Raw genomic sequence first — 53,472 nt, forward strand, 5'->3', positions numbered from 1 at the left:
AGTCGACGAAAAGCGTGTCGACTTGACCTCCCCTCCCTGGCGCGGCAAACGTTCAGCCACGACTCGTGACGGGACCCACCCCACCTATTCGTTGTTCGGCTAAGGGCAACTCGGCTTCGCCTTCGCCAAAGCAGCTCGGCTTCGCCATCGCCTCGCCTCGGCTTCGCCATCGGCACTGCTCGCCCCCGCTCCTGCCGCTGACCCTGACCCCGCTGCTGCCTCTGCCCGCACCGCCCCGCCCGCCCCGCCTTGCCCCGCTCCGCCCCGCCTCACCTCGGCCCGCCCCGCCTTGCCCTGCCTCACCTCGGCCCGTCCCGCCCCGCCACGTCCCGCCCCGCCACGTCCCGCCTCTGCCCAGCCCGCCTCTGCCCAGCCCGCCTCTGCCCAGCCCGCCTCTGCCCAGCCCGCCTTCGCCTCTGCCCCGTCCCGCGTCGCTTCGGCCCGCCCTGCCTCGCCCCTGCCTCGCTCCGCTCTTCCCGGCCTCCGCCTGCGGGCTTTCGTTTCCTGGCAATGGAAAACCCCCGCAGCACGTGGCGCGTTACGTGCTGCGGGGGCCGTGGGACCTTTCCGAGGGGGAGCGCCGCCGCCGATCAGCTCCCCCTCGGAAAGGGGTGGGACCACTGCTCGGGACGCCGCCGCCGATCTGCCCCGAGCAGTGGGGTTGGGACCGTCTCAGGGGGCGCCGCCGCCGATCTACCCCCTGAGACGGGGTCTTCTCTACCCGCTGGCCACTACGTCCAAAGTGGAGTTTGTGGTCGGCTGGTGGTCGTCGTAGGCCGAGCGCAGCCTCAGCTCTGCGCCCGGCGAGGCTCCGATGGTGTCGAGGCCCAGGAGGGCGGCGCCTACCACTGGGGGGAGGTCGACCACTCGGATTTGGGCCAGGGGGGCCACTTCCAGGATTTGGTTGCGGATCGGGGTCAGGAGGGACTCGCCCTGGCCGGTCATCACGCCTCCGCCGAGGATCACGTCCACGGCTTCGTCCACCAGGTCCAGCTTCTTCAGGGAGACGGTGGAGAGGAGGACGATTTCCTCGATCAGGCGGTCGACGATGGATTGCGCCACCGAGTCGCCTGCTGCTGCCACCTTGAAGAGGATGGGGCTGAGGGGGTGCGGGTCGAACTTGATCTCTTCGAAGTGGAGTTTCTCCACGACGTTGGCGATCGAGGTTTCGCCGTAGTAGGCCAGCAGGGCGGGGAGGAGTTCGGTTGGCTCGCCTCGGCCGTCTTCTGCTCGGACAGCCAGCCAGAGGGCCTGCTCGCCCAGGTGGCCGCCGCCGCCCCAGTCGCCGGAGATCTGGCCCAGGGCCGGGAAGCGGTGGGTGCGGCCGTCGGCTGCTACGCCCACGGCGTTGATGCCTGCGCCGCAGACGACTGCTACGCCTACGCCTGAAGCCGTGCCGGAGCGCAGCAGGGCGAAGGTGTCGTTGCCTACTACTACCGAGGGGGACCAGCCTCGCTTGGTGATCTCTCGCGTCAGGTCCTCTTCCTCGCGGGGGAGGTCGGCTCCCGCCAGGTAGGCGGCTGTGTGCGAGGCGATCGGCTCGTCGGGGGACAGGCCCGCTTGAGCTGCGGCTTCGCGTGCCAGTCCTTCGAACACGTCGAGGCCGCGCTTCATGCCCACTGTCTGCGGAGGGGCGCCGGGGCCGCGCGTCTGCGCCAGCACCTTGCCGTCCGCGTCTACCAGCAGGACTGCGGTTTTGCTGTTCCCGCCGTCGATGGCGAGCACCCGGTCGGTCATCAGTTTCAGTTTCCCTTCACCCACGGCAGCAGATCGCGGTTTTGGGCGATCAGCTCGTCGGCCAGCTGGTCCGCGATGGCGTGCTGGCCGATCAGCGGGTGGGCGAGCAGTGCGTTCGCAACTCGGTCTCGGCCGCCGTGGATGGCGGCCTCCAGTGCGAGGTATTCGTAGGCGGTCACGTGTGAGATGAGGCCGGAGATCGACGGTTCGACCGGGCGGACGGGGAGCGGGACGCCGCCGTTCGAGTCCACTGTGGACGACACTTCGATCACGGCGTCGTCCGGGAGGAACGGGAGCGTGCCGTTGTTCTGGACGTTCACGACGTGCTTTTCGGCTCCCGCGCCGCCGGTCAGGGCGTGCACGAGCTGGACGGCGGCTTCCGAGTAGTAGGCGCCGCCGCGCTGGGAGAGCTGTTCCGGCTTGGTGACGACCGAGAGGTCGCTGTAGATGTCGAGCAGTTCCTTCTCCACCGTGGCCACGACTTCGGCGCGCGGGGGCTCCTTCAGCTGCTTCTTCACGACCTCGTCGTGGTTGTAGAAGTAGTTGAGGTAGTACGAGGGAACCATGTTCAGGCGCTGCATGAGGGAGGCGTCGATGCCGATGTGCTCGGCGAGGCCTTCCGCGTGCTGGGAAAGGAGTTCGGGGAGGCGGTCGACGCCGTCCACGTAGACGCCGCGTTCCCACGTGAGGTGGTTCAGACCGACGTGCTCCAGCTCGACCGTGGACGGATCCACGCCGAGGAGGCCGGAAGTCCAGCGCTGGAAGGTGATCGCCACGTTGCAGAGGCCGATCGCCTTGTGCCCGGCCTGAAGCAGGGAACGGGTGACGATGCCGACCGGGTTCGTGAAGTTCACGATCCAGGTGTTCTCGCCGGCGATGCGGCGGACCTTGTCGGCGATGTCCAGGACGACCGGCACGGTCCGCAGGGCCTTGGCGAGGCCACCCGCGCCGGTCGTCTCCTGGCCGACGCACCCGCACGTGAGCGGGAACGTCTCGTCGGAAGCGCGAGCCGCCTGGCCGCCGACCCTGAGCTGGAGGAGCACCGCGGATGCGCCTTCGACGCCCTGTTCCAGCGACGTGGTCGTGCGCACCTTCGCCGGGTGGCCCGCGTGGTCCAGCAGGCGCTGGCTGAACGGGCCGATGATCGACAGGCGGTGCTCGTCCGGGTCGACGAGGACGATCTCGTCCACCGCGAGGCTGGTGCGACGGCCCGCAATGCCGTCGATCAGCTCCGGTGTGTAGGTGGACCCGCCACCGACGACGGTGAGTTTCATCCCTTGACTCCTGTGAAGGTGATGCCCTTGACGAACGACTTCTGGGCGAAGATGAACAAGATGATCGCCGGGATCATCGTCAGGAACGTCACCGCCATTGCTGAGTTCCACTGCACGATGTGCATGCCCTTGAACGTCGCCAGTGCCAGCGACAACGTCCACTGCTCCTTCACCTCGCCGGTGTAGAGCAACGGGCCGAAGTAGTCGTTCCAGGTGAAGAGGAAGCAGAACAGCGCGGTGGCCGCGATGCCCGGCTTCGCCATCGGCACGATGATCCGCACCAGGGCCTGGAACTCCGAGCAGCCGTCCACCCTCGCGGCGTCCACATAGGACTGCGGGATGGTCAGCATGAACTGACGCAGCAAGAAGATGCTGAACGCGTCGAAGAGGAAGTACGGGGCGATCAACGGCACCAGCGTGCCGGTGAGGTGGAGCGACGACCACGTGTCGTACAGCGGCACCGCGACGACCTGCGGCGGCAGCATCATCGCGCCGATCACCAGCAGGAAGGCCACGTTGCGCCCGCGCCACTTGAGCTTCGCGAGTGCGTAGGCCGCCGGGATCGACGAGATCAGCATGCCCGCGGTCGCGAGCAGCGAGTACGTGAGGCTGTTGAACAGGTACTGGAACAGCGGGGCCTTGTCGAAGACCTCGATGAAGTTCTCCCAGTGCCATTCCCTCGGCCACAGGTCCGACGTGAAGGCCTGGTCGTCGGACATGACGGCGGTGAGGAACACGAACAGCACGGGCGTCGCGAACATCAGGCCCAGCACGAGACCGATGGCGTGCGTCGCGACCCAGTTGAGGATTCCCCTGGTGTCACGGGGTTTCTTGGGCTGTTCCGGCTCGGTGGAAACGTCAGCCGGTGGCTTGGTGAGCGTGGCGGTCATGCTCCCGGGCCCCCTTCCTCGGCGGCGGAGCCCTTGCGCATCCGCTGCACCAGCACGATCGTCACGGCGAACGAGATGATGAACAGGACAGTCGCCATCGCCGCGGCGTAGCCCATGTCGAAGTACCGGAAGCCTTGCGTGTACAGGTAAACCGGGAACGTCAGCGTGGAGTTGTCCGGGAACCCGAGATATTTGGTCGATCCTGTGGAGTCAGCTGATCCGGAACCTGCCGACCCCGCGACGACAGCTTGGGTGAACAACTGCAACGCGAGGATCACCGAGTTCACGATGCCGAAGAGCAGCACCGGGGAGATCGTCGGCAGCGTGACGTGCCACCACCGGCGGATCGGGCCGGCGCCGTCGAGCTCGGCGGCCTCGTACTGCTCCTGCGGCACGTCGAGGATCGCGGCCAGGATGATGATCATCAGGTCGCCGGAGATCCACAGCATGATCGCGGTGATGCCGGGCTTGGCCCACGCCGGGTCGGAGAACCACAGCGGGGACTGCAGACCGAACCAGTCGAGCACCGAGGCGACCGGGCCTCCGTTGGGGCGCAACACCATGAAGAACACGAGGGTCGCGGCCACCGGTGGTGCCAGCGACGGGAGGTAGCAGAGCGTGCGGATCAGGCCGACGCCGGATTTGAGACGTGCGATGACCGACGCCACGCCCAGCGCGAACACTGTCCGCGCGATTGTCAGCACCACGACGAACCACAGCGTGTTCTGGATCGCCTTGGTGAACAAGGTGTCCTTGAACATGAACGTGTAGTTGTCGAAGCCGGTGAACTCCGGGGCGTTGATCAGGTCGTACTTCGTGAAGCTGAAGACGACCGTGGCGACCAGCGGATAACCGAAGAACAGGACGAAGCCGATGATGGCCGGGGCCATGAACCCGAGTACGGCGAGACGATGGCGGGCACGTGCCCGCCCCTTGCCGGGGGCGGGCCGCGCGCCGAGCGTGGCGGTCATCTGTTGAATCCCTTACTTACCGCTCTTGGCGACCAGGTCGTCGATCGACTGGTCGACCTTCTTCAGGCCGGCAGCCAGATCCGGCTCCTTGCCCGAGGTGTAGGACACCGCGAAGTCCGTCACGGCCTTGATGTGCGCGTCGCCGATCGGGGTGACCGGGTTGCCCTTGAGCTTGTCGCTCTTGGCCAGGTCGATGAACGTCTTGAACTGCTCGTCCACCTCGAGGCGCTTGTCGTCCATCGCGGCCTTGGTGCTCGGGACGTTCTTGATGGCGTTCGAGAGGTCGACGATGGTGTCGGTGTCGAACGTCAGGTGCTTGATCAGCTCCCACGCGGCGCCGGGGTTCTTGGCGCCCTTGGGAATGCCCATGATCGTGCCGGTGGTGAAGGCGGTGCCGTAGTCGGCGGGCTTCCAGGTCGGGAACGGAGCCGTGCCGAACTTGATCTGCGGCGCCTGGGCCTTGAGGAAGGCGGTGCGGTACTCGCCGTCCATCATGATCGCGATCTTGCCCTGGTGGAACGCGTGGTCAGCCGAGTACTCCTGGCCGAGACCGGCGCGGAAGCGCTCCAGCTGGTCGTAGCCGTAGAAGTCCACGAGCTTCTTCTGGAACGTCATCATCTCGGTGAAGCCGGGCGAGCTCGCCAGGGCCGACTTGCCGTCCGCAGTGGCCCACTCGGCACCGAAGGACGGGGCCAGGATGGTCGGGCGGTTGGCGTAGAAGCCCATGGTGGGCAGGTAACCCGCGACCTCGATGTCGCCGTTCGGCGCCTTCTTGGTCAGCTTCTTCGCGGCTTCGAACAGCTCGTCCAGCGTCTTCGGCGGGGCCGCGACACCGGCGTCCGCCATCATGCCGGTGTTGTAGTACATGGCGTACACGTCGGTGAGCATGGGCATCGCGCAGCGGTTGCCCTTGTACTCGGTGTACTCGCGCACGGCCGGCGAGAGCTGGTTCAGGTCGACCTTGTCGCGCTCGAGGTACGACTTCAGCGGCTGGAACGCGCCGGTGGAGCAGAACGAACCGATGTTGTCGGTCGTGAAGGAGAGCGCGACGTCAGGCGTGTTGCCCGACCGGATGCCCGCGGTGATCTTGTCGTCGTCCTGCGAGCCCTCGTGCTTGATCTCGATGTTCGGGAACTTCTTGTTGAACGTCTTGAGGGCCTTGGTGACCTCTTCGTACTCGCGGTCGGAGTAGTTGCTCCAGACCGTGAGGGTCAGCTTGTCGTCCTTGCCAGGAGCAGGTGCGGCATCGGAACTCGCGCCGCCACCCTTGCCCGCCGCACATGCGGTGAGGGTCAGCGCTGCGGCGACACAGAGCAAGGCAGCACGGGTGTGCTTGCGCATGTGCACTCCTTCTCGATCAACGTGGGGACCCGGCGACCACAGGGCCGCGGAATGGAGCCGTGGTGGCTGCCGGCAGGCCGAACACCGTTTCGCGTGCCACGGCGAGTGCCGAGTGCAGTGCGCCGCTGCGCACGGGCTTCCCGGTCACCAACGCCAGCTGGACGGGCGTCCTCGGCACCACCAGTTGCCGCAGTTCCGCGGCAACGAGGTCGTTGAGCGTGGTTCCGCCTGCTTGGGCGATGTCGCCGGACAGGAGGATGAGTTCCGGGTCGAGCACCGCGACGACGCTAGCCACGCCCGTGGCGATGCGCTTGGCGAGATCGACCATGAACTCCCGGCCCGCAGGCCCCGCGGCCAACGCCTTGCGCACGGCACCGTGACCGTTGCGCGCGGCGAGCCCGTGAGCCCTGGCGAGCTTGCAGATCGAAACGTTGCTGAGCAGCTCACCGAACGTGCCGCCGGAGCGGTCCGTGTCGGTGTCGGCGGAGGCGCGGTCGGGGATCATCAGCCCGTCGATCTCGCCCGCGCCACCGGAAGCGCCGCGCAGCAGCACCCCGTTGATCACGACAGCGGCACCGACGAGGTCGGCGGGCCAGATGACGACGAAGTCGCGCACCTCGGTGGCCCGTCCGGCGACCATCTCCTCCAGCGCGACGAGGTTGACGTCGTTCTCGACGCTCACCGAGGTCGCGAGCTGCTCCCGCAACCGGCCGGGCATGTCGAAACCGCTCCAGCCGGGCAGATGTGGTGCGTACGCGAGCTCACCGTTCGCGGGGTTCACCGCTCCGGGACAGCCCACCACTACGTGCAGCAGCTGGTCGGGTTGAAGGCCTGCCTGCCCGCACGCCTTGCCGACCGCGCTCACGAACGCCTCCAGCACACCGTGCTTCGCGGGCATCGGTGCCTTGTGCTCGGTGAGCACGGCACCGGAGATGTCCGCGATGGCGATGTCGACCGTCTCGGGGGTGAGGTCGATTGCCGCGATGTGCGCGAGGGCCCCGTTGACCGACCACAGCTGGGCACGCGGCCCGCGTCCACCGCCGCGCAGTCCGTTGCGAACAACGGTGTCGGCGGTTTCCAGCCGGGTGAGCAGCTGTGCGGTCGCCGGCTTGGAGAGACCGATCAGGCCCTCCAACTCCGACCTGGTCAGCGGCCCGTTGCGCAGCAAAGCCTCGATGGCTGCGCGGTCGTTGATCTCCCGCAGCAGTCGTGGGCTTCCGGCACGCATTAGGTCCGCTCCTGTCTGTTAACTTTCCAGACGATTTCCGGTGACGGTAGTGACCTGCTTCACCCGGGTCAATCCCCGATATGGGTCCGTTACCTGAGTTAGGTTCGCCTAAGGCAGTCTGGAAGCATGACCGATGTGCGCCAGGAGTCGCTCGCATCACTGCTCGGAGGCCGCGGCGGCGCAGTGGACGCCTCGCTGCCTCCGCTGGCGTTCGTCGCGGGCTGGCTGCTGTGGGGGCACTCCATCGGCGCAGGTGCCGTCGTCGCCGTGCTGTGCGGCGTGGTGATCGGAGTGATCCGCTTCGCCCGAGGCGAAAAGCCGCGCGCGGTGGTTCTGTCGGTGCTGCTCGTCGTCGCGGCGGCGTTGGTCGCGTTGTACACCGGGCGCGTCGAGGACTTCTTCCTCATCCAGCTGCTGTCCAACGTGGCCTCGGCCCTGGCGTGGGCGGGCTCGATCGCGGTGCGCTGGCCGCTGCTCGGCGTCGTCGTCGGAACGCTCTTGGGCCAGAAGACGCGGTGGCGGCGAGATCCTGCCCTTTTGCGCGCCTACTCAGTCGCGTCCTGGGCCTGGGTCGGGCAGTACGTGCTGCGAGTCGCCGTCTTCACTCCACTGTGGCTGGACGCTCAGGTCGTCTGGCTGGCCACGGTTCGGGTCGCTCTGTCGTGGCCGCTGCAGATCGTCTGCATCCTGGTGTCGGGGTGGCTGCTGCGGCGCGCGCTGCCGGCCGGCCACCCCGGCTTCCGTCATCCCCAGGTGTCTGGGTTCGCTGCTTAGGGCTGCGGCGGGTACTGCTGCTGCGGGTACTGCTGCTGCGGCGGATAGGGGTTCTGCTGCTGCGGAAACGGGTGCTGCTGCGGCGGCCCGTACTGCGGCTGCTGTCCGTACGGCTGCTGTTGTTGCTGCTGCGCGTGATACTGCTGCTGAGCCCAGTACTGCTGTTGCTGGTGCATCTGGGTCCGCTTCCGGCTGCTGCGAACACCGATGATCACCACGACGATGATGAACGGGATGATGAGGTACCCGACCAGTCGGCCGATCAGGAAGAACGGATCGGGACCTGCTGCGACAACGTGGATCACGGCTGCACTGTGGCACATCCGGGCAGCCGCCGATGGCAGAACGTCACGAGTCGTGCACGCTCTGCTGTGATCTTCGGCTCAGGACTGAGGTGGGTCCTGGGGTGGCGGGACCTGCTGTGCGGGCTGCTGGGGTGGGTACGGCTGCTGGTAGGGCTGTCCGTATCTCTGCTGTTCCCGTTGCTGCGCCCAGTACTGCTCCTGCCGGCGCGCCCGCTTCCTGCTACCGCTGGTGACAGCCGCGATGATCGCGATGACCACACCGGCGATGAGGGCCAGGACGAAGAGGGAGCCCAGCAGCCTGCCGATCATGTAGCCGGCACTGCCTGCGTCTGCGAGTAGGTAGGTCGTCATCTCCGCACCTTGGCAGATCAATGTGGTCGAGATCGACGGAACGTGACGATTCGACTGTGATCTGTAGCTAGGCCGGGCGGGGTGCGGATGGCCCGAGCACGTCGACCGCCGCCAGCCACGCGGCACCGGCGGCTCCCTCGGTCGCCATGATCACCTGGGCATTGCAGCGCGTGAGCAGTTCCTGCTTCAGGTGGATGCCGACGGGAGTCTTGATCAGTGAGCCGACCAGCACGATCGGCGAGGTGTCGGAGGGCGTGCGGACGGCCGAGGCGGTGTCGGCCAGCAGGCGGGCCGCGGACGCCACGATGGTCAGGGCTTCCGGGTCGCCGTGGTGGTAGGCCGAGCTGACCAGAGGGGCGAACTGGGCCATCCGAATCGGCGGCTGGGCGTTGACGGCGTTGATCAACGAGCCGCGGCCTCGTGCGCCGGCGGCGGTCAGGACGGCGGTGGCCAGGCCTTCCAGGGGTGCGCCCAAGTCCAGCAACCTCAGGGTCGCTCGGACGGCTTCGCGGCCCAGCCAGAACGCCGAGCCGTCGTCGCCGATCAGCCAGCCGTAGCCGCCGGACTGGCCGACCATGCGGTGGTCGGAGATCCTGCCCACGATGGAACCGGTGCCCGCGACGAGGACTGTGCCATCGGGGGAGGAGGTGCCGGTGGCGAAGGCGGCCTCGCAGTCGGTGATCACGCGCATCGGGCAGTGCAGGCCCGCGTTTTCCCACGCCTGCTGGAAAAGCTCCAGCACCGCCGGATCCGTCATTCGCGAGGCGCCTGCCATGCCCAGGACGCCTGAACGGACCTTGCTCGAGTCCAGGCCGTCGAGGGCTTCGGTCAGGGCCTCGCCGATGTGGGCGGCGGCGACCGAGGGCGGGTGCGAGTTCGGGTTCGCGCCGCCCGCCACGCCCTGGCCCAGGCGGGCGCCGTCGAGATCGAGCACCAACGCCCTGGTAGACGTGCCGCCCGCGTCGAGTCCCACCACCAGATCCATAAAGACCGAGTATGCCGAGAGATCCTCGCGGAAGGCACGCCCAACCGGGTGGCTACCGCACGAGCGCGCGGTTACCGCTTGCGTTGTGGTGGAACAACACCAACGATCCAGAAGGAACTTGATCACCCGGATGGACCACTGTGGACAGTGACGGGACGATCACCTCGTAGGAGAAGACCGCAGCAGGGGCGACGTCGACGAGCTCGTCGGAGTCCGCGGGCGCGGTGTAGGGGCCGTCTACGCCAACGGTGTACGTCACCGGTCCGGCGGGAAGCAACGAACGCGAGACCGGCAGCACCACGACGTCGCTGTCGAACACGTTCGAGTCGAACGAGCCGTCCAGGCCGTTCAGCGGTTGCTCGTCCACGACGTCCTTCGTGCCGGCGACGACGGTGCGGGCGAGCCAGATGTCGGCCGTGACGTCGCCGTCGGCGTTGGTCGGCTTCACGGCGGTGGTCACGAAGTGCTTGTCGCCCACCGAGAAGCGCACCTGCGGCTTGGTGTTGCTGCCGAGGTTGGTCCAGGTGTCCCAGGTCGCCACGCCGAACGCCAGCAGGTCCGGGGTCGCCGTCGCGCCGACGTAGCGGAGGTCGCCACCGCGGGCGGTGCGGTTGAGGGCGCAGTCGTCCTGCAGGTCCGGGCTGCACGCGGGCAGGCGGTCGGAGCGGGCGCCGAGCTGCAGCACGGTCATGCGCGCCTGGTAGCCCGGCTGGTCGAGGCCGGTGCCGACGACCCGGCCGGACACGACGGTCAGCCGCGACACCGGTTTCGGCGCCGCGTAGACCGGCACCCGCAGCGCGCGGTCGCCGGAGAACATCACCAGACCGGACGCCTCCGCGAGGAACTGCCGTCCCTCGTCCAGCGACACGGTGGGGTCGGGAGACTTGCGCAGCGCTCCGGGGTTCGGGATCCGCAGCTGCACGCCCACCTGCGCCGAACCACCGGGCGGCAGCACGACGTAGGGCGTCGTGACCTGGAAAGACACTCCCGGTACCGACGTGATCGGCTCGTACCGGGCATGCAACTTCACCGAGGCCGTGCCCTTGTTGAACAACCGGATCGTCCTACTGGTCAGCACAGGACCGCCGACCTCGACCGTGCCGAACGACGCGTCGCCCAACGCCAGCACGTCCGCGGACAACGCCGCGAGCCCGTCCACCCGGCCGGCACCGACCCGCATCGGCGCCTCACGAACCCCGGAGGCGTCGTGAATGACGCCGTCAGCGGTGTTCATCAGGGAGGCTTTGATCTCGGCGGCAGTCCACTGTGGATGAACCTCGCGCAGCAACGCCGCGATGCCGGCGACGTGCGGCGAAGCCATCGACGTCCCGCCCATCGACACGCCCTCGGACGCGGTGCCGGCAGCGGCGGAGAAGATCGTGTCACCCGGCGCGGCCACCGAGATCGACGCACGGGAGCGCGACGAGGAAGGCGTGATCGTGTCCGCGATCGACGGCTCGATCGACGGCACCGCGCGCTTCAGCGCCTCGGTCAGGTGCACGGTCAGCGTGCCGGCCTCGAGCGAAGGCCGCAGGGCGGCCGAAGCAGGCGCCGTCAGCTGGAACGCCGGAATGTGCGCGTTGCCCGCGATCCCCGCCGCGAACACCGGCAGCGTGGTCGGCAGCAGCACGCCGACAGCCCCGGCCTTCCACGCGTTGTCCGTGCGCGCCCCGGACCCGCAGGCGCGGGTGGCATCGTGGTCGTCCCACTCCAGCCAGACGATCTTCCCCGCCAGCGGTTCCGAGATCGGCTGACAACCATCCACATTGGACGAAAGTCGCACCACGGGCGCGGTGACGTCGACCGGTGACTTGAAGTTCTGGCTGTACTGGCCCGCCCACTGCTTGCCGGACGCCTCCAGTCCGTCCAGCATCGAGAAGTCGTCCCGGGTGTTCGCCACGGAGATCGCCTCGGCGGCGTTGCCCGGCGACCCGGCCACGTCGTAGAAGTCGCCGCCGTTGCCCGCCGCCGCAACGACGACGACCCCGTTCTGCGTCAGCTTGCGCACGAACAGCGCGTCCGGGTCGTCCGAAGCACCGAAGTCGCTGCCCAGCGACAGGTTCACCACGTCGAGCCTGTCCGAGAAGTCGCCGTCGCCGTTGGGATCGAGCGCCCAGTCCAGCGCCTTCGCGGTCAGGTTCGTGCCGCCCTCGCACCCGAACACCTTCAACGCGTAGAGCAACGCGTGAGGTGCCGTACCAGGCCCGATCTTCAACGCGTCGAGGTCGACGGACGAGTAGGACCCGCGATAGGTGGACCCGTCGGCGTTCACCCCGAACCCGGCCGCGGTGCCGGCGACGTGCGTGCCGTGCCCCTCGCAGTCCATCGGGTCGTCGTCGGGCTCGGGCAACGAACCGGACGAGCCGGTGTACTTGTCGCCGGCGAAGTCGTGCCCGCCGACGACCTTCGCGGTCGGGTACGTCCCACCGCCGAAGTCGGCGTGCTTGTAGTCGATGCCGGTGTCGATCACGCCCATCCGCACGCCGTCGCCGAAGCGTCCGAGCGACTTCCACACGTCGGACGTCCGGGTGAGACGGACGGCGTGCGCGTTGGCGAGCTTCTTCGGCAGCATCCGGTGGACCGCGCGGACCTCGGGCATGCGCGACAAAGAGGACAGACGGGACTTCTCCGTCGACAGCACGACGCCCGGCACCGCGTTGGACGTTCGTGCAACTTCTCGGCCGCCAGACCGGGAAACGACCCGAGAAGCCGAGGCTGACGTGCGGTCCCTGGCTGAACGCGCCTGTGTAACGCTCGCCGTGTCGACGGCGGCGGTCGAGGTCAGCTCCACGAAAACGGTTACGGGCTCGGTTGGGCCGGACGGCGTGACCAGTGCGCCCACCAGGAGTGATGCGGCCAGGATTTTCATGATCAACCTCTCCTAGTCATCGGACGACTTCACGTCGGGACCTAGACGAACCGGGGCTCCCGGGGCTATACATCCGATGTATTTCGTGCGGTGTGACCAGAGGAGGAACGGCCGTGCAGTTTTTGCGCCTGGGGCCGGTCGGCGACGAACGTCCCGCAGTGAGGACCGACGACGGGACCACATACGACCTCCTACCGATCACGCCCGACATTGACGGCGCGTTCCTGGCGAACGACGGCGTGGCGCGCGTCCGTGCAGCTCTCGAAGCCGGCGAGCTCAGCGCGATCGAGACCGACGGCCTGCGGATCGGCCCACCGCTCGCGCACCCCGGCAAGGTCATCTGCATCGGCCTCAACTACCGCGACCACGCGGAGGAGACCGGCGCGGACATCCCCGGCGAGCCCGTGATGTTCCTGAAGACGCCCGACACGGTCGTGGGCCCGTACGACGAGGTGCTCGTGCCGCGCCGGTCCGTGAAGACCGACTGGGAGGTCGAGCTCGGCGTCGTCATCGGGCGCACCGCTCGCTACCTGGAGTCCGAAGAGGACGCTCTGGCCTGCGTCGGCGCGTACGTGCTCTCGCACGACGTCTCGGAGCGCGAGTTCCAGATCGAGCGCGGCGGGACGTGGGACAAGGGTAAGAACTGCGAGACGTTCAACCCGCTCGGCCCCTTCCTCGTGCCCGCCGACGAGATCTCCGACCCGCAGAGCCTGGAAATGCGGCTCTGGGTGAACGGCGAGATCAAGCAGAACTCGTCCACCAAGAACATGATCTTTCCGGTGGCGGAGATCGTGCGCTACCTCAGCCAGTTCCTTGTCCTTCGTCCGGGTGACGTCATCAACACAGGTACACCCGCTGGAGTGGCGCTCGGACAGCCGGAGCCGAAGCCGTACCTGCGTGCCGGCGACGTCGTCGAGCTGGAGATCGAGGGTCTCGGCAAGCAGCGGCAGACCCTGGGGCAGGCGTGATGCCGAAGATCATCGCACTGGACGTGCTGGACATCCGGTTCCCGACCTCGCGCGAGCTCGACGGCTCCGACGCGATGAACCCGGACCCGGACTACTCCGCCGCCTACGTCGTCCTGCGCACCGACGACGGACCTGAGGGCCACGGGCTCGCGTTCACCATCGGCCGCGGCAACGACGTGCAGGCCGCCGCGATCAAGGCGCTCGCCCCGCACGTCGTCGGCAAGGACGTGCCGGAGACCGCGAAGGCGTTGGGAGAGCTGTACTTCGAGCTCATCGGCGACTCGCAGATCCGCTGGCTCGGCCCCGAGAAGGGCGTCGCGCACATGGCGATCGGCGCGGTCGTCAACGCGGCGTGGGACCTCGCCGCCCGCCGCGCCGGGTTACCGGTCTGGCGGTTCCTCGCCCAGATGACGCCGGAAGAGATCGTCAGCCTCGTCGACTTCCGGTACCTGAGCGACGCACTCACCCCCGACGACGCGTTGCAGATCCTGCGCAAGATCGAGCACGGCAAGGCCGAACGTGCGGAAACCGTTGCCCGCGACGGATATCCGGCCTACACGACGTCACCGGGCTGGCTCGGCTACTCCGACGAGAAGCTCGCCGGTCTCGCGCGGCAGGCACTGGCGGACGGCTTCGACATGATCAAGCTCAAGGTCGGCGGCAGCCTCGACGACGACGTCCGCCGGATGAAGCTCGCCCGCGAGGTCGTCGGCGAGGACGTGCGCGTGGCGGTCGACGCCAACCAGCGCTGGGACGTCGACACCGCGATCCGCTGGATGCGCGAGCTCGCGCCGTACAACCCGTACTGGATCGAGGAGCCGACGTCGCCGGACGACGTGCTTGCCCACCGCGCGATCGCCGACGCGCTGGCCCCGATCAGGGTCGCGACCGGTGAGCACGTGCAGAACCGCGTGGTGTTCAAGCAGATGCTGCAGGCCGGTGCGATCGACGTGCTGCAGCTCGACGCCTGCCGAGTCGCGGGCGTGAACGAGAACATCGCGATCCTGTTGCTGGCCAAGAAGTTCGAGGTGCCGGTGTGCCCGCACGCCGGTGGTGTCGGCCTGTGCGAGCTGGTCAGGCACCTGTCGTTCTTCGACTACGTCGCCATTTCCGGCGAGGTCGGCGAGCGCGTGATCGAGTGGGTCGACCACCTGCACGAGCACTTCCTGGACCCGGCCGTCGTCGAGAACGGCCGTTACCTGGCACCCGCCGAGCCGGGGTTCTCCGCTCAGCTCAAGGACGAGACGCTGTCCGACTACGTGTACCCGGAGGGTCCCGTGTGGACGGCACTGGAGGGCGAGGATGACTGACTTCGAAGGACTTGTCGCCGTCGTCACCGGCGGTGCGTCCGGCATCGGGCTCGCCACGGCGAACCTGCTGGCGTCGCGTGGGGCAACCGCCGTGGCGCTGGACCTCAACCCGGACGTGAAGGACCCGCTCGTCGGGATCCGGGCGGACGTGTCGGACGACGAGAGCGTCAAGGCCGCCATCGACGAGGTCGTGCAGCGGTTCGGCCGCCTCGACGTCGTCGTCAACAACGCGGGCATCGGCTCGCAGGGCGACGTGGCCGCCAACTCCGACGAGGAGTGGCAGAAGGTCATGAACGTCAACGTGCTCGGCATGGTCCGGGTGTCGCGGGCAGCGTTGCCGCACCTGCGGAACTCGCCGTCCGCGGCGATCGTCAACACCTGCTCCATCGCTGCCTGGGCCGGGCTCCCGCAGCGTGCTCTCTACTCGGCCAGCAAGGGCGCGGTGTACTCGCTGACGCTCGCGATGGCCGCCGACCACGTGCGCGAAGGCATTCGCGTCAACGCGGTCGCTCCCGGCACGGCGGACACCCCGTGGGTGGGCCGTCTGCTCGACTCGGCGCCGGACCCGGCAGCCGAGCGGGCCGCGCTGGAGGCACGCCAGCCGCACGGGCGTCTGGTCTCCGCCGATGAGGTCGCGGGCGCGATCGCCTACCTGGCGAGCCCGCTTTCCGGTTCCACCGCAGGCACGATCCTCGCCGTCGACGGTGGCATGTACGGGCTCCGTTTGCGTCCCAAGCAGTCCTGAAAGGCAATGACACGATGAAGCGTCGCAACCTCACCGCCGCGGTGTGCCTCGCGCTGGCCGGTGCCCTCACGTTGACAGCCTGCGGAGGCGGCGCCTCCGGTTCGGGCAGCGGTGGCGTCGGACCGATCGGCGCTGACCACCCGCGGGCCGACTCCGACTTCTGGAACTCGTACATCAAGTACTTCCCGGACAAGGCCAAAGAGCTCAACATCAACCTGCTCAACCCCACCAACTCGCAGAACAAGGTGGAGACGCTGGTCGCGAACGCCCAGTCGCTGCAGTCGCAGGGCGCCAAGGCGATCGTCATGGCCCCGCAGGACACCGGCGCCATCGCGTCCACTTTGGACCGTCTGGACAAGGCGGGCATCCCGGTCGTGACCGTGGACACCCGTCCGGACAAGGGCAAGACGTACATGGTCGTGCGCGCGGACAACAAGGCGTACGGCGAGAAGGCCTGCAAGTTCCTCGGTGACAAGCTCGGTGGCAAGGGCAAGGTCATCGAGTTCCAGGGCGCGCTGTCGTCGGTCAACGGCCGCGACCGCTCCGAGGCGTTCGCCGCCTGCATGAAGTCGAACTACCCCGGCATCACGGTGTTCGAGGAGCCGACCGACTGGGAGGGCCCGAAGGCGTCCGCTGCTCTGCAGACCAGGCTCAACCAGCACCCGGACATCAACGGCATCTACATGCAGGCCGGTGGCGTGTTCCTCGCGCCGACGCTGCAGCTGTTGAAGCAGAAGAACCTGCTGGTCCCGCCGAGCGACCCCAAGCACATCTTCATCGTCTCCAACGACGGCATCCCGTCGGAGCTGGAAGCGATCCGCAAGGGTGAGATCGACGCGACCGTCTCGCAGCCGGCCGACCTCTACGCGAAGTGGGCGCTGTTCTACGCCAAGGCCGCGGTGGAGAAGCAGACGTTCAAGCCCGGCAAGACCGACCACGACTCCACGATCGTCGACGTCGGCGGTGGCCGTCTCGAGGACCAGCTGCCCGCGCCGCTGATCACCAAGGAGAACGTCGACGACAAGGCGTTCTGGGGTAACCAGATCTGATGAGTGACTTTGCCGCTGTCGCGCGTGGCGTGACGAAGAGGTTCGGGCGGACGCTCGCGTTGGACGACGTGGGCATCGAGATCCGGGCCGGTGAGTCGCACGCGCTCGTCGGTCGCAACGGCGCGGGCAAGTCGACGTTGGTCTCGGTCCTGACCGGCATGCAGGTGCCGGACGCGGGCGAGGTCAGCTTCTTCGGCGAACCCGCGCCGCCCGTCGCCGACCGCTCGGCGTGGCGGCGTCACGTCGCCTGCGTGTACCAGAAGTCGACGGTCGTGCCGGAGCTGTCGGTCGCTGAGAACCTGTTCATCAACCGGCAGGACCTCGGTGGCGGGCTGATCAGCTGGAAGAAGCTGCGACTCCAGGCTTCCGAGCTCCTGGAGACCTACGACGTCGCGGTGCACCCGGACGCGTTGGTGTCTGAGTTGACCGTGGAGCAGCGGCAGCTCGTCGAGATCGCACGCGCGTTGTCGATCGGCTCGCGGTTCGTGATCCTCGACGAACCGACCGCACAGCTCGACGGGCCGGCGATCGAGCGGTTGTTCTCACGCATGAGGTCCCTGCAGGACAAGGGAGTGACGTTCCTGTTCATCTCCCACCACCTGCAGGAGGTCTACGAGGTCTGCCAGACGGTGACGGTCTACCGCGACGCGCGGCACATCGTCACCGCTCCGGTGGCCGAGATGTCGAAGCCGGACCTGATCGAGGCGATGACCGGTGAGGCCGGTGGGCTGAACGTGCCCAGCGGCGACGACCGGCCGTCTTCCGAAGATCAGGTGTTGACGGTGTCGTCGTTGAGCGGGGACCACTTCTCGGGTGTGTCGTTGACGGCGACGCGCGGCGAGGTCATCGGGCTCGCCGGCAGCGCTTCGTCGGGCAAGCACGAGTTCGCCGAGACGGTGTACGGGCTGCGCAAGCCTTCCGCCGGGTCGATCTCGGTGGACGGCTCGGCTGTCCGCGGCGGTGACGTTCCGGCTGCTCTTCGAGCTGGAATCGGCTGTGTGCCAAGGGATCGGCACCATCAGGGGCTCGTGCTGGACCTGTCGATCGCGGAGAACGCGACGATGAGCACGGCCCATGCGTTCGTGTGGCCGTCGGCGCAGCGTGCCGCGGGGTCCACCGCGATCGATTCCTACGACGTGAAGGCCGCCGGGCCGGACCAGCCGGTGTCCGACCTTTCCGGTGGCAACCAGCAGAAGGTCGTGATGGCGCGGGCACTCGCCGGCGACCCGTCGGTGCTGGTGCTGATCAACCCGACCGCGGGTGTCGACGTGAAGTCGAAGGAGTCGCTGCTCGGCGTGGTCGACGCGCAGGCGCGCCGCGGCAAGGCGGCGATCGTCGTGTCGGACGAGCTGGACGACCTGCGGGTCTGCGACCGTGTTCTGGTGATGTTCCACGGCTCCGTCGTGCGCGAGTTCTCGCGCGGCTGGCGGGACCAGGAACTCATCGCGGCTATTGAAGGAATGAGCTCGGAATGACCAAGGCCATGACTCCGCCGGTCTCGGCTCCCACGCCGCCCGGGAAGCAGAAGTTCCAGTTCGCGCGGTACCAGGACCTCGCGCTGGTCCCGGTGATCATTCTGCTGCTGATCATCGGGGCTGTGTTGTCGCCGATCTTCCTGACGCCCGGCAACCTGATCGCGGTGCTGACACAGCAGAGCGAGCTGTCGTTGCTGGTGCTGGGGCAGGCGATGATCCTGATCGTCGGCAAGATGGACCTGTCGCTCGAGTCGACGGTCGGTCTGGCGCCGGCTCTCGCGGTCGCGTTGATCATCCCGGCGTCGTCCGGTGGGCTCGACGTCGGTCTGTCCGCGTGGATGGCGCTGCCGTTGTGCCTGCTGATCGGTGTGATCATCGGTGGCTTCAACGGGTTCCTGATCCTGAAGGTCGGACTATCCGGGTTCATGGTGACCCTGGGCATGCTGACGATGCTGCGCGGTCTGCAGCTCGCGATCACCGAGGGCAAGTCGCTGATCGACGTGCCGGAGTCGTTCCTGTACCTGGGTTCCACGACCTGGCTCGGGCTGCCGGCGGCGGTGTGGATCTGCGTTCTTTGTTACGCCGTCGGCATCTTCGTGCTGAAGTACCTGCGGGCCGGACGGTCGTTGTACGCGATCGGCGGCAACTCGGAGGCCGCGCGTGCCGCCGGTATCCGGGTGGACCGCGTGGTGTGGATCGTGCTGATCATCGGTTCCGTGCTGGCTGTGATCGCGGGCATCCTGATGACCGGGCGGCTGGGGTCCGTCGCCGCGACGCAGGGCGAGGGCATGATCTTCCAGGTCTTCGCGGCCGCGGTGATCGGCGGAATCTCGCTGCAGGGCGGCAAGGGCACGTTGTTCGGTGCGCTTTCGGGCGTGCTGATGCTGGGGCTCGTGGAGCAGATCCTGCGCCTGCAGGGTGTTTCCGGCTTCTACATCAAGGCCTCGTACGGCGCGGTGATCATCCTTGCGCTGATCGTGACCCGGTTCGCGACCGGTCAGAAGCAGGAGTGACGTCGTTGGAGACCGTTGCGCTGCACACCCAGCTTCGTGAGGGACGAGAAGCCGACTACGACCGGATCCACGCCACCATTCCCGCGGAGCTGGATGGTGCGTTGCGCGAGGCCGGGGTGCACTCGTGGCGGATCTGGAGGTCCGGCCGCGAGCTGTTCCACCTGGTCGAGGTGGACGACTACCGCGCGATGCGTGCGTTTCTTTCTGAGCACCCGGCGAACATTCCGTGGCAGGCTCAGATGGCTGAACTGCTGGAGGTCGAGGACGACTACTCCGGTGCCGAACCCGATGTGCGACTCGTGTGGGAGCTGCCGTGAAGGTTGCTGTTTCTCGTCTGGGCTTCGGTGCCGCGCCGATCGGCAACCTGTACCGGGAGGTCTCCGACTCCGAGGCCTTCGGTGCGGTCGAGGCGGCGTGGCAGACCGGGGTCCGGTACTTCGACACCGCGCCGCACTACGGACTCGGTCTGTCGGAGCGGCGGTTGGGCGTCGCTCTGGCGGGCCGCCCACGCTCCGACTACGTGATCTCCACGAAGGTCGGGCGGTTGCTGGAGCCGTTCGACGGTTCAGGGCTCGACGACGAGGGTTTCGCGGTTCCTGCTCGGTTTCGGCGGATCCGGGACTACTCGGCTGATGGCGTCAAGCGGTCTCTGGAGTCCTCTTTGGAGCGTCTCGGGACCGATCGCGTGGAGATCGTCTACATCCACGATCCCGATGACTACTGGGACGTGGCGTTCTCCGAGGCCTATCCGGCGTTGGAAGAGCTGCGGTCGCAGGGTGTCGTGGGCGCGATCGGTGTGGGCATGAACCAGTGGGAGATGCCGGAGCGGTTCGTCCGCGAGACCGACATCGACGTGGTGATGCTGGCCGGGCGGTACACGTTGCTGGAGCAGCCTTCGCTGGCGTCGTTCCTGCCGGCGTGCGTCGAGCGCGGTGTGTCCGTGGTGGCTTGCGGTGTCTTCAACTCCGGGCTGCTGTCGAAGCCTGTTGTGGCAGCCGATGCGAAGTACAACTACGAGGACGCGCCTGCTTCGTTGGTGGAACGTGCGCGGGCCATTGCTGCTGTGTGCGGGCGGCACGGGGTGACGTTGCCGGAGGTGGCGATCCAGTTCGCGCTGGGGCATCCCGCCGTGGTGTCGGTGGTGATCGGTTCGCGGACCGCCGAGCAGATGAACGCCAACGCCGAGTACTTCGACAAGCCGATCCCGGACGAGGTGTGGGCCGAGCTGAAGTCGTTGGGACTGCTGGGTGCGGAGGTGCCGACGCCGTGATCGTCGACGCTCACCACCACCTGTGGGACCTGTCGGTGCGCGACCAGGACTGGATCACCGATCCGCCGATGGGCGTGATTCGTCGGTCGTTCCTGGAACCGGACTTCGTGGCCGCGGCGCCTTCCGTGTCGGCATCCGTGCTGGTGCAGACGGTGTGCGTGCCGGAGGAGACACCGGAGTTCCTCGCGGTGGCGGCGTCTTCTGACGTGGTTTCCGCGGTGGTGGGCTGGACCGACCTGACGTCGCCTGCTGTCGCCGATGTGCTTTCCGAGTTGGTGGGCGGGCCGGACGGTTCGTGGCTGCGCGGGATCCGGCACCAGGTGCAGGGCGAGCCGGACCCGGAGTGGTTGTGCCGCAAGGACGTCTGGAACGGGCTCGCTGCGGTTGGCTCGCACGGGCTGGTTTACGAGCTGCTGACGTTGCCGCACCAGCTGCCGGCCGCGCGTCGGACCGTGGCGGCGCTTTCGAACGTGGCCTTCGTGGTGGACCACTGTTCGAAGCCTGCTGTCGGCTCGGATGTCGGTGAGTGGGCCGAGCTGATCCGGTCGGTGGCGGCGCACGAGAACGTGACGTGCAAGCTGTCGGGCCTGGTCACCGAGGCCGACTGGAAGTCGTGGGACGTGGCTTCCTTGCGGCCGTATTTCGAGGTCGTGCTGGACGCGTTCGGCCCTGAACGCTTGATGTTCGGCTCGGACTGGCCGGTGTGTCTGCTGGCGGCTTCTTATGACGAATGGCTCGGGGCCGCTCAGGAGCTGGTGTCGGAGCTGTCACCCGACGAGCAGGCCTCGATCTTCTCGGGCACTGCTCGCCGGGTGTACTCGCTCTAGAACAGCGCCTTGAGCTCGCTGATCAGCTTCGGCGTGGCCCCGGCGAGCGGTTCGCGCACGGGGCCGGCCGGGAGTCCGAGCAGGTTGAGCGCGGCCTTGACCGCCACCGCACCGGGCTCGCGGGTCATGATCGCGGTGATCACTGGCAGCAACGCCTGGTGCCTGCGCAGGGCTTCCTTGTTGTCGCCCTCGTCGTAGGCGTCGAGCATCGCCTTGATCTCAGCTCCGACGACGTGGCCGACGGTGCTGACCGTGCCGACGCCACCGATCGAGTACAGCGGCAGGATCAGCTCGTCGTTGCCGGAGTAGAAGTCGAGCCCGGTCTCGGCGATGACCTTGGCCGTCGCGAGCAGGTCGACCTTGCAGTCCTTCACGCCGACGATCCGCGGGTGTTCACTCAGCCTGAGCAGCGTCTCGGTGTCGATCGCCGTGCCGGTGCGGCCGGGGATGTCGTAGAGCAGCGCGGGCAGGCCGGACGCGTTCGCCACCTGCCGGAAGTGGTTCTCGACGCCTTCCTGCGTGGGCTTGCTGTAGTACGGCGTGACGACGAGCAGGCCGTCCGCGCCGTTCTCTTCGGCTTGCTTCGAGAGCTCGATGGTGTGGCGGGTGGAGTTGGTGCCGACGCCCGCGAGAACGTGGGTGTCTCCGACCGCTTCCTTGACAGCCTTGATGACCTGCGCCTTTTCGGCGTCGGTCGTGGTCGGGGCTTCGCCCGTTGTCCCGTTGACGACCAGGCCGTCCACGGCTTGTTTGTCGACGAGGTGCGCCGCCAGCTCCTGCGCACCCTTGAGGTCCAGGTCACCGTCGGGGGTGAACGGGGTGACCATCGCTACCAGCACTCGTCCGAACATGACTCAAGCGTGGCTCGGGTTTATGGAAAGTTCCAGTTAGAAGTTCTGCTCGGAACGTTAAGCTGAGCTTTGTGTTGGATGTGCGGCGTCTCCGGTTGCTCCACGCTCTGTCGGTCCACGGCACGGTCACGGCCGCTGCCGAAGCCCTGCACGTGACCTCTCCGGCGGTCTCTCAGCAGCTCGCTGCCCTGGAGCGCGAGGCCGGTGTCGCCCTGGTCGAACGCGACGGCCGCCGCTTGTCGTTGACGCGTGCGGGGCACGTGCTGGCCGCGCATACGCAGCTCGTTCTGGATCAGCTCGCCGCCGCCGAGGCCGACCTGGCGTCGTTGCGGACGTCTGTTTCGGGTGTGGTTCGGGTGGGCGCGTTCGTGTCCGTCGCCGCATTGCTGCCGCGGGTGATCCAGGTGCTGAGGTCGGCGCACGGGTCCGATGTGGAGCTTTTCGTGCACGAGATGGAGCCCGAGGCGTCGCTGCCTGCGTTGCGGCGCGGGGACATCGACATCGCGGTCATCCACTCGTACAACATCATGCCGCGCTCGCTGCCGGAGTCGTGTGAGTCGTTCGAGCTGTTCGTGGAGCCGGTGAACGTGGCTCTGCCGTTGTCGGATCCGTTGGTGCAGCAGGATTCTGTGGACCTGGCGGTGTTGGCGGACCGGCCGTGGATCATGCCGCGCACAGATGCCTCCTGCCACGAGCTGACGCAACGGGCGTGTGGTGCTGCTGGCTTTGTGCCGCGCGCACAGGCCTATTGCGACGATTTCGGTGTCATGTGCGGGTTGGTTGAGGCTGGGCTTGGGGTGGCGTTGGTGCCGTCGGTTGCTCGGCGGCCCGGGGTGGCGTTGCGGCCGTTGAAGCAGTCGGTTTTCCGGACTGTGTCAGCGGTTGTGCGGAACCGGGCGGACGGGCAGCCAGCCGTTCGGGTGGTCTTGGAGCAGCTGCGGCAGGTCTGACCACGTTCACTCGTTTGGGTCCAATGTGGATTCGGGTTATCTTCGCTGGATGCGTGTGGGCGTTTACGTGGATGGCTACAACCTCTACTACGGCGGAAGAAAGCACTGCGGCCGTGGTGTGATGGGTTGGCGATGGTTGGACGTCCGAGCGCTGGCCTGCACTCTGCTCACCGAGCAAGCGGCGAACTGGCCAGGTGCGCAGATCGACCGGATCGTCTACTGCACCGCGAGGATCAGCTCGGCCCACAACGCGTCCGGCTCGCAAGACCAGGACGTCTATCTCAAGGCTTTGCTGGCAGCCGGCAGTGTCGACCACATCGAGTACGGCAACTACATCAGCAAGGTGATCAAGCGGCCACTCGCGACCGAAGGCAACCGCGGTCGGCCTGTGCTGGTTCAGCCGGAGTGGCCGATCAAGGTGCAGGCACAGGGGCAACCCGTTGCGGGAGCACTGTTCATGGCGTCCGTGGCGACGTTCGAGGAGAAGGGTTCCGACGTCAACGTCGCGTCACACCTGCTGGTCGACGTGCTGACAAGTGCCATCGACGCGGTGATCCTGATCAGCAACGACAGCGACCTGAGGCTGCCGGTCGATCACGCCTGGCAGCGGATACCGGTGGGCGTGGTCAATCCGGGCAGCGGCTACACGGCGGGTGCGTTGTCGCGCAGTGCCGGCACAGGGGTGGGGACTGGTCATCACTGGTGGCGAACGTTGACCGCGACGGACTACCAGGGCCACCAGCTCCCTGACCCGGCCGGCCGATTCACGAAGCCGCCGGGCTGGTGATCATGTGCATGCATGCACGCATTCGTGCTAGCATGCATGCATATCCGCCCGGTCCCTCGTGGGCCGGGTTTCTCATTTCTCGAGGCCGATCAGGCCAGGTCTGAAAGCCACTGCTCGACGCCGGCCACGTGCACCGTCGACCAGCTGCGGGCGAGCTCCGGCTGGTGTGCCGCGAGGGCGTCGACGATGGCGCGGTGCTCGGCGACCGTGCGATCCACGGCGTTGGACTGGGTGATGCCGCGCCAGATGCGGACGCGGACCGTCGGGCCCGCGAGGGTGTCCAGGAGCTGGGCCAGGTAGGCGTTGCCCGAGCACTGGGCGATGGCGCGGTGGAAGTCGAGGTCGTGTTCGACCAGTTCCTCGACGGACTTGGCGGACTCGGCGGCGTCGCAGAGGGCCCGGAGGCGGGCGATTTCCTCGTTGTCCACGCGCTGGGCGGCCATGGCGGCGGCCGCGGGTTCCAGGATGCGGCGGACCTGGAGGACTTCGAGGACCGAATCTTCGCCTCGGTGCAGGTCCAGGACGAAGGAGAGGGCGCCGAGGAGGTCGTCGGCGCGCAGGGACGAGACGTAGGTGCCGTCGCCCTGGCGGACGTCGAGTACACGAACGAGTGAAAGTGCCTTCACTGCCTCGCGCAGGGAGTTGCGGCTCAGGCCCAGGCGTTCGGCCAGGTCAGCCTCACGCGGGAGGCGGTCGCCGGGCTTGAGCTCGCCCGAAACGATCATCTCCTTGACGCGCAGGATCGCATCGTCAGTGACTGCCACGGCACCCTCAACTCGTCTCAACTGGTCGTAGACCTCGGATGTCTGAGGACCAGTATGCGCCAAGGATGGTCATCTGCCGCGCATCGTCCGGGTATCCCGGTTCGAATGGCCGTGATTCACCGATTGGTATGTGAGATGGTTATCTCTTAACGATACGTGACGGGAACCGCTGTTGTCGCCATAATGGTCTGGACCATTCTAGGAGGGATCTTGGACGCCGTTGTCGCAGCACCGCGCGCTTTGCTCGGTCGCACGATCGTCGGTCCTGCCTCGGTGCGGATCAGGGACGGCCGCATCGTCGAGGTGACCACCGGTGAAGCACCACCCGGCGCGGAGGTCCTATCCGACGGACTGCTCACACCCGGACTCGTTGACGTGCAGGTCAACGGGGCGGTCGGGGTCGACTTCGCCGAGGTGGACGCGGACAGCATGCGCTTTGTCGCAGAAGCGCTGCCTTCCACCGGAGTGACCCGGTTCCTGCCCACGTTGATCACCGCGCCGGTGGACGTGGTGCTGAGGCAGGCACGCGCCGTGCTGGCTGCTTCGGCCGCGTTGCCGGACGGAGTGGGAGCGCGCCCCCTCGGCGTGCACCTCGAGGGCCCCTTTCTGTCGCCGAAACGGGCCGGTGTGCACGACCCCTCGTTCATGGTCGAGCCTGGGCCGGATCAGATTTCGGCGCTGCTCGAGGACGAGACGCTGCGGCGTGCCCTGCGGATGGTGACGATGGCTCCTGAGCAGCCTGGTGGGTTGGAGGCTGTTCGGCGGCTGGTCGAGGCGGGTGTTCTTGTTGCTGTTGGGCATTCGGACGCCACTGGTGAGCAGACTCGGGCTGCTGCCGATGCTGGGGCGCGGATGGTCACGCATCTGTTCAACGCTCAGCGGCCGTTGGGGCATCGGGAGCCCGGTGTGCCTGGGGTGGCTTTGGTTGATGAGCGGTTCACACTTGGGCTGATCGCGGATCTCGCCCACGTGGGCCCGGACGTCTGCCGACTCGTTTTCAACGCCGCTGGTGAACGAGTCGCGCTGGTCACCGATGCCGTTGCCGCTGCTGGGATGCCGCCTGGGCGGTACCACCTCGGCGGTGCAGACGTGCTGCTCACCGAGGACGGTGTGCCGCGGTCACCGGAGGGCACGATCGCTGGTTCGGCGCTCACCCTCGACCGCGCGGTGCGCAACATCGTGTCGGTCGGTGTGCCGATGGCGGATGCGTTGGCATCGGCGACGATCGTGCCGGCCGAGGTGATCGGCGAGTCCGGTCTTGGGCGTCTCGCGCCGGGTGCCGTCGCGGACCTCGTGTGGTGGGACGACGAACTGCGTCCGAAGAAGGTGTGGGTGGACGGGCGAGTCGTGTTCGACGCCGAGAGGCCGGCCGCCGCTGTGTCTGTCGGGTTCGCCACTGCCGGGCAGTGACGTCAGGGCGGCGGGCTCAGCAGCATCGCGACCAGGTCGCGGCGGCTGCGCACGCCGGTCTTGTCGAAGACCGCCTTCAGGTGGTCTTGCACGGTGTTCGCGGAGATGTGCAGGGTGTCCGCGATCGCGCGGGTCGGGTTGCCACGCAGGACGAGGGTGGCAACCTCGGCCTCGCGCGCGGTGAGGCCGTGCGCGGAGAGCAGGAGAGGTGCGGCCGCGCGGGACTCCGCGGGTTCGACGACGACGGTGACGTGCGCGGTCTCTCCTGTGAGACGGGAAGCGTGCAGGGTGAGCCACGGGCCGGCGCGGGTGCGGACCCGGATGCTGGGTGGTGGCCCGGCACCGTGGCGCTCGATTCCGCGCAGGGCTGAAGCGACGCTGTAGACGGCGGCGGGCAGTGGCAGCACACCCGGATCGAGCAACGAGAGCAGGTGCTCGGCCTCGGGGGTCATCGCGACGGTGCTGAGGTCGTCGGCGAGCAGCACGACACCCGGCTTCAACCTGGGATCGACGGTCGGACCGGGGAGCAGCAGGGCGGTCCGGATGGCCTGGGCGATGTGCGGGGACAGGCGCCTGAGAACGGCCGCCTCCGCCGAGGTGAAGCCCAGCTCGTGGTCCTCGCGGTGCAGACACAGATAACCCCAGCACTGACCGCCCGTGACGAGCGCGGCCCGCAGTTCGTCGCCGAGACCGAGCGGCCGCATGATCTCGCGGTAACGCTCGCTCACCGCGCGGTCCTTGCGAGTCGCGGAGTCCAGGGTCGCCACCGGCCGCACCGAGGTGGCCAGAGAGGCGAACTTGTTCACGTCGCGCCGGCCGAACTCATTGTCCAGGAACAGTGCGGTCGCGGCTCCGAGCGGTTCCTCCGGCCAGGCACCGGTGAACAGCAGCGTCTCCGGATCCGCCGTCGCGAAGAACACCGCGTCGACCGGCAGCAGGCGGCGCAGCGCCCTGAGCACCTCGCGGCGCACGCCATCGCGGTCCATGCCGTTGTGGCACAGCCGAACGAGGTCCTGCTCGGCGCGGCCGGAGCTCGGCATGTCCTCAGTGTCCACCCGCGATGGTGGCGGAGGAAATCCCACATCCTTGGGATGGTTCGGGTCATCGGGCGGTCGCACCATCTCAGGCATGACCATCGAACAGAACAAGCGTCTTGTCGACACCTTCATCCAGGAGCTGTTCACGAAAGGCGACCTCAGCGCCGTCGACCGCTACCTGGACCCTGACTTCGTCAACCACGACCCGCCATTCCCGGGTGCTCCGGAAGGACCCGAGGGCATGCGCATGGCCGCCGCCATGTTCCGGCAGGCCGTGCCCGACTGGCACAGCGACGTGGATCAGCTCATCGCGGAGGGCGACGTGGTGGCCGAGGTGTTCACCGCGAGCGGCACACATCGCGGCGAGCTGATGGGCGTACCCGGATCTGGACGAACGCTGACGCTCTCCGGCATCAACATCTTCCGCATCTCGGGTGACCGGATCGTCGAACGCTGGGGTCGCCTCGACGACCTCGGGCTCCTCCGGCAGCTCGGTCTCGCCCAGTAGAGCAAAAGGGCCGCCCGTTGTCCGGGCGGCCCTTGTCGCTTCAGAGGGTTCGGGTGACCTTGTTCAGGCCTCGGGGGCTGTCCGGGTCGCCGCCCCTTGCCAGGGCCAGGCCGTAGGCCAGGCGTTGCACGGGGAGGATTTCCAGGACTGGGGCCACTTCCTCTGCGGTCTCGGGGATCGAGATCGAGAGGGTGGCGCCCACCTTTTCGGAGGCCGATCCGACTGCCACGACGTCCGCTCCGCGCTGGTGGACCACGTCGAGGGCGTCGCGCAGGGAGTCGCCGCCCTTGCCGAGCGAGGTGATGGCGAGGACTGCGGTTTCGCCGTCCACTGCCGCTACCGGGCCGTGGAGCAGATCTGCGCCGCTGTACGCGCGAGCCGCCAGATATGAGGTTTCGGCCAGCTTCAAAGAAGCTTCCAGAGCTGTGGCGTAGGAGTAGCCGCGGCCGGTGGTGAGGACGCGGTCCACGAAGCGGTAGCGGCGGACTGCCTCGTCCACGGTGGGCGCTGAGGCGTCCAGGGTCACCTGGGCCAGGTCGCCCAGGGACGCTGCTGCTTCGCCGTTACCGCCGCGCACGGCGTCGATCAGCAGGTACAAGGCCAGCAACGTTGCCGAGTAGGTCTTGGTGGCGGCTACTGCGTGCTCCACGCCCGCTGACACGTCCACCGAGAGTTCGGCGGCCGCGTTCAGAGGCGAAGAAGGAGTGTTGGTCACTGCCACGGTCAGGGCGCCTCGGCGGCGGTAGGAGGCGGTTACCTCCAGGAGGTCGGGGGAGCCGCCTGACTGGGAGACCGTCACTAGCAGGACGTCGCGGAGGTCGGGTTCCGCGCCGTACAGAGTTGTGGTGGAGGCGGAGACCAGGCCCGCTGGGAGTTCCAGGAGGATCTCGGTCAGGTACTTGGCGTAGATGGCGGCGTGGTCGCTGGAGCCACGGGCGGCGAACAACACGAAGCGCGGGGCGCGTTCGCGGATGACTGCGGCTACTTCGGCAATGGCCGCGCGTGAGGAGTACAGGGAAGCGAAGATCGACGGCTGGGCCGCGATCTCCGCTGCCATGTGCTGGCCTGGTTGGGGCGTGGTCATGTCGTGCCTTTCAGGATCAGCTCGGCCGCGGCTCGGAGGCTCACCCGAGAACCGCCGTGGGTGTCGATGCGGGCGACGCTGCCCAGGTCTGGACCCGGCACGCCGGTTTCGACGTGCACCACGTCCTGGCCCAGATTAGTTAAGTTTGTTACCAGTTGTCGAGCGCTCGTGTGGCGGTGGGCGTCTCGGGTCACGACGACAATCGTGCGGTCACCTGCGGTTTTCGCAACTTCTGCGGCGTCCAGGTCGCGGGCTGCGATGACCTCGGTGTCCGGGAGCACGTCGCGCAGGTAGGGGCCGAGGCCCCACGGGACGTCGCCCACTGCGATCGACGGGTCGACGACCAGGTCGACGACCACCGGGTTCGTACCGACACTAACCCGGCCGCGGGCTGAAACCGCACGTCGGGCGGCCGTGAGACCGATCTCAGCGTCGTGGGCGTCCACCGATGACGGAGGTAGGCCCAGGGCGAGGGAGCGGGCTGCGGCTTGGGTCAGGCGTTCCTCGGAGAGCTCGCCGGACTTCACGGCGGCGACGATCGAGTCGATCAGCCACTGGAGGTCCGTGTCGTCGAGGGCCATGCCGCCGAGACACATGGCGTCGACACCGGCCTTGAGCGCGCGGATCGCGCCCTGGGCCAGGTCGCCGCCGACCGCCTTCATGTCGAGGCCGTCGGTGATCACGGCGCCGGTGAAGCCCAGGTCGTTGCGGAGCAGGTCGATCGCGTGCTTGTTCAACGTGACGGGAGCGCTGCCCCACTCCGGGACCACGAGGTGGCCGGTCATGATCGAGCGGACGCCCGCGTTCACGGCCGCCTGGAACGGGATGAGCTCGACGGCCCGGAGTTGTTCTTCTGTGCGGGGAAGAACGGGGAGCTGCTCGTGCGAGTCCTCTGTGGACGCTCCGTGGCCGGGGAAGTGCTTGGCGCAGGCGGCGACGCCCACGGCCTGCAGTCCCTCGACCCACGCGGCGACGTGCCGGGCGGCCAGCACGGGGTCCGAGCCGAACGCGCGGACGCCGATGATCGGGTCGTCCAGGGTGAGCACGAGGTCCGCGGACGGGGCCAGGTTCAGCGAGATGCCGCACTTGGCCAGGCGGGCGCCGATGGACGCGGCCACCGAGCGGGTGAGGTCGAGGTCGTCCGCCGCGCCCAGGGCGTGGTTGCCGGGAACCTCGGAGCCGCGGCCCGCGTCGAGACGCGTGACGTCGCCGCCCTCCTCGTCGATGCCGATCACCACGTCCGGGCGCACCGAGCGGAGCTCACCGCACAGCGCGGTCACCTGTTCGTCGGAGACGACGTTGCGGCCGAAGAGAACCACACCGCCGAGTCCGTCAGCGACCCGTCGTAACAACCAGTCGGGGGCGGTCGTTCCGTGAAAGCCAGGAAGCAGAACGGCAGCGGCCAACTGATCCACGTGTCATCCCTTCACCGCACCGGCGGTGACGCCGGCGACCATCTTGCGCTGCACGATCAGGAAGAAAACGAGTGCGGGAACGGTGAACAGCACCGAGGCGGCCATCGCGCCACCCCAGTCGGTGCCGAACGCGGTCTGGAAGCCCGACAGCCACACGGGGAGGGTTTCCCTGTCCTGGCTGCGGATGAGCACCTTCGCGAACAGGAACTCGTTCCACGCCGTGATGAACGCGAACACCGAGGTGGCGACCAAACCCGGTCCCAGCAAAGGAAGAGTGACCTTCTGGAACGCGCCCCAGCGCCCGCAGCCGTCGACCATCGCGGCTTCCTCGAGCTCGATCGGGATGCCGTTCACGAAGCCGCGCAACGTCCACGCGCAGAACGGCAGCGTCACCGCGAAGTACACCAAGACCAGAGACGTCAGGTGTTCGTAGAGCTGGAGATCCCGCATCATCAGGAACATCGGGATCAGCAACGCCTCGAACGGCGCCATCTGCGCGACGAGCATCAGCAGCACGAACGACTTGCGGCCGCGGAAGGCGAAGCGCGACATGGCAACGGCCGCGGTGATGCCGACGAGGATCGCCGCGAGCACCGCGGACAGCGTCACCAGCAGGCTGTTGCTCAACGCGGACAGGAAGCCCGGCTTCGTCCACGCCGTCACGAAGTTCGAGAACGTGACGGACAGCGGAACGAGGTCGTAGTCCGACGTGATCGTCGAGCCCTTGGGCTTCAACGCGGACGTGATCATCCAGTACGTCGGGAAGAGGAAGAACAACGCGAGCACGAGGCCCGCGACGTTCGCGGCAGACTTCTTGAGCATCAGATCTTGCCCTCCTCGGTCTGCAGCAGCCTGCGCAGGTACTGGAACGTGATCAGGCCGAGGATGATCATCATCAGCACGGAGATCGCGGCCGCGACGCCGAAGTGGCTCTTCGCGATGCCTTCCAGGTACTGCAGCACGGCGAGCGTCGTGCTCTCACCGCTCGGGCCGCCCTCCTTGAAGACCCAGATCTGCGCGAAGACCTTGAAGTCCCACAGGGTCGACAGGAACGTCACCATCATCAGCAGCGACTTGATCTCCGGCCACGTCACCGCGCGGAACGTCTGCCAGCCGGTCGCGCCGTCGATGCCCGCGGCCTCGTAGAGGTCGCGCGGAACGCCGAGAACGCCCGCGTAGAGGGAGAACGCGAGGAACGGGATCGCCTGCCACACGATGAGCAGGCCGACGACGGCGAGCGTCGACGTGCCGGAACCGAACCAGGAGTGCCCGGCGAACTGCGAGAAACCGAGCTGCACCAGGGTCTTGTTCAAGATTCCGTAGTTCTGGTCGAACATCCAGATGTACACGGTCGCGGAGGCGAGGATCGGCATCGCCCACGCGCAGAGCATCGTGACCTGGAGCGCGACCCGGACCCACCCGGAGAGCCTGCGCATCAGCAACGCGATCAGCAGACCCGCGCCCACCGACACGCCGACGACGGCGACCGTGAACACGACGGTCCTCAGCGAGACGGTCCAGAAGCGCTCGTCCTGCAGGACTGTCACGTAGTTGTCGAAGCCGGTCCACACGACTTGGCCGCGCACCAGCTCGCCGAGGTTGAGCTGGCGGAAGCTCGTCACGAAGACCGAGACGACCGGGAACCCGATCAGCCAGAGGATCGCGATGAGCGCCGGAGCGATCAGCAGGTAGGGCAGCGCCCGGTCGAAGGCGCCGCCCCGGCGGCGACGCTTGCGCGTCCCACCCGTCACGGCAGGCGGCAGCGCCGGCGGGATGTCCCCGGCCGGCGCTGCCGTTTCGGTCGTCTTGACGGCCGTCATCTCAGCTGGGCTAGCCCATGGCCTTGGTGACGGCGTCGCTCGCGTCCTTCGTCGCCTGGTCCAGCGTCTTCGCGCCGGACAGGTACGCGGTCAGCGCGTCCTTCAGCGGGTTCTGGCCCGCCTCGACGGCCGCCCACTTCGGCGTGGTCGGGGTGACCTTGCCGTTGGGGGACGAGTCCGCCATGGCCTTGCCGACCGGGGTGCTGCCGAGCTTGGTGGTGTCCTTCGAGGTGCCGGGCACCGCGCCACCCTCGGCGAGCATGTCCTGGTACTTCTTGGACGACAGCAGCGCCAGGTACTTCTTCGCGGCGTCGGCGTTCTTGCTGCCGGCCGGGATCGAGAGGTTCGAGCCACCCAGGAACACCGGCGCGGTCGAGCCGGCCTTCTTGGACGGGATCGGGAACGCCGAGACCTTGTCCTTCAGGTCGGCCTTCGCCTTGACGGCACCGGAGAGCTCCCACGGGAGGCCGACCATCATGCCGACGTTGCCCGTGCCGAAGACCTCCATCTGCTGGGGCTTCGCCTCGTCGATGTCAGCCGGCGCCTTCTTGGCGGCCGACGCGTCGTACAGCGCCTTGTAGGCCTCGAAGCCCGCCTTGGCCTGCGGGGTGTCGAGCGTGCCGACCCACTTGCCGGCGTCCTGCTTGGCGATGTCGCCGCCCTCGTCCCAGATCAGCGAGAGCAGGAAGTACCAGGACTGGCCGGGCAGGTACAGCGCCTGGAAGTCCGGGTTGGACGCGTTCGCGGCCTTCAGCTTGTTGATCGCGTCGATCCACTCGGCACGCGACGTCGGCGGCTTCGCGACGCCCGCCGCCTGCAGCAGGTCGGTGCGGTAGATCACGGTGCGGTTCGCCGCGTAGAACGGCACGCCGTACGCCTTGCCGTTCAGCGTCAGCGAGTCCTTGAGGCCGCCCAGCCACTCGTTGCCGTTGAACTGGCCCGCGTCCGCGGTCAGGTCGGTCAGCGTGTTGGTGTCAGCGAAGCTCGCCGTCTGGGTGTTGCCGAGCTCGATGACATCGGGCGGGGTGTTGCTGGCCAGCGCCGTGGTCAGCTTCTCCTGGATACCGGTCCACTTCTGGACCTCGTACTTGACCTTGATGCCGTTCGCGCTCTCGAACTCCTTGTTCAAGGCGTCGGTCAGGGTCGTCGGCGCGGAGCCGTCCATGAGCCACACGGTGATCTCTTTGGTCTCCGTGCCGCTACCGCTGTTCGTGCTCGTGCCACATCCCGACACGGCCACTGCCAGTGCGGCGGCACCAGCAGCGAGTCCTCTCCAGCCCTTCACAGTCGCGCCCTTTCAGCAAGCCCGGCCCTCGCCGGAACGCCCAAGTGGTGTAGACCAATGCGGAACAGCGTGTGCTGCGTCACCGAGTCTGTCAAGCGCGTTGCCAAAGCGTTGCGGAGTCATCGGAGCAATTTCGTGTCGATTGGCGGGGGTTCGAACGCACGAATCGACACGGACAAGGCATCCTTGTGGTGCGTGACATGGAGTGCGAGGAGGAGGCCATGCTGGAGACGACGCCTGCATCAGGCGTGGACGCCAGGACGCGTGCGCAACGCGAACCCAAGTACTGGGGTCTCAAGCGGCACCTGCTCGACCTGTTGCGAGCGCTGCCGCCTGGTTCGCCGATCCCCACGGAACGGTCGCTGGCCGCGGAGTTCGACGTCTCCAGGACGACCGTTCGCCAGGCGCTTGCCGAGCTGACGGTCGAAGGGCGACTGCTCCGGGTGCAGGGCAAGGGCACCTTCGCGGCCGAACCCAAGGTCGCCCAGAGGTTGCAGCTGTCTTCGTACACAGAGGACATGCGAGCCCAGGGTCGCGTGCCGTCGTCGAAGCTGATCGAGGCTTCCGAGATGCCCGCGGAGGCAGAGCTCGCGCGGCTGCTCGGCGTGCGTCCCGGTGCCAAGGTGCTCAGGTTGCACCGGCTGCGCCTGGCCGACAACGAGCCGATGGCGATCGAGACGACGCACCTGGCGCTCGGCCGGTTCCGCGGACTGCGGCGCTACCTGGCGCCCGGTGCCTCGCTGTACCAGGTGCTGTCCGAGCGGTTCGGCGTCGAGATGGGCCACGCGGAGGAGACGATCGAGACCGCGCTGGCGTCGCCCGAGGAGGCGGAGCTGCTCGGCGCCGACATCGGCCTGCCGATGCTGCTGCTGTCCCGGCACTCGTTCGACACCGAGGGCAACCCGATCGAGTGGGTGCGTTCGGTGTACCGCGGTGACCGGTACAAGTTCGTCGCCACGCTGAATCGACCGTCTTGATCGCCTGGGGCACGCCACGCGCCCGCGCGGTGCTGGCGACGACGATCCTCGGCTCGGGCATGGCGATGCTCGACGGGACGATCGTCAACGTGGCGCTGCCCCGGATCGGCGCCGAGTTCAAGGCGTCGGTCACGGATCTGCAGTGGATCCTGAACGGGTACATGCTCGCGCTGGCCTCGTTGATCCTGGTCGCTGGATCTTTGGGCGACAGGTTCGGCCGGCGGCGCGTGTACGTGATCGGCGTGGTGTGGTTCGGCGTCTCGTCCCTGCTCTGCGGCGTGGCGTGGGATGTGCCGGTGCTGGTCGCCGCGCGCGTGCTGCAGGGCGTGGGAGCGGCGTTGCTGACGCCGGGTGCCCTGGCGATCCTCCAGTCGTCGTTCAACCGCGAAGATCGCTCGCGGGCGATCGGCGCCTGGTCCGGATTGTCCGGTGTGGCCACCGCGATCGGGCCGTTCGTCGGCGGGCTGCTCGTGCAGGCGTGGTCGTGGCGGCTCGCGTTCCTGGTGAACCTGCCGGTGGCCGCGCTGTGCGTGTTCCTCGCGCTGCGGTCGGTGCCGGAGTCCCGTGACGAGACCGCCGGCCACCCCAACTACCTGTCGGCGCTGGTCGGAGCGGTCGGCCTGGCGTTGATGACGGGCGGTCTGGTCGAGCAGTCGTACCTGGTGGCCGGGCTCGGGCTGGCGGCGATGATCGCGTTCGGGGTGGTCCAGGTGCGGTCTTCGGACCCGCTGGTGCCGCCGGAGCTGTTCCGCGACCGCACGTTCCTGGTGGCCAACCTGCTGACGTTCCTGGTCTACGCGGCACTCGGCGGCGTGATGGTGCTGCTCGTGCTGCAGCTGCAGGTGTCGCTGGGCTACTCGCCGACGGCGTCCGGCCTGGCCAGCGTGCCGCTGACGATCATCATGCTGTTGCTGTCGTCGACCTCGGGGAAGATCGCGCAGAAGTACGGGCCGCGCGTGCAGCTCGTCGCCGGCCCGATCGTGATCGGTATCGGCATGTTGCTGCTGCGCAACGCGGCACCCGGCTCGTCGTACCTGACCGGCGTGTTGCCCGGCATCGTCGTGTTCGGTCTGGGGCTGGCCGCCGTGGTCGCACCGGTGACCGCGACAGTGCTCGCCTCGGCTCCTGATCACCACGCCGGTGTGGCGTCGGGGGTCAACAACGCCGTCGCGCGCACCGGCAGTCTGCTGGCCATGGCGGTGCTGCCTGCTGCCGTCGGGTTGATGGGCGAGGACTACACGAACCCGTCGGTCATGACTTCGGGCTGGCAGATGGCGCTGGTGTTGTGCGCGGTGGCGGCGATCGCGGGTGGCGTGCTCGCGCTGGGCGTGGACAACCGGGTGCTGGCCACGGAGCACGAGCAGCCGGACTCCCCGCACCCCGGGGATTGTCTGCACTGCGGGGTGGAGGGGCCGCCGACGCACGTCCGGCCAGGCGGCGAGAAAGCGCTCCAGTAGGGGCGCGCCAGGTCAGTCGGCCAGCAGACGTGCGAGCAGCGCGGGGTCGATGTTTCCGCCGGAGACCACCGCGACCCCGGTCCCGCCGATCTTCGCCTGCGCCGCCACAGCTACGGCCCCGCTCGGCTCGGCGATCAACCGCGTTCGGCGGGCCAGGTCGGTCACCGCGGCGAAGATCTCGTCCTCCGACACCGTGATCACGTCGTCCACGAGCTTGCTGATGTGTTCCCAGGTGAGCGCCGAGGGCTCGTCCCGCAGGGCGTCAGCGGCCGTCTGAGCCCGCTCCACGGGGTCCCAGCGGATCAGCTCGCCCGCTTGGAGCGACGCCGCGATGTCAGCGGCCAGGGCGGGTTCCGCGCCGATCACCCGCACCTCGGGCTTCAACGCCTTGATCGCCGTCGCGACGCCCGAGATCAACCCGCCACCCGACATCGGCACGACCACGGCGTCGACGGACGGCAGGTCGTCGAGGATTTCCAGGCCGATCGTGCCCTGGCCCGCGATCACGTCCACGTGGTCGAACGGCGGGATGAGCGCGGCACCTCGTTCGGCGACGAGAGCCTCAGCCCGTTCCACGCGTTCGGTGATGCCGACGATGAAGACCTCGGCTCCCAACGCTTTCGTGGCCTCGATCTTGACCGCCGGGGTGTTGTCCGGCATGACGATCGCCGCCGGAACGCCGTGCAGCCGGGCGGCGAACGCGACGGCCTGGGCGTGGTTGCCGCTGGAGTACGCGACCACGCCGTTCGCGCGGTTCTCCATGCGTGCCAACGCGTTCAACGCGCCGCGGAGCTTGAAGGCACCGATCGGCTGCAGACTTTCCGGCTTCAGCCAGCCAGGGCCGAACGGCAGCAACGGCGTGCGCACCACGTGCGGTGCGATCACCGTCGCCGCCGACCGGACGTCGTCGAGCGAGATCACGCGCCGACCAGTTCCGCGAGCAGCTTCGGCTCGAGGTTGCCGCCCGACACGACGGCGACGGTCGGACCGGCGGGCAGCGAGCGGTTCAGGTACGCCGCAACGGGAACCGCGCCGCTCGGCTCGGCCACGACACGGGTGCGGCGGGCGATTTCCCCTACCGCGGAACGAATCTCGTCCTCGGTGACGGTCACGACGTCGTCGACGTACTCGCGGATGTGCGCGAACGTCAGCTCGGACGGCTCGGCGCGCAGGCCGTCGGCGATGGTGCGGGCGCGGTCGTGCGCGTCCCAGCGAACCAGCGAGCCGGCGGCGAACGAGGCGGCGGTGTCTGCTGACAGTTCCGGTTCGACGCCGATGACGCGAACGTTGGGGCGCAACGACTTCACGGCCGTCGCGACGCCGGAGATCAGTCCGCCGCCGCTGACGGGCACCAGGACCGTGGCCACGTCGGGCAGGTCCGCGCAGATCTCCAGGCCGATCGTGCCCTGGCCGGCGATCACGTCCGGGTGGTCGAACGGCGGGATCAGCGTGGCACCGCGCTCCTCGACCAGTTCAGCGGCCCGTGCCTCCCGTTCGCCGATGCCGACGAGGAACACCTCGGCGCCGTGCGCGCGCGTCGCGTCGATCTTCAACTGCGGGGTGTTCGAAGGCACGACGATCGCCGCGGGCATGCCCAGAAGCTTTGCCGCGTAGGCGACTGCTTGCGCGTGGTTACCACTCGAGTACGCCACGACACCACGTGCGCGGTCCTCGGAAGGTATGCGGGACAAGGCGTTCACCGCGCCGCGGATCTTGAAAGCTCCGATGGCCTGCAAGCATTCGGGCTTGATGGACAACGAGGAGTCGAACGACAGCAACGGGGTGTGCACGACATGCGGGGCGATCGCGGCGGCGGCCGCGTGGATGTCTTCGAGAGTCACCAGGCGCATGTGTTGATGATGCACGTCACCGGCGCACAACCGGTGAACTGTGCCCGACGTCCCACAAGTGTCATGGCTGAGAAGGAGAAGATCACCCCCGTCAAGCTCGTCGCGAGTGTGCTCGCCGCCGTCACCGCGGCAGTGCTGAGCCTTCGCCTCAACGTCGTCGGCACCATCATCGGCGCGATCCTCGCGAGTGTGGTGACCACAGTGGGCGCTGTGCTCTATCAACGGTCGATGGAACGCGAGAAGCGCTGGCAGGTCATCGCGGTCGGCGGACTGCTCGCGTTCGTCGTGACCGTCCTCACGGTCACGAGCGTCCAGCTGGTCACCGGCAAGCCGACTTCCGCGGACACCGGAGGCCCGAGCTCGACCGTCCACGCCGAGACCCACACCGAGACGACGAAGACCGAAACCGAGACCGTGACGGTGCCTCCGAGCACGTCCAGTCAGTCGCCCACCGAAAGCACGACGCCGTCCGGACCGCCGACTACGACGACAGAATCCCGACAGCCGACCGACAGCTCGACGCCGCCGTCAACTGTCGACCCCATTCGGTGATCACGTCATCACTTTGAGCGATAGTTAACTGTCAATTGCTACGCAGCGCAGTTGATCTGTCGTGAGCTGTGACACACTTCGTCCACGGTCGAGGTCGGGCGTAATAGATAACGGGCCCATAAAGTCACTCGATCGGGCGAAGGATTAGGTCCGAAAGAGACCGGAAGGGGGCGCAATTGATGCTCGTGGCGAGACCACTTGAGCGCGGCGCCCCGGCAAGAGACGAGGAAGAGCTGGGGATTGGAGGGGTGGGGCGACCCCTGCCGCCGCCCCACCACCCGTCCCCCTAAGGCCCCCGAGAGAGGTCCCTGCAACCGATCTCTCGGGTTCCCCTGCACCCGAAAGTGAGGGAGACGTCTGATGAACCGCACGAGTGCGGCCCGTATTACCGGTGCCGTGTTGCTCGCCACCGGAGTCGTGACTGCTCTCAGCGTACCGGCGTTTGGCGCCCCTGCCGCACCAGTCGCCCCAACCGGTTCCGACACGGAGAGCTACCCGGCCGAATTGCTCCAAGCGGCCCAGCGTGATTTGGGCCTGAACGCAGACCAGCTGCGCGTCCGTCTGGCTTCCGACCAGAAGTCGAGCGACATCGCGGAGCAGGCGAAGGCGTCTCTGGGTGACGCGTTCGGCGGATCCTGGATCGACCAGGCGAGCGGCAGACTGACCGTCGCGGTGACCAAGCCGGGACTGTCCGTGAACGGCGCCGAGACCAAGGTCGTCAAGAACTCGCTCAGTCAGCTCAACGGCACCAGGTCGGTGCTCGACCTCATGAGCGCTCCCGCCGGCATCACCAGCTGGCGCGTCGACGAGCAGTCCAACGCCGTCGTCGTCGAGGTGAACAAGAACGCTCGCGACGCGGCTGCCGACCAGTGGATCGCCACGGCCAAGGGCATCAGCGGCGCCGTCCAGGTCGCCGAGGTGGCCGAAGCGCCGACCACGCTGTACGACCTGCGCGGTGGTGACGCGGTCTACATGGGCGGCGGGCGTTGCTCGCTCGGCTTCTCCGTCACCGGTGGTTTCGTGCTCGCCGGCCACTGCGGCCGCACCGGCACCGCGATCTCCGGCTACAACCGCGTCGCGGCCGGCACGTTCGCCGGTTCGACGTTCCCGGGCAACGACTACGCCTGGGTGCGCACCAACGCGAACTGGACGCCGCGTCCGTGGGTCAACCGCTACGGCGGCGCGAACGTGATCGTCAAGGGCTCCACGGTGGCCGCGATCGGCGCGCAGATCTGCCGTTCCGGTTCGACGACCGGGTGGCGTTGCGGCACGGTCCAGGCCTACAACCAGACCGTGAACTACGCGCAGGGTTCCGTGCGCGGCCTCACCCGCACCAACGCGTGCGCCGAGCCCGGCGACTCCGGTGGTTCGTGGGTGGCGGGCTCGGGCTTCGGCCAGGCCCAGGGCGTGACGTCCGGCGGTTCGGGCAACTGCTCGTCCGGCGGCACCACGTACTTCCAGCCGGTGAACCCGATCCTGTCGCGCTACGGCCTGACCCTCACGCGGGGCTAGGACTCGACTGAAAGCGCCGCGGCACCCCAACGGTGTCGCGGCGCTTTCGCGTTTCTCAGACCAGCACGATCTTGCCGTGGGCGTGCCCGGTCTCGCTCAGCCTGTGCGCGGCCGAGCCTTCGGAAAGCGGGAAGACCCCGGCGAGCGGAACGGTGAACGCGCCGCGCTCGGCGAGGTCCGCGGCAATGGCGAGACCGTGCAGCGCCTGGGGATCGGCGCCGGGACCGCCCGCCGTGTGGGACAACCGGATGCCGTGGTCGCCGGACAGGTCCGCGATCGTCACGACGCGGTCCGGTGAGCCCGCGATCGCCACCAGGTCGGGCACCGGACCCGCGCAGTGCAGCACCGCGTCCACCTCGCCGACGCGATCGGCCAGGCCCTCGCCGTAGACGACCGGGATCGCGCCCAGGCTCGCGACGAACTCCTGCGTCGCCGGTCCGGCGGTGCCGATCACCTTCGCGCCCCGCGCTGCTGCCAGCTGGATCGCGACCGTTCCCACGCCGCCCGCCGCTCCCGCGATGAGCAACGTCGTCCCGTCGCCCACCCGGAGCAGGTCGAGCGTCCTCGTCGCGGTCTCCACGTTGCCGGCCGCGCCGCCCGCCTGTTCCCAGCTCAGCGCCGCGGGCTTGAGCGTCCAGGCCGCCAGCACGGCGAACTCGGCGTTGGCGCCGCCGAGCCGGGCCAGGTCGACCATCCCGAACACCTCGTCGCCCACGCGGACGTCGGTCACGCCCTCGCCGACCTCGTCGACGACACCGGCCGCGTCGATGCCGGGCACGTGCGGCAACGGCATCCGCTCGCCGAACCTTCCGGAGCGCAGGTAGGTGTCTCCCGGCGTGACCCCGGAGGCACGGACGGCGATCCGGATCTGACCGGGGCCCGCGTGCGGTTCGGCGACTTCAGCGACGTGCAGCAGGTCAGCGGGGCCGTACTGGGTGAACTGGAGTGCTCGCATGGCGGCGAAATTAGTGGAACAGGGCGTCCACTTAGCCGAAACTGAGACGGTGACGGCGAATCTGACTCACAACCTGCGTTCGGACGCCCAGGACAACCGCGACCGGATCATGGCGGTCGCGCGCGAGGCGTTCGCCGCGGAGGGCCTGGACGTGCCGATGCGCGAGATCGCCCGCCGTGCCGGGGTCGGCCCGGCGACCCTCTACCGCCGCTTCCCCACGAAGGAGGCACTGGTGGTGGAGGCCTTCTCCGAGCAGATGGCGGCCTGCACCCGCGCGGTCGAGGAGGGGCTCGCGCACCCCGATCCCTGGGAGGGGTTCCGCCGGACCGTGGAGGAGGTGTGCCGGCTGCACGTGCTCGACCGCGGGTTCTCGGCGGCGTTCACGCACGCCTATCCCAAGGCGATCGACTTCGCCGCGCTGCGCGAGACGGCGTTCCTGGCGCTCGGCGAGCTCATCCGCCGGGCCAAGGCGACCGGCTCGTTGCGTGTCGATTTCTCGGTCGACGACGTGGTGCTGCTGCTGATGGCGAGCGGGGGCGTCCGCAACGGGACGCCCGCCGTCGCGCGGCGGCTGGCCGCGTTGTTCCTGGAAGGCGTGGCTAGCTGAACTGCACCGAACGCTTCGAGAGGCCGTACCAGAAGCCCTCGACGGTTGAGTTCGCTTTTTCGTCGCTCGCCGCGCCCAGTGCGACGAACAGCGGGGCGAAGTGCTCGGTGCGCGGGTGCGCGATGCCGGCCGCGGGCGCTTTCTGCTGGAAGTCCAGGAGGGCGTCCACGTCGCCGTTCGCCAGCTGCTGGTGCGCCCAGTCGTCGAACTCCTTCGACCACGACGGCGGCTCGTAGTCCGGGCCCTGGTCGAAGTGCACGCAGCTCAGGTTGTGGGTCATGAACCCGCTGCCGACGATCAGCACGTTCTGGTCCCGCAGCGGCGCGAGCTGCTTGCCGATCTGGTGCAGCTTGCGCGGGTCGAGCGTGGGCAGCGACATCTGCAGCACCGGCACGTCCGCGTCCGGGAACATCTCCTTCAGCGGCACGTAGGCGCCGTGGTCGAGTCCGCGTTCGGCGTCCTGCTCGACGTGTCCGCCGAGGAGCTTGCGGACGTCGTCGGCGAGCTCGGGCGCACCCGGTGCCTCGTACGTGACCTCGTAGTACCGCTGCGGGAAGCCCCAGAAGTCGTAGACGAGCGGCACGGTGGTGGTCGCGCCGATCGTCGTCGGAGCCTCTTCCCAGTGCGCGGAGACCATGAGCACGGCCTCCGGGCGCGGGAGGGTGGCGGACCAGGCCTTGAGCTCTCCGGTCCACGTCTCGTCGTCAGCCAGCGGGGGTGCCCCGTGGCTCAGGTACAGCACAGGTGCGCTCACGTCATCGAGCGTACGCCTGATTGTTCAAATTTCAACGACTAAGTTCAACTTTGAACGACTCGGCGGCCGCCTTGGGATCTTCGGCCTCGGTGATGGCCCGGACGACGACGACTCGGGTGGCTCCGGCTGCCTTCACCTCGTGGAGGTTCTGCAGGTCGATGCCGCCGATCGCGAACCACGGCCGTCGCATGCCCTTGGTGGCTCGCACGAGGTCCAGGCCAGGCGCCGGACGTCCCGGCTTCGTCGGCGTCGGCCAGCACGGGCCGGTGCAGAAGTAGTCCGTGCCGTGCTCCGTCGCAGCCGCCTGCATCTGCTCCACGTCGTGCGTGGACCGGCCGATCACCGGGTGGTCGCCGATGATGTGGCGCGCGGCCGAGACGGGCAGGTCGTCCTGGCCGAGGTGGAGCACGTCCGCCCTGAGCGCGTACGCGATGTCCGCGCGGTCGTTGACGGCGAGCAGCTTCCCGTGGGCGTCGGAGGCTTCCGCGAGGATTTCCAGGGCTTGGATCTCCTGCTTCGCCTCGAGCGACTTGTCCCGCAGCTGGATGATGTCGACTCCGCCGGCGAGCGCGGCATCGGCGAACTCGGCCAGGTCGGGCCGGTTCGGCGTGCAGAGGTAGAGCGTCGCGTCGGCGAGTCGTTGCCTGATCAGGTTTCCGTCGAGTCCTGGCACGCTCGCACGGTAACCGTTATGTTGGTGTCGGTCCGCACGGGAGCCTGGAGAACACCGGGCTGAGAGGGAGCGTGGTTCGCTCCGACCGTCGAACCTGATCCGGGTCATGCCGGCGCAGGGAGCGTGAATGCCTTGAGCAGTGTGGAAGTAGCCGTCCGGGGTGGCGGTGTCATCGGCCTGTCCGTCGCGTTGTTCGCGGCACGGGCCGGCTACTCGGTTTCCGTCTTCGATCTGGGTTCGCCGCACGCCGGATCACGGGTCGCGGGCGGGATGCTCGCACCTCTGACGGAGGCGTGGCCTGGCGAGGAAGCCGTGGTGGCGCAGGGTGTCGAGGCCCTCACGATGTGGCCGAACTTCGCCGAGTCGATCGGTGTGCCGTTGTTCACGGCGGGGACTCTCGCTGTCGGCACGCAGTCCGGTGACCTGGCCGATCTGCGGCACGCGGGGGAGTTGCTGACCTCGCGGGAGATCCGCGCCCTCGAACCTTCTTTGGGCCCAGCGGTTCGCGGCGGTGTGTACGCGTCGGGTGATCTCGCCGTCGACAACCGTGAGTTGCTTTCCGCACTGTGGAAGGCATGTGTCGACGCCGGGGTGAAGTCCGATGTGGAGGGACGCGTCGAGGTCATCGCGGCCGGGGCGTGGAGCGGTGAGCTGCACCCGGCGTTGAAGGACGTGATCCGGCCGGTCAAAGGCGAGATCCTGCGGCTCACGCATCGCGCGGGCGCCTTGCCGCCGCCGCGTCACACGATTCGCGCGCTGGTGTCCGGCCGGCCGGTGTACCTGGTGCCGCGCGACGACGGACTGGTCGTGGGCGCCACCCAGTACGAGGCAGGGTTCGACACGGACGTGTCCGTCGCGGGTGTGCGGGACCTGTTGCGGGACGCGGAAACCGTGCTGCCGGGCATCGCCGAGTACGCGCTCACCGAGGCCGCCGTCGGGTTCCGCGCGGGCAGCCCGGACAACGTGCCGATCGTCCGCTGGCTCGAACCCGGCGTGATCGCCGCGACCGGCCACCACCGCAACGGTCTGCTGCTGGCCCCGCACACGGCATTCCAGGTGGTCGGGCTGCTCGAAGGAGGAAGTTCGTGAAAGCACAGGTGAACGGGACTTCCCGGGACCTCGCCGAGGGCACGTCCGTCGCCGCCGTGGTGACGCTGGTGGGCGCGCCTACTTCCGGTGTGGCGGTGGCGCTGGACGGCGCCGTGGTGCCGAGGGCGTTGTGGGACAAGACGATCGTGCCGGACGGCGGCGTGGTCGAGGTGCTGACCGCGGTCCAGGGAGGCTGACGTGGACGATCCGCTGATCATCGCGGGCCGGGAGTTCCGGTCCAGGCTCATCACCGGCACCGGCGGTGCCGCGAACCTCTCGGTGCTGGAACGGGCTCTCGTGGCGTCCGGGACCGAGCTGACGACCGTGGCGATGCGCCGGGTCGACGCGGCCGGTCAGACCGGCGTGCTGGAGTTGTTGCGGCGCCTTGGAATCGAGGTCCTGCCGAACACGGCGGGCTGCCGCACGTCGGCGGAAGCGGTGCTGACCGCTCAGCTCGCGCGCGAGGCGTTGGAAACCAACTGGGTGAAGCTCGAAGTGGTTTACGACGAGCAGACCCTGTTGCCCGACCCGGTCGAGCTGCTCGACGCCGCGGAACGGTTGGTGCGGGACGGTTTCGTGGTACTGCCGTACACGAATGACGACCCGGTGCTGGCGTTGAAGCTGCAGGACATCGGCTGCGCCACGGTGATGCCGCTCGGTTCGCCCATCGGAACGGGACTCGGCATCCGCAACCCGCACAACATCGAGCTGATCACCTCGCGTGCCACGGTTCCGGTGGTGCTCGACGCGGGCATCGGCACGGCGTCCGACGCGGCCCTGGCGATGGAACTCGGCTGCTCAGCGGTGCTTTTGGCGACAGCGGTCACACGAGCCCAGGACCCGGAACGCATGGGCGCCGCCATGCGTTGTGCGGTCGAGGGCGGACGGCTCGCGCGACTGGCGGGCCGAATTCCGCAGCGCTTTTGGGCCCAAGCGTCTTCGCCGGGACTCTGAGGTCGCTACCGTGGGTACTCACGTGTTGGGGGATGATTGAGAACTACTTAATCCCGCCGAGGAGGACGACAAGCCGTGACGGCCCCCATTGACGCCGAGGTCGAGGACGCGACCGCGCGTCTGTACCTGGCGATCGGCCGGCTGGCCCGGTTGCTGCGACGCACCGGTTCCCCCGGACTCGGCCCCGGCGCGGTCTCCGCGCTCGCCACTCTCGCCCGCTGCGGTCCCATGCGCCTCGGCGACCTGGCGACGAAGGAAGGCGTGGCGCCGCCGACGTTGTCCCGCATCGTCGCCGCGCTGGTCGAGGCCGGGTACGTGAAGCGCGAGCCGGACCCGCAGGACGGCCGCGCCTGGCTCGCCACCCCCACACCCGAGGGCGAGACGATGGTCTCCGGAGTGCGGTCCGCGCGGGTGCGCGAGCTGCAGCGCCGGATCGAACAGCTGACGCCCGAACACGTCTCCGCTCTGGTGAACGCGTTGGACGCGCTGGAAACCCTCGTCGGCGAAGAGCCGAAGTAGTCGTCGTGCCCGATCCCGCCGACCTCGACGAGATGCTCGCTGATCTCAGGCAGCGCGGTCTGTCGAAGATCGCGAGCATCAACGCGTTGCGCGAGGCGGGATTCGGTCTCGGCGAGGCCAAGCGGATCGTGCACGAGAGCCCGGTGTGGGCTGACCGCCGCGCGGGCGACGACGCGAGTCAGGAGTGGTTCCTCCGCAGCATGTTCGTCCTCGCCGTCCTGGGAGAAGCCGACGTCGTGGGCGGGGACGGTGTGGAGATGGCCGAGTGCCACGACCGCCGGCAGTGCGGACGCTCCCACCTGCTGGCTGCGGCGATCGGTCTGCCGGGTGAGGCGTTGCACCAGTTCCGCGAGTTGATGGACGAGGGTCTGCTCGGCCGGGCGTTCACGGAACTGGTGGCGGCGGCGCGGAACCACGACGCGCGCGGCTCGTGCTGGCAGGGTTTGGCCGCGGCCGCCGGCCAGTTGCTCCTCTTCGAGGATCTCCCCGAGGACGAACCCGCGGACCGCCAGGACTGGGTGTGGGCGGCCTGGGAGGTCCGCAGGCGCACCCGTCCCGTCTAGCGGTCGAAGACGCGAAGCAGCGCCTGGTTGAAGGCGTCGAACTCCGCGACCAGCACCTCGCGGGTCTGCGCCAGCACGCCGGCGGCCATCGGGCCGGTGAAGGTCTCCACGTTCACCAGCCTCGTGCCGCCGTCGACCTCTGTCAGCTCCCAGCGGTGGCGTCCGAAGAACGTCTTCGGGTCGCCGCCCTGGGAAGCCAGCGCATAAGGCTCCATCGACGTGATCTCGCCGTCGAAGTCGCGTTCGAAAGGCGTGCCCTTGGCCGCCTTCACCTTGGTGTGCACGCCGTCCACCTGCGTGTACTCCATCACCGGATTCCACTTCGCGTAGCCCGCGAAGTCCACCAGCACCTGCCACACGTCGTCGATCGGCGCGGGGATGACCAGCTCTGTCCTGACCTCATTTTCCTGCATGGTTGTTCAGCATAATGGCGCCCGCTAGTGTTTATCCATCGTCGGGATCAAGGGGCAGGTGCAGCAGCGCGGCGTCGAGCGACGTCGCGAGATCGTCGACGCCGCGATCGAGCTGTTCGGTGTCAACGGGTTCGCGGGCACGGGGGTCGCGGCCATCGCGAAGAAGGCCGGCGTCACGCCGTCCGCGGTGATCCATCACTTCGGGTCCAAGGAGAACCTGCTCAAGGCGGTCCTGGACGAGTTCGACGCACGGGCGGCTGCGCGTGTGTCGTCGAAGGATCTCGTCACGGCGTTGCTCGAAGACGCCGAATACACCATGGCGCACAAGGGATTGGCGACGCTGCACACAGTGCTGCAGGCCGAGCACCTGGCGCGGGACGACGAGATCACGCGGCGGTTCCGCGAGCGAAACCGGTTGCTGCGAGGGCACTTCGCCGGAGTGCTCGGGGAGGCAGCGGCCGTCGAGCTGATCGCCTTCCTGGAAGGCGCGCTGACGGTCTGGCTGCTCGACCCCGAGACCACCGATCTGAGGGCGATGTACGCCCGTTACCTGTCGAGCCTCCAGAGCGGGGACACCGGTCCGACGCCGCCGCCCAGCGGGTAGGACGCGGCCACCGACTTCACGATGAAGTCCTTGCCGAACCGCACGGCTTCCGGCACCGTCGCACCCTTCGCCAGTGCCGAGCTGATCGACGACGCAAGGGTGTCACCGCTGCCGTGCGTGTGTTTGGTGTCGTAACGCGGGCCGGGCAGCTCGATGAACTCACGGCCGTTGTAGAGCAGGTCGAGGCACTCCGGGTCGTCCCACATGTGGCCGCCCTTCACGAGCACCCACTCCGGGCCCAGGGCGTGCAACGCTTCCGCCGCCACGCGCTGGTCGGCGCGGTCCTTCACGGTGATCCCGGTGATCAGCCGCACCTCGTCGAGGTTCGGCGTCACCAGGGTCGCGCGCGGAAACAGCAGACCGCGCAACGCGTCCAGCGCGTTGTCCGCGAGCAGCTGGTTGCCGTGCATGGACGCCGAGACGGGGTCGACCACGAACGGTGTCCAGCCCTCGCGGCCGATGCCGACGCGGTCCAGCGCAGGCGTGATGGCCTCGATGATCGCGGCGGAGGCGAGCATGCCGGTCTTCGCGGCCTGCACGCCGATGTCCTCGGCGACCGAGATGATCTGCGCCGCCACGACGTCGGCCGGAATTTCGGAGACACCCGTGACGCCCAGCGAGTTCTGGACCGTCACGGCGGTCAGTGCGACGCAGCCGTGCACTCCGCACGCGAAGAGCGTGCGGAGGTCGGCCTGGATCCCCGCACCACCGCCGGAATCGCTTCCGGCGATGGTGAGGACTCTCGGGGGTGTTGCTGTCACGTCGTTTCCACCACTGGCAGGTAGACCTTGTTGCCGGTGTCGGCGAACTCGTCGGACTTCTCCGCCATGCCCGCCTCGATCGCCTCCACTGTGGACAGTCCGCGTTCCTCGGCGTAGCGCCGCACGTCCTGCGTGATCTTCATGGAGCAGAACTTCGGCCCGCACATCGAGCAGAAGTGCGCCGTCTTCGCCGGTTCCGCGGGGAGCGTCTCGTCGTGGAACGAGCGCGCGGTGTCCGGGTCGAGCGACAGGTTGAACTGGTCCTCCCAGCGGAACTCGAAGCGCGCCTTGGACAACGCGTCGTCCCAGTCCTGGACGCCGGGGTGGCCCTTGGCGAGGTCCGCCGAGTGCGCCGCGATCTTGTACGTGATCACGCCGGTCTTCACGTCGTCGCGGTTCGGCAGACCGAGGTGCTCCTTCGGCGTGACGTAGCAGAGCATCGCGGTGCCGAGCCAGCCGATCTGCGCCGCACCGATCGCGGACGTGATGTGGTCGTACGCCGGCGCGATGTCCGTGGCCAGCGGGCCGAGGGTGTAGAACGGCGCCTCGCCGCACCACTCCTCCTCAAGCCGCACGTTCTCGGCGATCTTGTGCATCGGCACGTGGCCGGGGCCCTCGATCATCACCTGGACGTCCTTGGCGCGCGCGATGTGCGTGAGCTCGCCCAAGGTCTTCAGCTCCGCGAACTGCGCCTCGTCGTTGGCGTCCGCGATGGAACCGGGCCGCAGCCCGTCGCCCAGCGAGAACGTCACGTCGTAGGTCCGCAGGATGTCGCAGAGCTCCTCGAAGTGCGTGTAGAGGAAGCTCTCCTTGTGGTGCGCGAGGCACCACGCGGCCATGATCGACCCGCCGCGCGAGACGATGCCCGTGACGCGCTTGGCCGTCAGCGGCACGTACCGCAGCAGCACGCCCGCGTGCACGGTCATGTAGTCGACGCCCTGCTCGCACTGCTCGATCACGGTGTCGCGGTAGACCTCCCACGACAGCGCCGCCGGGTCGCCGTTGACCTTCTCCAGCGCCTGGTAGATCGGCACGGTGCCGATGGGCACGGGCGAGTTGCGCAGGATCCACTCGCGCGTCTCGTGAATCCGCTTGCCGGTGGAGAGATCCATGATCGTGTCGGCACCCCAGCGGGACGCCCACACCATCTTCTCGACCTCGTCCTCGATCGACGACGACACCGCGGAGTTGCCGATGTTGGCGTTGATCTTCACGAGGAACTTCTTGCCGATGATCATCGGCTCGGCCTCGGGGTGCTTGCGGTTCAACGGAATCACCGCACGCCCGATGGCCACCTCGTTGCGCACGAACTCCGCGTCGAGGTTCTCGCGCACCGCGATGTAGCGCATCTCCGGGGTGATGATCCCGGCCTTCGCGTACGCGAGCTGGCTGACAGCTCCGTTGATCGGTTCCCGTGCTGCGATCCACCCCGACCTCAGGTCGGGCAGTCCACTGTGGACGTCGATGGTCGCGTTGTCGTCGGTATACGGACCGGAAGTGTCGTACAGATCGACATGTTCGCCGTTGGTCAGTTCCACCCTGCGGAAAGGCACACCATCGCGGTACACCTTGCGGGAGCCCGAGATCGGGCCGGTGGTCACACTGGGCTTGACCGAACGGTCGTCAAGTGCCGTCACGACATTCCTCCCTACGCCGGCATTACCCGGTCAGGTTCAGGCGGTCGGTGACACCGGCACTACAGCCAGTCACCCTCTCAGCCCGCTCAGGCGCGAGCTCCCGCGTTTTCTTGAGTTGTCGAGACCCGACCATAGTCAGCGCGCGCCGTAGCTGCCAAGCGCTCGCTTTGGCCCTAACCTTCTCTCTCGTGGCGGATCATCAGCCGTTCCCGCCCGGCGCGCGTCGCGGTCAACGTCCCGCCGTGGTCTCCGCATGCCCTTCCTGCGGAGAACTCGCTGGTCGCGGCTATCCCGACTGCGGATTCTGCGCCGAGCTCCTCGACCAGTTCTGGCTCGCGGACTGGGAGGCGTTGCGAACATCGTCCCAGCTGGCGGACAGGGAACTGGCCGAGCTGGTGGTCTCCTCCGAGGTCGGCCAGTACCCGTGGACGTGCGTCGACTGGGCGATGACGCTGCTCGCGTGCTCCCGCTGCGGTGCCGAACTGGGCACCGGGCCGGTCGAGTGCGTGCGGTGCGCCGTCACGGAGGAGCGCCGGTGGAACTGGGACCACTCGGCGCATCCGTACACGATGAGCGCGAACGAGCACCTTTTACGAGTCGCCCGTGCAGCCCTGCGCGCACCTCACCGGCGTAGGCCCGCGGTGGTGCAGGCCTGGCAGCTGGTGCTGCCGTTCCTCATCGCCGGTGAGGTGATCGAGTTCGGCCGTCTGGACCGAATCCGCGCGCACGTGCTGGCCGGGGGCTATCAGTCGATGGCCGCCTGCCACACCCTCGGTGAGCTGGCCGGGTTGCCCGAGCTGTTCTGGCGCCGGGGCAACCCGATCTCAACGCGGGTCGAGTACCAGCCGGACTCCGAGCGCCAGCAGCACGCCGCCCGACAGCTTCTCGAGAGCCGGACGGACCCGCGGGCGGCTCAGCCAGCCGCGGATGGTGTGCAGGATCGACACGATGATCAGGTACCAGACGGTGTCGATCAGGACCCACCCGATGGCGAGGAAGAGCAGAACCCCCTTGCCGGCCTCCCCGGCAGGCACGAACTGCGGTAGGAACGAGATCGCGAACACGCCCAGCTTCGGGTTGGCGAGGTTCACCACCAGCCCGCTGCGGAACGCGTGGCTGGCGGGCGGAGGTTCCGCGTTGGGCACGCTCTTGCTGATCAGGGCCTTGACGCCCAGGTAGATCAGGAAGACCGCGCCCGCGATGCGAAGTCCGTGGTAGGCGATCTCCGACGCCGTGAGCAGGACGGACAGGCCGAAAGCCGCGGCGATCGCCCAGCACGCGACGCCGACCTCCATGCCGAACACCGTCGCCAGCGCGGCTTTTCGCCCGTGCACCGACTGTCGCAGGACCATGGCCGTGCCAGGTCCGGGCGACAGTGCGATGAGGAACGAGGCCGCGACGAAGGCGACGATGTTTTCGATTGGCATGCCTCGATGGTCGCTGACGCGGGCAACTTGTTTCTTGACCTGGAGCGCGCTCCAGGATGTTCGGTGGACCCATGACAGAGCTCGGGAAGATGGGTTTCGGCACGTGGGCGATGGGCGGCCCGTTCTCGGGCCCGGACGGGTCACCGGTCGGCTGGGGTCCTGCCGACGACGCCGAGTCGCTGAAGGCCTTGCAGCGGGCGTTCGAGCTGGGCGTGACGCTGTTCGACACCGCGGACGTGTACGGGTGCGGACACGCGGAAACGCTCGTGGGGCAAGCGTTTGCGGGCAGGCGTGACCAGGTGACGATCGCGACGAAGTGGGGTTGCGGGTTCGACGCTTCGAGCCGCCGCATGACGGGCAACGAAGGATCGGTCTCTTATCTGCGCCGCGCCGTCGAGGGGTCGTTGCGGCGACTGGGGACCGACCGGATCGACCTGTACCAGCTGCACATCGGGGATCTGCCGCTGGAGGAGGCCGCGTTGCTGCGGGACGCCTGCGAGGAGTTGGTGCGCGAGGGCAAGATCCTCGGCTACGGGTGGAGCACCGACGACGTCGAGCGGGCGCGGTTCTTCGCGGCCGGTGAGCACGGGATCGCCGCGCAGGCCGACATCAACCTGCTGTTCGACAACCCCGAGATGTACGCGGGGGAGTACGCGGTGCTGTGCCGCCGTCCGCTCGCGATGGGGTTGCTGGCGCGGGAGACGTTCGACGTGCTGCCCGCCGACGACGTGCGCGTCACGAACCCGTCCTGGCTGCGGTTCTTCGTCGACGGGAAGCCCTCGCCGGAGTACTTCGCGGCGCGGGAAGCGGTGCGCGACGTGCTGACCTCGGGCGGGCGGACGTTGGTGCAGGGTGCGCTGGCGTGGTTCTGGGCGCGTTCTCCCCGCCTGATCCCGATCCCGGGCGTGCGGACGGTGGCTCAGGTCGAGGAGAACGCCGCGGCGCTGTCGTTCGGTGCTCTCACGGCATCCGAACTGGCCCAGGTGGAGTCCGTGCTCCGGCCTTAGTCCTCGTCTTCGTCGTCGAAGTTCGCGGGGTCGGCCGGGTCCCACGACAGGCCCGGCACACCCCACTCGTTGTCGCGCAGCATCCGCTTCGACTCCTTCTTGTACCGGCCGACGAGCCGGTCGATGTAGAGGAAGCCGTTGAGGTGGTCGGTCTCGTGCTGCAGGCAACGCGCGAAGAACCCGGTGCCCTCGACCTCGAACGGCTGCCCGTCGAGGTCCTGTCCGGTGACCTTCGCCCATTGGGCGCGTCCGGTCGGGTACGCCTCACCAGGGACTGAGAGGCAGCCCTCGAAGTCGTCGTCCGGATCGGGCATGGTCTCCGGAATCTCGGTGGTCTCGAGCACGGGGTTGCAGATCACCCCGCGGTGCTGCACCCCGTCGTCATCCGGGCAGTCGTACACGAAAACCCGCAGGTCCACACCGATCTGGTTGGCCGCGAGCCCGACTCCGCGAGCGGCTGCCATCGTCTCGAACATGTCGTCGACGAGCGTCTTCAGCTCGGTGTCGAACTCGGTGACCTCACGCGTGGGGTTGTGAAGCACGGGGTCACCAGCGATGCGGATGCGATGCACGGCCATGGTCAGACCTTAAGCGGTCCAAAACTGTCGGTGTCGCGCGGTAGGTTGGAACGATCACGTGATTGAATTGCCCGCACCTGAGATGGTGTGGCGACCGTGGGGAGCCAGATGGATCACGCCGAGGCGCTTACCTCCGCTGACGGGCTGACCAGCCGCGAACGCACGATGCTGGCGTTCGAGAAGCAGTGGTGGAAGTACTCGGGATCCAAGGAACAGGCCATCAGGGAACTGTTCGACATGTCGGCGACACGGTACTACCAGCTGCTCAACGCGTTGGTTGAGAAGGAAGCGGCGTTCGCGGCCGATCCGATGCTGGTCAAGCGGTTGCGCGGGGTGCGGACAGGTCGACAGAGGGTTCGCGCACGCGCCAGGAGCACCGAGGACTGATGACCTCCCCCGAGTCCGCTAGCCCGTCCCGCCCGGCCAAGGCCGCCGGCTTCGCCCTGCTCGGGGTGGCCGCGGTGGCTTTGATCATCGGCGTCGTCTCGTTGTTCGGTGGAGGTGACGAGTCGCCCACCGCCGGCGGCACGACGACCACCCCGCCGCCGCAGACCACCACCTCCGAGTCGCCTTCCGCGCCCGCGTCCACGCCGTCGGCACCGGCCGCGACCACGACCACTCCACCGGCCGCCACGACCACCACCCCTCCGCCACCCGTGACTCAGCCCGGGTCCGCGAAGGTGCCGGTCCGGGTCTACAACAACTCGACGATCACCGGGTTGGCCGGCCGGGCCGCCGACGAGGTCCGGGCCAACGGGTGGGCCGTCGAGGGCACCGGCAACTACTCGCAGGGCACGATCGCCACCACGACCGTGTACTTCCGGCCGGGGACCGACGAAGAGGCTTCCGCTCGGGAGCTGGGTGCGGTGCTGCGAGCTCGGGTCGAGCCTCGGTTCGACGGCATCCAGTCTTCTGCGCCGGGGATCATCCTGATCGTCACCAACGACTTTCAGGGTGCTTCTAAGAACAAGTAGGGCGCCTTCGGCGCCTCGCGTCGGTTGCCGTTGCCGTCTCCCTGGTTCGTTGGCGGCTGCCTGTTTCGTGTTCGTAGGTGGTCCTGTTGCTTGGGTCTCTGGCGGTTGCGTTCTGGGAGCTCTGCCCCAGACCCCGCCAATCTGATCAAAGACCCACCAGCGCTGCGGGCGGGTTGATGGCACGCCTGTTGCTTACAGCGGCTGCCTGTTGCGTAGGTGCTTGCGTTGGTGGGGTGGGTCCCGTCACGAGTCGCGTCCGAGCGAGCCACACCCGAGGAGGGGTGTCAACTCGACGAAAAGCGTGTCGAGTTGACAC

56 protein-coding genes and 2 riboswitches are annotated in these 53,472 nt (G+C 68.0%); of the genes, 28 read left to right on the forward strand and 28 right to left on the reverse strand.

Annotation, left to right across the window (positions count from 1 at the left end):
* Nucleotides 1–717 precede the first annotated feature (717 nt).
* The 6 genes from AB0M24_RS44490 to AB0M24_RS44515 are packed head-to-tail and all read right to left on the reverse strand — an operon-like array spanning nt 718 to nt 7,441.
* The gene (locus tag AB0M24_RS44490) at nt 718–1,737 is read right to left on the reverse strand and encodes a BadF/BadG/BcrA/BcrD ATPase family protein (RefSeq protein WP_363780655.1); all 1,020 of its coding nucleotides are present in this window, start codon (nt 1,735–1,737) and stop codon (nt 718–720) included.
* A 5-nt stretch (nt 1,738–1,742) separates the two neighbouring features.
* Nucleotides 1,743–3,011: a 6-phospho-beta-glucosidase gene (locus AB0M24_RS44495; protein ID WP_363780657.1), complete on the reverse strand. Its 1,269-nt coding sequence runs from the start codon at nt 3,009–3,011 to the stop codon at nt 1,743–1,745.
* Complete coding sequence (locus tag AB0M24_RS44500; RefSeq protein ID WP_363780659.1) at nt 3,008–3,901, reverse strand: carbohydrate ABC transporter permease; 894 nt, start codon at nt 3,899–3,901, stop codon at nt 3,008–3,010. The genes AB0M24_RS44495 and AB0M24_RS44500 overlap by 4 nt, the downstream gene beginning before the upstream one ends.
* Nucleotides 3,898–4,872, reverse strand: a complete 975-nt coding sequence (locus AB0M24_RS44505; RefSeq protein WP_363780661.1) for a sugar ABC transporter permease — start codon at nt 4,870–4,872, stop codon at nt 3,898–3,900. Before AB0M24_RS44505 ends, AB0M24_RS44500 begins: the two co-directional genes overlap by 4 nt.
* 12 nt (nt 4,873–4,884) lie before the next feature.
* On the reverse strand, nt 4,885–6,213 hold the full coding sequence (locus AB0M24_RS44510; RefSeq protein ID WP_363780663.1) for an ABC transporter substrate-binding protein: 1,329 nt from the start codon (nt 6,211–6,213) through the stop codon (nt 4,885–4,887).
* A gap of 16 nt (nt 6,214–6,229) precedes the next feature.
* Nucleotides 6,230–7,441: an ROK family protein gene (locus AB0M24_RS44515; protein WP_363780665.1), complete on the reverse strand. Its 1,212-nt coding sequence runs from the start codon at nt 7,439–7,441 to the stop codon at nt 6,230–6,232.
* 126 nt (nt 7,442–7,567) lie between these two features.
* On the opposite strand from AB0M24_RS44515, the gene AB0M24_RS44520 reads away from it, so the two are divergent.
* A complete protein-coding gene (locus AB0M24_RS44520; protein ID WP_363780667.1) occupies nt 7,568–8,215 on the forward strand; it encodes a DUF3159 domain-containing protein in 648 nt (215 codons plus the stop codon).
* On the opposite strand, the gene AB0M24_RS44525 is transcribed toward AB0M24_RS44520, so the two are convergent.
* The 4 genes from AB0M24_RS44525 to AB0M24_RS44540 all read right to left on the reverse strand — a co-directional run bounded on the left by AB0M24_RS44525 (nt 8,212) and on the right by AB0M24_RS44540 (nt 12,725).
* A complete protein-coding gene (locus tag AB0M24_RS44525; protein WP_363780669.1) occupies nt 8,212–8,520 on the reverse strand; it encodes a hypothetical protein in 309 nt (102 codons plus the stop codon). The genes AB0M24_RS44520 and AB0M24_RS44525 overlap by 4 nt on opposite strands.
* 78 nt (nt 8,521–8,598) lie before the next feature.
* Nucleotides 8,599–8,871: a hypothetical protein gene (locus tag AB0M24_RS44530; protein WP_363780671.1), complete on the reverse strand. Its 273-nt coding sequence runs from the start codon at nt 8,869–8,871 to the stop codon at nt 8,599–8,601.
* Between the two features lie 67 nt (nt 8,872–8,938).
* Nucleotides 8,939–9,856 carry a BadF/BadG/BcrA/BcrD ATPase family protein gene (locus tag AB0M24_RS44535; RefSeq protein ID WP_363780673.1) on the reverse strand — a complete coding sequence of 306 codons (918 nt, stop codon included), beginning with the start codon at nt 9,854–9,856 and terminating at the stop codon, nt 8,939–8,941.
* A 52-nt stretch (nt 9,857–9,908) separates the two neighbouring features.
* Nucleotides 9,909–12,725 (reverse strand): S8 family serine peptidase, encoded by a 2,817-nt coding sequence (locus tag AB0M24_RS44540; protein WP_363780675.1) that lies wholly within the window; start codon nt 12,723–12,725, stop codon nt 9,909–9,911.
* A 113-nt stretch (nt 12,726–12,838) separates the two neighbouring features.
* On the opposite strand from AB0M24_RS44540, the gene AB0M24_RS44545 reads away from it, so the two are divergent.
* Genes AB0M24_RS44545 through AB0M24_RS44585 form a run of 9 tightly spaced genes read left to right on the forward strand, consistent with a single transcriptional unit; the run spans nt 12,839 to nt 21,382 of the window.
* Nucleotides 12,839–13,693, forward strand: coding sequence for a fumarylacetoacetate hydrolase family protein (locus AB0M24_RS44545; RefSeq protein WP_363780677.1), 855 nt, complete (start codon nt 12,839–12,841; stop codon nt 13,691–13,693).
* Nucleotides 13,693–15,003, forward strand: coding sequence for an enolase C-terminal domain-like protein (locus AB0M24_RS44550; RefSeq protein ID WP_363780679.1), 1,311 nt, complete (start codon nt 13,693–13,695; stop codon nt 15,001–15,003). The genes AB0M24_RS44545 and AB0M24_RS44550 overlap by 1 nt, the downstream gene beginning before the upstream one ends.
* Nucleotides 14,996–15,748: an SDR family oxidoreductase gene (locus AB0M24_RS44555; protein WP_363780681.1), complete on the forward strand. Its 753-nt coding sequence runs from the start codon at nt 14,996–14,998 to the stop codon at nt 15,746–15,748. Before AB0M24_RS44550 ends, AB0M24_RS44555 begins: the two co-directional genes overlap by 8 nt.
* A gap of 14 nt (nt 15,749–15,762) precedes the next feature.
* Complete coding sequence (locus tag AB0M24_RS44560) at nt 15,763–16,797, forward strand: sugar ABC transporter substrate-binding protein (RefSeq protein WP_363780683.1); 1,035 nt, start codon at nt 15,763–15,765, stop codon at nt 16,795–16,797.
* Nucleotides 16,797–18,272 carry a sugar ABC transporter ATP-binding protein gene (locus AB0M24_RS44565; protein ID WP_363780685.1) on the forward strand — a complete coding sequence of 492 codons (1,476 nt, stop codon included), beginning with the start codon at nt 16,797–16,799 and terminating at the stop codon, nt 18,270–18,272. Before AB0M24_RS44560 ends, AB0M24_RS44565 begins: the two co-directional genes overlap by 1 nt.
* Complete coding sequence (locus AB0M24_RS44570) at nt 18,269–19,285, forward strand: ABC transporter permease (RefSeq protein ID WP_363780687.1); 1,017 nt, start codon at nt 18,269–18,271, stop codon at nt 19,283–19,285. The genes AB0M24_RS44565 and AB0M24_RS44570 overlap by 4 nt, the downstream gene beginning before the upstream one ends.
* A 5-nt stretch (nt 19,286–19,290) precedes the next feature.
* On the forward strand, nt 19,291–19,602 hold the full coding sequence (locus tag AB0M24_RS44575; RefSeq protein WP_363780755.1) for an L-rhamnose mutarotase: 312 nt from the start codon (nt 19,291–19,293) through the stop codon (nt 19,600–19,602).
* Nucleotides 19,599–20,555 carry an aldo/keto reductase gene (locus AB0M24_RS44580; RefSeq protein WP_363780689.1) on the forward strand — a complete coding sequence of 319 codons (957 nt, stop codon included), beginning with the start codon at nt 19,599–19,601 and terminating at the stop codon, nt 20,553–20,555. Before AB0M24_RS44575 ends, AB0M24_RS44580 begins: the two co-directional genes overlap by 4 nt.
* Nucleotides 20,552–21,382 (forward strand): amidohydrolase family protein, encoded by an 831-nt coding sequence (locus AB0M24_RS44585; protein WP_363780691.1) that lies wholly within the window; start codon nt 20,552–20,554, stop codon nt 21,380–21,382. The genes AB0M24_RS44580 and AB0M24_RS44585 overlap by 4 nt, the downstream gene beginning before the upstream one ends.
* Here AB0M24_RS44585 and dapA read toward each other — a convergent pair.
* Nucleotides 21,379–22,233 carry a 4-hydroxy-tetrahydrodipicolinate synthase gene (gene dapA, locus AB0M24_RS44590; protein WP_363780693.1) on the reverse strand — a complete coding sequence of 285 codons (855 nt, stop codon included), beginning with the start codon at nt 22,231–22,233 and terminating at the stop codon, nt 21,379–21,381. The two genes, AB0M24_RS44585 and dapA, sit on opposite strands and share 4 nt — an antisense overlap.
* Before the next feature lie 71 nt (nt 22,234–22,304).
* Here dapA and AB0M24_RS44595 point away from each other — a divergent pair, with 71 nt between their 5' ends.
* Complete coding sequence (locus AB0M24_RS44595) at nt 22,305–23,183, forward strand: LysR family transcriptional regulator (protein WP_363780695.1); 879 nt, start codon at nt 22,305–22,307, stop codon at nt 23,181–23,183.
* 49 nt (nt 23,184–23,232) lie between these two features.
* On the forward strand, nt 23,233–23,970 hold the full coding sequence (locus AB0M24_RS44600) for an NYN domain-containing protein (protein WP_363780697.1): 738 nt from the start codon (nt 23,233–23,235) through the stop codon (nt 23,968–23,970).
* Between the two features lie 89 nt (nt 23,971–24,059).
* Here AB0M24_RS44600 and AB0M24_RS44605 read toward each other — a convergent pair whose 3' ends face one another.
* Entirely contained in the window at nt 24,060–24,734 is a 675-nt protein-coding gene (locus AB0M24_RS44605) for a FadR/GntR family transcriptional regulator (protein WP_363780699.1), read from the reverse strand.
* Between the two features lie 210 nt (nt 24,735–24,944).
* Between AB0M24_RS44605 and nagA the strand changes: the two genes are divergently transcribed.
* Nucleotides 24,945–26,144 carry an N-acetylglucosamine-6-phosphate deacetylase gene (gene nagA, locus AB0M24_RS44610; RefSeq protein WP_363780701.1) on the forward strand — a complete coding sequence of 400 codons (1,200 nt, stop codon included), beginning with the start codon at nt 24,945–24,947 and terminating at the stop codon, nt 26,142–26,144.
* Nucleotides 26,145–26,146: 2 nt separating this feature from the next.
* On the opposite strand, the gene AB0M24_RS44615 is transcribed toward nagA, so the two are convergent.
* Entirely contained in the window at nt 26,147–27,184 is a 1,038-nt protein-coding gene (locus AB0M24_RS44615; RefSeq protein ID WP_363780703.1) for a LuxR C-terminal-related transcriptional regulator, read from the reverse strand.
* Nucleotides 27,185–27,272: 88 nt separating this feature from the next.
* Here AB0M24_RS44615 and AB0M24_RS44620 point away from each other — a divergent pair, with 88 nt between their 5' ends.
* Entirely contained in the window at nt 27,273–27,689 is a 417-nt protein-coding gene (locus AB0M24_RS44620; RefSeq protein ID WP_363780705.1) for an ester cyclase, read from the forward strand.
* 40 nt (nt 27,690–27,729) lie between these two features.
* On the opposite strand, the gene AB0M24_RS44625 is transcribed toward AB0M24_RS44620, so the two are convergent.
* Genes AB0M24_RS44625 through AB0M24_RS44645 form a run of 5 tightly spaced genes read right to left on the reverse strand, consistent with a single transcriptional unit; the run spans nt 27,730 to nt 33,293 of the window.
* Nucleotides 27,730–28,773 carry an SIS domain-containing protein gene (locus AB0M24_RS44625; protein WP_363780707.1) on the reverse strand — a complete coding sequence of 348 codons (1,044 nt, stop codon included), beginning with the start codon at nt 28,771–28,773 and terminating at the stop codon, nt 27,730–27,732.
* Nucleotides 28,770–30,188, reverse strand: a complete 1,419-nt coding sequence (locus AB0M24_RS44630) for a glycoside hydrolase family 3 N-terminal domain-containing protein (RefSeq protein WP_363780709.1) — start codon at nt 30,186–30,188, stop codon at nt 28,770–28,772. Before AB0M24_RS44630 ends, AB0M24_RS44625 begins: the two co-directional genes overlap by 4 nt.
* Before the next feature lie 3 nt (nt 30,189–30,191).
* Nucleotides 30,192–31,010, reverse strand: coding sequence for a carbohydrate ABC transporter permease (locus AB0M24_RS44635; protein WP_363780711.1), 819 nt, complete (start codon nt 31,008–31,010; stop codon nt 30,192–30,194).
* The gene (locus AB0M24_RS44640; RefSeq protein ID WP_363780713.1) at nt 31,010–32,008 is read right to left on the reverse strand and encodes a sugar ABC transporter permease; all 999 of its coding nucleotides are present in this window, start codon (nt 32,006–32,008) and stop codon (nt 31,010–31,012) included. Before AB0M24_RS44640 ends, AB0M24_RS44635 begins: the two co-directional genes overlap by 1 nt.
* 10 nt (nt 32,009–32,018) lie before the next feature.
* A complete protein-coding gene (locus AB0M24_RS44645; protein WP_363780715.1) occupies nt 32,019–33,293 on the reverse strand; it encodes an extracellular solute-binding protein in 1,275 nt (424 codons plus the stop codon).
* 221 nt (nt 33,294–33,514) lie between these two features.
* Between AB0M24_RS44645 and AB0M24_RS44650 the strand changes: the two genes are divergently transcribed.
* Together AB0M24_RS44650 and AB0M24_RS44655 are read left to right on the forward strand one after the other, a co-directional pair.
* Nucleotides 33,515–34,270, forward strand: a complete 756-nt coding sequence (locus AB0M24_RS44650) for a GntR family transcriptional regulator (protein ID WP_030470948.1) — start codon at nt 33,515–33,517, stop codon at nt 34,268–34,270.
* Nucleotides 34,267–35,727: an MFS transporter gene (locus AB0M24_RS44655; protein ID WP_363780717.1), complete on the forward strand. Its 1,461-nt coding sequence runs from the start codon at nt 34,267–34,269 to the stop codon at nt 35,725–35,727. The genes AB0M24_RS44650 and AB0M24_RS44655 overlap by 4 nt, the downstream gene beginning before the upstream one ends.
* 12 nt (nt 35,728–35,739) lie before the next feature.
* On the opposite strand, the gene AB0M24_RS44660 is transcribed toward AB0M24_RS44655, so the two are convergent.
* Both AB0M24_RS44660 and AB0M24_RS44665 read right to left on the reverse strand, forming a co-directional pair.
* Nucleotides 35,740–36,645 carry a threonine/serine dehydratase gene (locus tag AB0M24_RS44660; RefSeq protein ID WP_363780757.1) on the reverse strand — a complete coding sequence of 302 codons (906 nt, stop codon included), beginning with the start codon at nt 36,643–36,645 and terminating at the stop codon, nt 35,740–35,742.
* A complete protein-coding gene (locus AB0M24_RS44665) occupies nt 36,645–37,577 on the reverse strand; it encodes a threonine/serine dehydratase (protein ID WP_363780719.1) in 933 nt (310 codons plus the stop codon). Before AB0M24_RS44665 ends, AB0M24_RS44660 begins: the two co-directional genes overlap by 1 nt.
* A gap of 63 nt (nt 37,578–37,640) precedes the next feature.
* On the opposite strand from AB0M24_RS44665, the gene AB0M24_RS44670 reads away from it, so the two are divergent.
* Nucleotides 37,641–38,129, forward strand: coding sequence for a hypothetical protein (locus AB0M24_RS44670; RefSeq protein ID WP_363780721.1), 489 nt, complete (start codon nt 37,641–37,643; stop codon nt 38,127–38,129).
* A gap of 360 nt (nt 38,130–38,489) precedes the next feature.
* Nucleotides 38,490–39,641, forward strand: coding sequence for a S1 family peptidase (locus tag AB0M24_RS44675; protein ID WP_363780723.1), 1,152 nt, complete (start codon nt 38,490–38,492; stop codon nt 39,639–39,641).
* A 55-nt stretch (nt 39,642–39,696) separates the two neighbouring features.
* Here the strand turns inward: AB0M24_RS44675 and AB0M24_RS44680 are convergent, their stop codons facing one another.
* Nucleotides 39,697–40,596, reverse strand: a complete 900-nt coding sequence (locus AB0M24_RS44680) for an NADP-dependent oxidoreductase (RefSeq protein WP_363780725.1) — start codon at nt 40,594–40,596, stop codon at nt 39,697–39,699.
* Between the two features lie 49 nt (nt 40,597–40,645).
* Here AB0M24_RS44680 and AB0M24_RS44685 point away from each other — a divergent pair, with 49 nt between their 5' ends.
* The gene (locus tag AB0M24_RS44685) at nt 40,646–41,203 is read left to right on the forward strand and encodes a helix-turn-helix domain-containing protein (protein ID WP_363780727.1); all 558 of its coding nucleotides are present in this window, start codon (nt 40,646–40,648) and stop codon (nt 41,201–41,203) included.
* On the opposite strand, the gene AB0M24_RS44690 is transcribed toward AB0M24_RS44685, so the two are convergent.
* Both AB0M24_RS44690 and thiE read right to left on the reverse strand, forming a co-directional pair.
* The gene (locus tag AB0M24_RS44690; RefSeq protein ID WP_363780729.1) at nt 41,196–41,957 is read right to left on the reverse strand and encodes a class III extradiol ring-cleavage dioxygenase; all 762 of its coding nucleotides are present in this window, start codon (nt 41,955–41,957) and stop codon (nt 41,196–41,198) included. The two genes, AB0M24_RS44685 and AB0M24_RS44690, sit on opposite strands and share 8 nt — an antisense overlap.
* A 31-nt stretch (nt 41,958–41,988) precedes the next feature.
* Nucleotides 41,989–42,630: a thiamine phosphate synthase gene (gene thiE, locus AB0M24_RS44695; RefSeq protein WP_363780731.1), complete on the reverse strand. Its 642-nt coding sequence runs from the start codon at nt 42,628–42,630 to the stop codon at nt 41,989–41,991.
* A 26-nt stretch (nt 42,631–42,656) separates the two neighbouring features.
* Nucleotides 42,657–42,768: riboswitch (TPP riboswitch) on the forward strand.
* Nucleotides 42,769–42,771: 3 nt separating this feature from the next.
* Here thiE and AB0M24_RS44700 point away from each other — a divergent pair.
* The 5 genes from AB0M24_RS44700 to AB0M24_RS44720 all read left to right on the forward strand — a co-directional run bounded on the left by AB0M24_RS44700 (nt 42,772) and on the right by AB0M24_RS44720 (nt 45,755).
* Nucleotides 42,772–43,719 (forward strand): FAD-dependent oxidoreductase, encoded by a 948-nt coding sequence (locus tag AB0M24_RS44700; protein WP_363780759.1) that lies wholly within the window; start codon nt 42,772–42,774, stop codon nt 43,717–43,719.
* Nucleotides 43,716–43,916, forward strand: a complete 201-nt coding sequence (gene thiS, locus AB0M24_RS44705) for a sulfur carrier protein ThiS (RefSeq protein WP_363780733.1) — start codon at nt 43,716–43,718, stop codon at nt 43,914–43,916. Before AB0M24_RS44700 ends, thiS begins: the two co-directional genes overlap by 4 nt.
* Nucleotide 43,917: 1 nt before the next feature.
* Nucleotides 43,918–44,673 (forward strand): thiazole synthase, encoded by a 756-nt coding sequence (locus AB0M24_RS44710; protein WP_355569359.1) that lies wholly within the window; start codon nt 43,918–43,920, stop codon nt 44,671–44,673.
* Between the two features lie 75 nt (nt 44,674–44,748).
* A complete protein-coding gene (locus tag AB0M24_RS44715; RefSeq protein ID WP_231114466.1) occupies nt 44,749–45,192 on the forward strand; it encodes a MarR family transcriptional regulator in 444 nt (147 codons plus the stop codon).
* Nucleotides 45,193–45,197: 5 nt separating this feature from the next.
* Nucleotides 45,198–45,755: a hypothetical protein gene (locus AB0M24_RS44720; protein WP_363780737.1), complete on the forward strand. Its 558-nt coding sequence runs from the start codon at nt 45,198–45,200 to the stop codon at nt 45,753–45,755.
* Here AB0M24_RS44720 and AB0M24_RS44725 read toward each other — a convergent pair.
* The gene (locus AB0M24_RS44725; RefSeq protein WP_363780739.1) at nt 45,752–46,168 is read right to left on the reverse strand and encodes an SRPBCC domain-containing protein; all 417 of its coding nucleotides are present in this window, start codon (nt 46,166–46,168) and stop codon (nt 45,752–45,754) included. The genes AB0M24_RS44720 and AB0M24_RS44725 overlap by 4 nt on opposite strands.
* Before the next feature lie 58 nt (nt 46,169–46,226).
* Here AB0M24_RS44725 and AB0M24_RS44730 point away from each other — a divergent pair, with 58 nt between their 5' ends.
* Nucleotides 46,227–46,772: a helix-turn-helix domain-containing protein gene (locus AB0M24_RS44730; RefSeq protein ID WP_363780741.1), complete on the forward strand. Its 546-nt coding sequence runs from the start codon at nt 46,227–46,229 to the stop codon at nt 46,770–46,772.
* On the opposite strand, the gene thiD is transcribed toward AB0M24_RS44730, so the two are convergent.
* From thiD to AB0M24_RS44745, 3 genes are all read right to left on the reverse strand, one after another.
* Nucleotides 46,715–47,533 (reverse strand): bifunctional hydroxymethylpyrimidine kinase/phosphomethylpyrimidine kinase, encoded by an 819-nt coding sequence (thiD, locus tag AB0M24_RS44735; RefSeq protein WP_363780743.1) that lies wholly within the window; start codon nt 47,531–47,533, stop codon nt 46,715–46,717. The two genes, AB0M24_RS44730 and thiD, sit on opposite strands and share 58 nt — an antisense overlap.
* The gene (thiC, locus tag AB0M24_RS44740; RefSeq protein ID WP_363780745.1) at nt 47,530–49,170 is read right to left on the reverse strand and encodes a phosphomethylpyrimidine synthase ThiC; all 1,641 of its coding nucleotides are present in this window, start codon (nt 49,168–49,170) and stop codon (nt 47,530–47,532) included. The genes thiD and thiC overlap by 4 nt, the downstream gene beginning before the upstream one ends.
* Nucleotides 49,162–49,284: riboswitch (TPP riboswitch) on the reverse strand. It overlaps the preceding gene by 9 nt.
* 710 nt (nt 49,285–49,994) lie before the next feature.
* Nucleotides 49,995–50,597, reverse strand: a complete 603-nt coding sequence (locus AB0M24_RS44745; protein ID WP_363780747.1) for a LysE family translocator — start codon at nt 50,595–50,597, stop codon at nt 49,995–49,997.
* A 71-nt stretch (nt 50,598–50,668) separates the two neighbouring features.
* Between AB0M24_RS44745 and AB0M24_RS44750 the strand changes: the two genes are divergently transcribed.
* Nucleotides 50,669–51,604, forward strand: a complete 936-nt coding sequence (locus AB0M24_RS44750) for an aldo/keto reductase (RefSeq protein ID WP_363780749.1) — start codon at nt 50,669–50,671, stop codon at nt 51,602–51,604.
* Here the strand turns inward: AB0M24_RS44750 and AB0M24_RS44755 are convergent.
* Entirely contained in the window at nt 51,601–52,182 is a 582-nt protein-coding gene (locus AB0M24_RS44755) for a peptide deformylase (protein ID WP_363780751.1), read from the reverse strand. The genes AB0M24_RS44750 and AB0M24_RS44755 overlap by 4 nt on opposite strands.
* A 108-nt stretch (nt 52,183–52,290) precedes the next feature.
* Here AB0M24_RS44755 and AB0M24_RS44760 point away from each other — a divergent pair, with 108 nt between their 5' ends.
* The gene (locus AB0M24_RS44760; protein ID WP_045311520.1) at nt 52,291–52,569 is read left to right on the forward strand and encodes a DUF3263 domain-containing protein; all 279 of its coding nucleotides are present in this window, start codon (nt 52,291–52,293) and stop codon (nt 52,567–52,569) included.
* A complete protein-coding gene (locus tag AB0M24_RS44765) occupies nt 52,569–53,156 on the forward strand; it encodes a LytR C-terminal domain-containing protein (RefSeq protein ID WP_363780753.1) in 588 nt (195 codons plus the stop codon). Before AB0M24_RS44760 ends, AB0M24_RS44765 begins: the two co-directional genes overlap by 1 nt.
* Nucleotides 53,157–53,472 lie beyond the last annotated feature (316 nt).

It is taken from the genome of Lentzea sp. NPDC051838, assembly GCF_040681245.1.
GTDB lineage: Bacteria > Actinomycetota > Actinomycetes > Mycobacteriales > Pseudonocardiaceae > Lentzea.

Bases quoted from the DNA above. Each gene is read 5' to 3' on its own strand.
- AB0M24_RS44490 (WP_363780655.1), bottom strand. From the start codon at position 1,737: ATGACCGACCGGGTGCTCGCCATCGACGGCGGGAACAGCAAAACCGCA.
- dapA (WP_363780693.1), bottom strand. From the start codon at position 22,233: ATGTTCGGACGAGTGCTGGTAGCGATGGTCACCCCGTTCACCCCCGAC.
- AB0M24_RS44570 (WP_363780687.1), top strand. From the start codon at position 18,269: ATGACCAAGGCCATGACTCCGCCGGTCTCGGCTCCCACGCCGCCCGGG.
- AB0M24_RS44535 (WP_363780673.1), bottom strand. From the start codon at position 9,856: ATGGATCTGGTGGTGGGACTCGACGCGGGCGGCACGTCTACCAGGGCG.
- AB0M24_RS44600 (WP_363780697.1), top strand. From the start codon at position 23,233: ATGCGTGTGGGCGTTTACGTGGATGGCTACAACCTCTACTACGGCGGA.
- AB0M24_RS44755 (WP_363780751.1), bottom strand. From the start codon at position 52,182: ATGGCCGTGCATCGCATCCGCATCGCTGGTGACCCCGTGCTTCACAAC.
- AB0M24_RS44625 (WP_363780707.1), bottom strand. From the start codon at position 28,773: ATGACCACGCCCCAACCAGGCCAGCACATGGCAGCGGAGATCGCGGCC.
- AB0M24_RS44540 (WP_363780675.1), bottom strand. From the start codon at position 12,725: ATGAAAATCCTGGCCGCATCACTCCTGGTGGGCGCACTGGTCACGCCG.
- AB0M24_RS44670 (WP_363780721.1), top strand. From the start codon at position 37,641: ATGGCTGAGAAGGAGAAGATCACCCCCGTCAAGCTCGTCGCGAGTGTG.
- AB0M24_RS44765 (WP_363780753.1), top strand. From the start codon at position 52,569: ATGACCTCCCCCGAGTCCGCTAGCCCGTCCCGCCCGGCCAAGGCCGCC.
- AB0M24_RS44615 (WP_363780703.1), bottom strand. From the start codon at position 27,184: ATGCCGAGCTCCGGCCGCGCCGAGCAGGACCTCGTTCGGCTGTGCCAC.
- AB0M24_RS44635 (WP_363780711.1), bottom strand. From the start codon at position 31,010: ATGCTCAAGAAGTCTGCCGCGAACGTCGCGGGCCTCGTGCTCGCGTTG.
- AB0M24_RS44560 (WP_363780683.1), top strand. From the start codon at position 15,763: ATGAAGCGTCGCAACCTCACCGCCGCGGTGTGCCTCGCGCTGGCCGGT.
- AB0M24_RS44515 (WP_363780665.1), bottom strand. From the start codon at position 7,441: ATGCGTGCCGGAAGCCCACGACTGCTGCGGGAGATCAACGACCGCGCA.
- AB0M24_RS44665 (WP_363780719.1), bottom strand. From the start codon at position 37,577: ATGCGCCTGGTGACTCTCGAAGACATCCACGCGGCCGCCGCCGCGATC.
- AB0M24_RS44555 (WP_363780681.1), top strand. From the start codon at position 14,996: ATGACTGACTTCGAAGGACTTGTCGCCGTCGTCACCGGCGGTGCGTCC.
- AB0M24_RS44620 (WP_363780705.1), top strand. From the start codon at position 27,273: ATGACCATCGAACAGAACAAGCGTCTTGTCGACACCTTCATCCAGGAG.
- AB0M24_RS44675 (WP_363780723.1), top strand. From the start codon at position 38,490: ATGAACCGCACGAGTGCGGCCCGTATTACCGGTGCCGTGTTGCTCGCC.
- AB0M24_RS44745 (WP_363780747.1), bottom strand. From the start codon at position 50,597: ATGCCAATCGAAAACATCGTCGCCTTCGTCGCGGCCTCGTTCCTCATC.
- AB0M24_RS44530 (WP_363780671.1), bottom strand. From the start codon at position 8,871: ATGACGACCTACCTACTCGCAGACGCAGGCAGTGCCGGCTACATGATC.
- AB0M24_RS44640 (WP_363780713.1), bottom strand. From the start codon at position 32,008: ATGACGGCCGTCAAGACGACCGAAACGGCAGCGCCGGCCGGGGACATC.
- AB0M24_RS44520 (WP_363780667.1), top strand. From the start codon at position 7,568: ATGACCGATGTGCGCCAGGAGTCGCTCGCATCACTGCTCGGAGGCCGC.
- AB0M24_RS44495 (WP_363780657.1), bottom strand. From the start codon at position 3,011: ATGAAACTCACCGTCGTCGGTGGCGGGTCCACCTACACACCGGAGCTG.
- AB0M24_RS44505 (WP_363780661.1), bottom strand. From the start codon at position 4,872: ATGACCGCCACGCTCGGCGCGCGGCCCGCCCCCGGCAAGGGGCGGGCA.
- AB0M24_RS44510 (WP_363780663.1), bottom strand. From the start codon at position 6,213: ATGCGCAAGCACACCCGTGCTGCCTTGCTCTGTGTCGCCGCAGCGCTG.
- AB0M24_RS44650 (WP_030470948.1), top strand. From the start codon at position 33,515: ATGCTGGAGACGACGCCTGCATCAGGCGTGGACGCCAGGACGCGTGCG.
- AB0M24_RS44550 (WP_363780679.1), top strand. From the start codon at position 13,693: ATGCCGAAGATCATCGCACTGGACGTGCTGGACATCCGGTTCCCGACC.
- AB0M24_RS44565 (WP_363780685.1), top strand. From the start codon at position 16,797: ATGAGTGACTTTGCCGCTGTCGCGCGTGGCGTGACGAAGAGGTTCGGG.
- AB0M24_RS44680 (WP_363780725.1), bottom strand. From the start codon at position 40,596: ATGCGAGCACTCCAGTTCACCCAGTACGGCCCCGCTGACCTGCTGCAC.
- AB0M24_RS44725 (WP_363780739.1), bottom strand. From the start codon at position 46,168: ATGCAGGAAAATGAGGTCAGGACAGAGCTGGTCATCCCCGCGCCGATC.
- AB0M24_RS44760 (WP_045311520.1), top strand. From the start codon at position 52,291: ATGGATCACGCCGAGGCGCTTACCTCCGCTGACGGGCTGACCAGCCGC.
- AB0M24_RS44750 (WP_363780749.1), top strand. From the start codon at position 50,669: ATGACAGAGCTCGGGAAGATGGGTTTCGGCACGTGGGCGATGGGCGGC.
- AB0M24_RS44500 (WP_363780659.1), bottom strand. From the start codon at position 3,901: ATGACCGCCACGCTCACCAAGCCACCGGCTGACGTTTCCACCGAGCCG.